We start from the raw sequence: 44516 nt of genomic DNA on the forward strand, positions 1-44516 counted from the left end.
GCTTTCGCCTGCCGTGTCAGGCGAAAGAACGACTTCGGTCCCTCTTTCGCTTGCCTCCATTTCAAAAAGATGGCATAAAGTTACCGTTAACGCAACGATCACTCACGGGATTTTTTTGAGCTGAGATGACGATTGAACTTTCCGACAAGGTAGCCCGCAACGTCCCGACCCTTGCTTCGATCGCCGAACGGGTGGGCGTTTCAGTCAATACCGTCTCGCGCGCCTTGCGCGCCCCGCACACGGTCCGCATCGAACTTCGCCGCCAGATCAATGCTGCGATGGAGGAGCTGAATTACGTGCCGAACCGGCTCGCCGGCGGGCTTTCGGGCACGCGCTCGGACATTGTTGGCGTTGTCGTCACCTCACTCTACTATTCCGAATTCGCCAACATCATCGATACGCTGCAATCAGCTTTGCTGGAGCATGACCTGCAGGTCATGCTCGCCAATACAAGGTACAATGCCGACCAGGAGCTGCGTCTCGTCCGGTCCATCCTGAGCTGGCGGCCGGCGGCCGTTGCCATCATCGGCGTCGACCATCCCCCGAAAGTCGTCGAGCTTCTCAAGGCAGCCGACATCCCGATCATCGAGATGTGGGACACGGGCGGTGAAGTGATTGATACCGCCGTTGGGTTCGATCATGCACGTGTCGGCGCAGCGCAAGCCAACCATCTCATAGGTCAGGGTTATCGGCGCCTGGCCTTCGTTGGCAGCGTTCGCGAAAACGATAAACGCGCCCAGAAGCGTTTGAGCGGGCTGGAAGCTGCGGCAGCGACGGCCGGCCTCCCCGACATCGTCAAGCATACGGCGCAGCAAGGCGGCAGCCCCGAACTCGGGGAGCGGCTTGCAACCGAGCTTCTGGAACGCCATCCCGAGATCGACGCAATCGCCTGCAACAGCGATGTCGTTGCGTTTGGCGTGCTTCGGGCACTGCGGAAACTCGGCCGGCGCGTTCCCCAAGATATCGGCGTTGTTGGATTTGGAGACAACGAGGCGGCGAGCTGCGTTAGTCCCTCCCTAACGACGGTTCGCCCTGATCGCGAGCGTATTGGCAAGCTGACGGCCGAGGCGATCGTCGCACGGATCAACGATGCCAAATCATACACCGCACCCGTCGAATGGGAGCTTATCGTCCGGGAAAGTACAGTTCGATAGCTCCCGGCCATCCAAGGCGGTTGAAGCGTTCGTCTCCAGCGTTCGTTCGACATCCCACTCTCGGTCCATCTCCGCCAGTCTTGTTTCGATCTGCATCGCGATCCGGCAAATGTCGATCATCGCATTCTCGGGGATTGACAACGATCGCGTTTGTTATGTTATAACATAATAACTAATGATCGAAGCTACCGTCAATCTGGAGACAAGTCATGTCACGGCAGAAATCTCAACCAACTCCGGTGACCGTTTTGACCGGCTATCTCGGTGCTGGCAAAACCAAGCTTCTCAACCGCATCCTGACGGAGCCGCACGGAAAGAAGTTCGCCGTCGATGAGATCGGGATCGACAAGCGAGGGCCGTCACCCGCCTCGTCTTTTCTCACTCGAAACCGTCTGCTGACAGCTGTCGCGTCAGGCCTCATCTTTGCTGCTTCCGGAGCGTTTGCCGATGATGATCATGAGACGAAAGAGGCATGGCGCCTGTTTGTCGGCGATCATACGAATCCAGTCGTCCGCGCCATCGACTTCGAGAACGGCAAGGAACTCGGCCGCTACGACGTCAAGGGTCCTGCGGCGCTGACCGCCAGCGCGTCCGGCCGGAGCGTATTCGCCACGCAGTCGGATCATGACATCGTGCACGTCCTCAAGACTGGCATCGATTTCTCCGATCACGGGGAGCATCGGGACCTGGAGGTTTCCGAGGTGGGGCTGTTGCCCGTGACTTTCGAGGGCAAGCGTCCTTTCCACGTCGTTCCACATGACGACCATGCGATCCTCTTTTACGATCGAGGCGGCAAGGCGGATATCATCGACGAAACGGCTCTTCTCGAAGGCAGGGCTGACGTGAAGACAGTCGACACGACGAAGCCGCATCACGGCGTAGCGGTGACGATGGGTCGTTTCGTGCTGGTGTCGGTCCCAAACACTGAAGTCGAAACCAAGCCCGACGAACTGCCGCCGAGGGTCGGACTTCGCGTCGTTGACGAGACGGGCAGGCAGCTCGGCGACGTCGCGAAATGCACCGATCTTCACGGCGAAGCCACTTCGGCCCGGCTGGCTGCCTTCGGTTGCAAGGAAGGCGTTCTTGTCGCCCGTCCTGGCGGACTTGATGGACCGAAACTGGAAATGCTCGCTTACCCATCTGACATGCCGAAAGGTTCGACTGGTACCTTGCTTGGCGGTAAGGCAATGCAGTTCTTCCTCGGCAACTACGGCGAGGACAAAATCGTCCTGATCGATCCGGACAGCGAGAAGCACTTCCGGCTGATCGCCCTGCCCACCCGCCGCGTCGACTTCCTGCTGGACCCAGCAACGCCGCGCAGTGCCTACATCCTGACGGAGGACGGTGATCTTCATGTGCTGGACGTGATCAAGGGCGAGATCGTTCGCAAAGCCAAGGTCACCGAGCCCTACAGCAAGGACGGCCATTGGCGTGATCCGCGTCCGCGCCTTGCCGTTGCGGACGGTCATATCGTCATTACCGATCCGCGGCACTCGCTGGTTCGCGTCGTCGATGCGGAAAGCCTGAAGGAGGTCCGTACGATTCCCGTCGAAGGAAAACCCTTTACGATCGTTGCCGTCGGCGGCTCCGGGGCATCGCATTGATGCGATGATGCGGCATGAAGCGGCGCCGTTGACAGTCGGCAGAGGGAGTGTAGGTTGGCGGCGTCAAGGTTCTTCCATCCCGCGATGGAAGCTAAGAGGGAATCCGGTAAAAACCGGAGCTGTCCCGCAACTGTGAGCGGTGAGCCGTTCGTCCAACATGTCACTGGCAGTCAATGCCGGGAAGACGGACGATGAAGGCTTTGACCCGCGAGCCAGGAGACCTGCCTGACGATAGAAGTTCCGTGGTCGGGGTGTGCCACAGGAATGACGGTTCCGTCGGGCTATCCGTGCCTGCCGCAACCTTCATTTTTGCTGCCTCCTCCTTGAGTGAGACGAAGGCAGTGAAAACACAGGGATTATCTTCCCAGAACGTATCCGGGCGCGCCGTCCTGCTGATTGCGAAATCCGCCTTTGCGGCATCGCCGCATCTGGAAATGCAACGGCTCGCGAAACTTGCAGCCGGCGTGACCGGAGCCGGAACGGTTCGGGTCGCCTTTACCGAACAGGGTACCCCCTCCCTGCGCGACGCGCTGTCCGATCTGCTCGACGAGGATGTCGAAACCGTCGTTATCGTGCCGCTCGTCCTGCCCATGGAGCCGAGTTTCCTTATCTGGCTGACGAAATCGCTGAAGCGCTGGAAAGCGGTCGATAGCCGGCGCTGGCCGGCCCTTTCGATCACCCGGGATATCGCCTCGAGCACGTTGATGGCGCGGCTGATAGGCGAACTGCTCGAAACCGCCGAAGCACTGGACGTGCCGCAGACCGACACGCCGCCCGTTGCCGAGGGATCGCTCGTGCCGGCCCAGAAACGTCGCGTGCTCGTCTGCCAGGGCGGTCCCTGCAACGCGGCTGGAGCCGATGTGATCTGGGGACATCTGCGCAACCAGCAGGAGCGGCAGAAACTGCGCACTGCCGGCGACGGCACGATGACCGCAAAATCCACCTGTCTCGGCCCCTGCAATCTGGCGCCCGTGCTGCAGGTATTTCCGGAAGGAACCTATTACGGCGGCGTCAACGAAGATGCGATCGACCGGATCATCGGCGAGCACCTGCTCGGCGGTGGGATCGTCGAGGACTTCGCCTATCACCCAACGGGCCGCAAGCAGCGGCTTCGCACCCCATCCGAACAGAACAAGAGGAAAGAGAATTGACGTCGCACACTCTATCGCGCCTGGCCGCCGCCTGGCTCAGTGCCGCCATCTTTGTCACCGCAGGCACTGTCTTCGCTGCCGAGCCGGTTCGCGTCGGCGCCACCTACATCACCAATGGCACGGATCCGGCCAAGGGCTCGAACGGCTGGGCGCTGGTCAGCCACGGGGTCGGCGAGAACCTCTTCACCGTCGATCGGGACGGCAAGCTCGTGCCTGAACTGGCCGAAAAGGCGCAGCGCACCGGCGACCTGACCTGGACCGTGACCCTGAAACACGGCCGCCTGTTTTCCGACGGCACGCCGGTGACAGCCAAAGCGCTGGCGGCGGGCTTCGACAACACATTCGCCAGCAACAAGGCGGCGCTCGCCACCGGTGGCAAGCTGACATTCGAGGCGGCCGATGACCTGACGCTGAAGGTGACAACCGAAAAGCCGGTGCCTTTCATCCAGGCGCTCTTCGCCGAATGGCCGCTGATCGCCTACAAACCCACCTCGGCCGGCAACGCCGTCTTCAGCGGTCCTTACCGGATCTCCGCCTTCAAGACGGATGCCTCGATCACGCTGGAGCCCAACGTGCATTTCGCCGGCGCCGACAAGCGTTCGCCGGTTAATTTCCGCAAGTTCGGTGATGCCCAGACCCTGACGCTGGCGCTGGAGGCCGGCGAGCTCGATTTGGCTTTCGGCTTGCCGTCGGAAGTCGTGAGCCGGCTCCAGACAAACCCTGATCTGGCAATCAAGTCGTTCCCGGTCGGATACCAGTATCTCGCTTTTTTCAACACTGCCCGGCCGCCGATGGATGATGTGAAGGTGCGCCAGGCGATCGATCTGGCCTTCGACCGCAAGGAGCTTGCCACCGCGATCAACGGCGGCGAACCGGCCACAGGTGCCTACGCCTCCTATTTCCCCTTTGCGGGCAGAGAGGCACGCCCGACCGACCCTGCCAAGGCCGCAGCGCTTCTCGACGAAGCCGGCTGGGCAAAAGGCAGCGGCGGCATGCGCGAAAAAGGCGGCAAGCCGCTGCGTCTGCTGGTCATAACCTATCCGCAGCGTCCTGATCTTGTCACCATGCTGCCGGTGGTCAAGGCGGAACTCGCAAAGATCGGCATCGCCATCGATACGCAGGTGGTGGAAAACATCCAGCAGATGGCTGCGGCCGGGGACTTCGACATCGCGCTCTGGGCGCAGCACACTGCCCCGAGCGGCGATGCCGCCTTCTTCCTGAACTCGATGCTGAGAAGCGGCGCTTCGCTGAACTATGCGAAATATGCTTCACCCGACTTCGACGCGATCCTCGATCGATTTGCGACCGAAGGCGATCCGGCAAAGCGGGTGGCGATTGCGCTGGATGCCCAGCAGAAGCTGTTCGACGATGCGCCCGCCTCTTTCCTGGTGTCGCCCGTCTGGTATGTCGGCCTGTCGAAGCGGCTGAAGAACTATGAGCCGTGGGGATCCGACTACCACGTGCTGCGCGCCGATATCGGCGAGACGGAGTAGGGCCACGTGATGGGACTGGTCAGGTTCGGCATGCAATCGATAGCGGGGCTGCTGGTGATTTCGCTCGCCTCTTTCTCGGTCATAACATTGATGCCGGCCGATCCGGTTGCGATCGCCATTCGCGTCTGGAGCCTGCCGGCGACGGATGAGACCGTCGCGGCGTTGAGGGCGGAGTGGGGCCTCGATCAGCCCGTGCCGCTTCGCTATCTCCATTGGCTGGCAGATTTCCTCGGCGGAGATTGGGGCCGTTCGTTTCGGACTGGAGAGCCCGTACTTGCCGAATTCGTTGAACGGCTGCCGGTTTCGCTGTCGCTCGGTCTCGCCGGCCTGGCGCTGGCGATCGCGCTGGCAATTCCGCTCGGGTTCTTCTCAGCGGCCTATCCCGGGAGTGTTGCCGATCGGATGAGCCGGGCTCTGTCGGTCTTCGTCCAGGCAGTGCCGGCCTTCTGGCTGGGCCTTGTCCTTCTCTGGGTCCTCGGTGTGCAGTTGCGCTGGGTCAGACCCTTCGCCAATGATTGGACGGCAATCGTCCTGCCCGTCCTGCTGATCGCGCTGCATTCGGTTGCCGTTCTCTCCCGCGTCTATCGGCGCGACCTGAAGGAAACCGCCGGGCAGGCGCATTTTCGCACGGCGCTTGCCAAAGGCCTTTCGGAACGCCAGGCGCTCTGGCGGCACGGCCACCGCAGCGCTCTCTACGCCCTGCTGTCGGCGCTCCGTTCCGAAGCAGGCTGGGTGATCGGCAGCACCGCGACCATGGAAATTCTCTTTGGCCTTGCCGGCATCAGCCAGTTCCTTGTTCAAAGCATCGCGGCGCGCGACCAGATGGTGCTGCAGGCCTATGTTATGGTCATTGCCGTCTGGATGCTTGTATTGAATGCCAGCGCCAATCTCGCCATGCGCCTTCTCGATCCGCGTCTCGCCCGATGCCCCGGTTGACCGTGCTTGCGGCGCTCGCCGTCTTTTTGTGTGTCGGTGGTTTTTGGCAGCCATATGATCCCGATACGGTGGACATGCTTGCCCGTCATTCCGGCATGACCGCCAGCCATCTGCTCGGTACCGATCATCTCGGTCGCGATCTTCTGTCGCGGATCATGGCCGGCGGATGGCGGACTGCCTGCGTCATCCTCTCGGTCGGCGCCATCGGTTTTTTGTTTGGCACCCTGCTGGGCACCGCCGCCGCCGTCCTTGGTGGCTGGCGCGAGAAGGTGATCCTGCGCTTCTGCGAGTTCTTCATCATGATGCCGACGCTCATCGTCGCACTGACGGCGGCGGCGATTTTCGGCCTGTCGCCGCTCAGCGCCGGACTGGCGCTCGGCTTGGCTTGCGTCGGGCCGCATGCGCTGCTTGCGCATTCGCTCAGTCAGCGGGTGCTCGGCCAGCCGTTCATGCTGGCAGCGAGGAGCCTCGGCGTTGCGCCGGCACGGATGATTACCGGGCATCTTCTGCCGAATACTCTGCCGCTGATGTTCGCCTATGTCGGCAACCAAGCGGGACTTGCCGCAGTCGCCTACGCCTCGCTCGCCTTCATCGGTCTCGGGGCCGACCCGTCGAAGCCGGATTGGGGATCGATGCTGTTCGAGTATCGTGTGTTCATCTTCGATCACCCGATGCTGATGATCTGGCCGGGGACAGCGGTTGCATTGACTGTCTCCGTGATGAACCGGGTTTTTGACGACGGCCAGGAGTGACTGCGTTTTCGTCTGGTTTCCTGATGATCGATTACCAGCGCCGTGAACCACCAGCCGATCGAACGTTTATCGCGCAAGCACGCCGAACGGTGAAATCGACTTCAGGTCGGGATCCGCGATATCGGTCGCTCTCGCGACCTCAGCATGGCTCATGCTGTAGCCGTAGTCGAGGACGCGCACACCGTCCATGATGAAGAGTTGGGCCTTGTCCAAGCCGGGTCGCAGGTTCCCCGTCACGGTGACGACCTCGTAAACCCTCGAAAGATGGAATGGCTCGTCTGCTACGACATGGACCAATTGGTTCGGCGGTGGAGCCGCGCTGTGGCTGCAGGCTCCAGCCCAGGGCACCAGCATGAACTCGTAGACGAGATCGCCGTCCTGATCGACGGGCAGGATGAACCCGGTCAGCTCTACTGCACGGCTTTCGTCACGCCACGCGAGTGTTTCGCCCTGGGAGCGACTGGACGCCATGCCTGGTAACGCGACATCTAATCTCGATTGATCCGCAGGCCGCAAGGCGCTCCAAAGAACCGACTGGGGACCTGCATAGGCGCCGGACGCCGAATAGGTCATCCCGATCAGGATCGTCGTCAGTTTCAGGAGGAAAAGCGCGCGCCTCATCTGCATCTCCATGAGCGCAGCGCTCTCGCAAGAGAGAGGCCACTGCTGATGTGGATGTTAGCCCTATTTATCCACTTGGGTCAAAGCCAAGGTAGAAGGCGCGAAGTCAGAGTTTCGTGTGGTCAGTCCAGTCGAACCTCAAAGGAAGCCTTCACATATCGGAACCGGCCGTGGCGGCGGTGCAGGATGATCTTCGGTGTATTTGGTGATGATCGGCTCCAGCGTCTCCTTCGCCCAGAACTTCGGCGCGCCGATCTCCTGCAGGCACGTGGCGTTCCAGTAATGTCCTGATTTCTCCGGTGCCTTGCCCGTCGCCAGTGCCTTGGAGACAGTCGCGATGTCTTTTGACTCCGGATAGACGTAGAGGGTCGTCGGATTGTCCTTGACCATCGACAGCACCTGGGGCGTCTCCGATGGCGACCAGCTGGTGCAGCCATCACTGCGGCCGCCCGCATAGGTTACCAGCTTGCCACGGGGAACATATCCGTCGCGGTTGGCGTAGGGACTATCCGGCTTCTTCATCATGCAGATGCCGGAGACGAGTGCCGAGGCATGTCCGCCTATCGCGCGCTGCCTGGCGTTCGCAGTTTCTCCGACGCCGTCGAACTGCACGAACGACCTGGTCAGGACCGTCTCCTGCTTTGGGGAAACGCTGTAGTAGCCCTTGAAGGAGGTCTTGATCTCGCTGGTCAGATAGGCCCCGCCTGCGGTCAGATTGGAGTTGAGGGCATTGCCGAAGTTCTTCGCGCACTGCCGTCCATTGGTGAAGTTTGCGACGCCCGGCAGGTTGCGGCCCCCGCCGTGCCCCGACGAAATTACGCGAAAGGACTGCTCAGCCTCACAGATGATGTAGAACCGCCCCCCTGCAGGCCCTTCGGTCAGGTCGTTCGGCCGCGTAGCGTCCATGGCGAAGTAGCAGGCGTTCTTGATCTTACCTTGCGACAGCTTTTCCTGATAAAGCGCACGTGCCCTTTCCAGCACCATCGGCGCGATCTGGCCGTTTCCGGCGCCGACATGGGCGTTCAGCCAATTCGGGAGCCGGGACGCGCTTTCGGAGGCGAAGGATGCGGAAGGCGCGGATAGACAGGCGACAGCGGATAAAAATCCAAGATACTTGAGAAGTATGAGCTTCGGGTTCACGAACACTCTCCGGGAATGATATTTGTGAAGGTCGGCCATCATGGTTGAGGAAGATTTAACAGCGGACCTCCAGCCTCGTCGCAACGATCTGCGAATAGTCGCTTCCCATCGGGTCGCTGAAGAACATGGTCGTCAGCATCGCCTGGTTTTCTGCCAGGATCTCCTTCGAATCCGGCCTGACGACTTTGCGCGCGCAGTGGCCGAAACTGTTGCCTGACGTCTTCAGGGCCGCGTCGTCTGAAAAGTCCAGCGCGGTATAGAGGGTCGGATCGAAGACGCCGAACACGATCAATCCCTTCAATGGCGTCTTTTGCACTGGCTTTTGACTGAACGACAGGGTGAGGTAGCCGTTCTCGTAGGTGCCGTGCAAGGCATCTGGCTTGGCCAGCGCCAACGATTTGCCGTTGATCGTCACGTTTGTGTAGTAGTTGTACCGATCAAGGGATTCCTGAACCGTCTTGGCCACCGCAGCCACCTCCGCGGGATCGAGAGTGTTGTTGCGGTTCTTGTCGTAGTCGAGGAGCACCGACGAGGAGAAGACTTCATCGAAGCGCCAGGTGTCTCGCACCTCCGCGAGGCTGCCGTCCGCGCCCGCCACCGCCTCGAACTTCGCGTCGACGAAAATATGAGGATGGGCCTCGGCCCCTGTCGGAGCACCGGCGGCGGCTAACCCCGCGAGAACCGAAAGACTGACGGAGACCAACTGGCGGAACGATGTCATGTTCTGCGAATGCCGAGGGGATTGCGTCCGATTTAAGTCGAAGGCGCTACCGATGCGAAAAAACCTCGCGAAGACAAATCCGTCAATGTGTTGATTTGCACTGACGGGTTGGATGCCTCTTAGGATCGAACATCCTTCAATCGTTCTCGCCGGCGCGGCAAACCCAACATGGACTTTACCGCCACCCACCATCGGGGCGTCTTAGGTTCTCGCACCGCTTCGTTCTTTGCCCGCTCGGCGCCAGCGGGTTCAACTCTTGTCGCCATAGGCTGAACAAGAAACTCGATCCGTTTGATGAATGCGCTGCTGTCGAACCGTTTTGACGTTACCAGCGGACCATCGCCGGAAGGCTCCGTATGGAAGAAAACCTCGAGATTGACCACTGGTATGGAGCGGATATTGCGCAGGAGATCGATCTCCGGTCGTGTCGTTATGGCGAAGGAATAATGATCCGAACGGAGTGCAATAAAAGCCTCCGGAAACGTCGATACCGCCACGGAGTCATGCCCATGGCTCGCCAGTTTCGCGACGATCGCATTGGCCGCCGCCACGGGCAGAAACACAAGAATTCTCTTGGGGTGAGTTGTTTCGATAGACATAGCGAGTTCCTCATACGGAGATGAGAAAATCTAGCTTTTACCGGTGCAAGCGTGTGTTTGGTTTTGTTTGATTTTGTTGCGAGTGCTGCCACCTGCAGGCCAGCGGCATCGACCGGGACAACATTTCTTAACATCACAAAACCCAAGTTAACGGCGTCGTCTGGGACAGTGCGCTCCGCAAGAGGCCGGCGCGTCGGGCTTTCACGCCTGCACGCCGAAAACTCTCTACCGGATCCCAGGAGCCAATTTGAATGTCATTGACCAAGTCCTTCTTAAGCCGACCGCGACGTGTCGCCATCGCTGCGGGGCTCGCAGTTGTCGCTTGCCCCCTTGCCGAGGCACGCGCTGCCGACCCTTACGAGGGTGAAGAGGCTGCTATCCCCGCGACCGCGAGCTTCGACAAGGGACGGTTTGGCGGGATACGCCAGAAGCTTTCCGACTGGAACGTCATGGTCGGCGCCGGAGCCATGTATGCACCGAAATTCGAAGGATCGGATGAGTTCGAACTGGTCCCCATTCCCATGATTTCCGCAACCTTCGGTGATCGCGTCACGATCGATCCGGGCGGGCTGGAAGTCGATGTGCTGAAGTCCAACGGTTTTAAGCTCACGGTGAAGGGCGGTTACGACATCGGGGGTGGGCGGGATGAAGACGATTCCTCTCACCTGAGAGGGCTTGGCGACATCGACGCTGGGGCTGTCGTCGGAACGAAGCTCTCGTATGAATGGGGACCGATGGAATTTTATGCGTCTGTCGACAAGACGATCGGCGGGAGCGACGGACTTCTCGGTCAGGTCGGTGCGAATGTCTCGCATCACTACGATCGTTTCATTCTTTCCGCTGGCGCTTCCGCAACGTTTGCCGACGACAACTACATGAAAAGCTATTTTGGGGTAACCGCTGCCCAGTCTGCGAGATCGGGATTGCGGCAATATGAGGCAAGCGCTGGCTTGAAACGCTTCGATATCGAGGCGTCTGTCACATATATGGCGACCGAACACTGGGTTATCCGTGGCCAGGCAGCGGTCGGGTTCCTGACCGGCGATGCGAAGGATAGTCCGATCGTTCAGAACGACGTACAGCCGTCAGCGATGCTGATGGTCGGGTACAAGTTCTAAGCGTCCGGTAGGGTGCAGCAAAGCAGATTCAACCGATGCGACCGACAACTCTTCTTCTCGCCCTCTTCGTGAGCGCGAACCTTGCTTCCGCGGCGGAGCCTGTGCTTGCGCAACAGAACAAGGCGGCAGCGCTTACCGTCGCCGTCGCCAATCCTGCAGAACGCCGATGGCCTGAAACGGTACCGGCCAGCGGCTGGCTGAAACCCTGGCATGAAGCGGTCATCGCTGCGGAAATCGATGGCCTGCGCGTAACCGCCGTCCTTGTCGATGTCGGATCGGTCGTTTCGAAGGGTCAGCCCCTCGTCCGGCTTGCCGACGAAACCGTGCGTGCAGAACTGCGTAGCCAGGAGGCCGCCTTGGCAAGTGCCAGGGCGGACCTCGCCAAGGCGACGGCGAATGCCGACCGGGCACGCAAGGTGCAAGGGAGCGGCGTACTGTCGGATGAAAAGATCAACGAATACCTGATCGCCGAACAGACGGCGATGGCAGGGGTGGAATCCGCCGAAGCCTTGCTGGAAAGCCAGAAGATCAAACTGGCCAAGGCGACTATTCTGGCAGTGGACGATGGACTGATCACGTCCCGCTCGGCCCAGCTCGGCGCCGTCGTCTCCTCGGGCACGGAACTGTTCCGCATGATCCGCCAACAGCGTGTCGAATGGCAGGCGGAAGTGTCCGCACGCTATTTGCCTCGCATCAGGCAAGGCCTGACAGCCACGATCGTCGGTCCTGGCGATCGACGTGTAAAAGGCACCGTTCGGCTTGTCGCACCGACGGTCAGCACCGATACCGGACGGGCGATCGCCTATGTGGCGTTGCCGGCGGAGGCCCGCCCGCCGATCGGTCTTTACGTCACCGGCCAGATCGAGCTTGAGATCACGGCGGCGCTCACCGTGCCCGAGACGGCGCTCGTCCTGCGTGACGGCATCGCTTACGTCTTCACCGTGGATGCAGACAACCGCGCGTCACGCGTTCGTGTGGAAACCGGCCGCCGCAATGGCAGCGAAGTGGAAATCCTCTCTGGCCTTAACCGCTCGACCGGCGTCGTGATGACGGGTGGTGCTTTTCTTTCGGACAAGTCCTTCGTCCGGGTGACGGGTGATGCTCTCGTCCAGCTCGAAAAGGGAGAATCGCGATGAACTTCTCCGCCTGGTCGATCCGCAATCCGGTTCCCGCCATCCTGCTGTTTATCCTGCTGACCGTCGGCGGCCTGATTGCATTCGACCGGCTCGCGGTACAGAACTTTCCCGACATGGATCTGCCGACGATCAAGATCAGCGCCTCGCTTGAAGGAGCCGCGCCGGCGCAGCTCGAAACGGAAGTCGCGCGCAAGATCGAAGACAGGCTCGCATCGCTGAGCCTCCTCGATCACATCACGACGACGGTCACGGACGGATCGGTCACCATCAATGTCTCGTTCCAGTTGGGAAAGGATAGTGAGGAAGCGCTGAACGAGGTGCGCAATGCCGTCGATAGCGCGAGCGGAGACCTGCCTTCCGAGATGCAGGCGCCGGGCGTGACCAAGGTGACAGTGCAGGGCTCCACGCTCCTCACCTACGCGGTGCGTTCCGTCCGCCTCAACGAGACGGAACTCTCCTGGTTCGTCGACAACGACATGACGAAGGCCCTGCTTTCCGTACCCGGCGTCGGCGAGGTCAGCCGGATCGGTGGCATCAAGCGCGAAGTTCATATCGACCTCAACCCCCAGATCATGAGCGCGCTCAGCCTCAGCGCTGCGACCGTTTCCTTGCAGCTCAAGTCCGTGCAGTCGGACACATCGGGCGGCCGGGCTGAGATCGGCGGCGGCAAGCAGGGGATCCGCACGCTTGGGGCGGTATCCTCCGTCGAAGAACTGAAGGCGCTCGCAATCCCGCTTCCGAGCGGAGAGCTGGTGCAGCTGACCGAGATTGGCGCGGTGACGGACAGCTTTGCCGACCGCTCGTCGATCGCCTATCTCGATGGCGAACCCGTGATCGCTGTCGAGGTGAAACGATCCAATGGCTTTTCGGATACCGGCGTCGCGGCCGCCATCGAAGCGGCGATGCAGGACTTTGCCGCAGCCAACCCCGATGTCGAGATCGTCCAGGCCTACAGCACGGTCGGGCCGATCATCGAAAACTACGACGGCTCCCTGCGCATGCTCTATGAAGGTGCAATCCTGGCGGTCGTGGTGGTTTGGCTCTTCCTGCGCGACTGGCGGGCGACCCTGCTTTCGGCGGTGGCGCTGCCGCTCTCGGTCGTCCCGGCTTTTCTCGTGATGTATCTGGCGGATTTCAGCCTCAATACAGTGACGCTGCTCGCCCTCTCGCTCGTGGTCGGCATCCTCATCGACGATGCGATCGTCGAGATCGAGAATATCGCGCGCCACCTGCAAATGGGAAAAACTCCGAAGGGAGCGGCGCTCGAGGCCGCCGATGAAATCGGCCTTGCCGTTGTCGCCACGACCTTGACGCTCGTCGCGGTCTTTTTGCCGACCGCTTTCATGAGCGGTATTCCCGGCCTGATCTTCCGCCAGTTCGGCATAACAGCGGCGGTAGCGGTTCTCGCTTCACTGGTCGTCGCACGCCTGCTGACGCCGATGATGGCCGCTTATCTGATGAAGGCGCATCCCGTCGCGCAGAGGGATGGCCGGATCATGTGCGCCTACATGGCCGTCGTCAAAACCTGCCTGCGCCATCGCAAGCTGACGGTCCTCGGCGTCTGCATATTTCTCGGGCTCTCGCTTTCGACGATTAGCATGCTCAGCGCCGGCTTCCTGCCCGCATCGGACGATTCGCAGACGAGGATCACTCTGACGCTTCAGCCCGGCAGCCCGATTGAACAAACGGACGCCATGACGCGGCGGGCGGCAGATATCGTTTCCGGTTTGCCGGACGTCACGCGGGTGTTTTCCGCCGTCGGGAGCGCCTCGTCGGATGACATGATCGATTCCTCGACGACCGCCGATACAGCGACCGCCTCGCTTGTCGTCGATTTGAAGACGATCGGCGAACGCAGCCGCAAGCAGGCCGAGATCGAAAACGACATCCGACAGGCAATCGCGGTTCTCCCGGGCGTCAGGATCGAAGTGGGTACGGGCGGCAGCGGTACGACGCTGGAAATAACACTCGCCAGCGACGATTCCGGAGCGCTCGACCGCGTGGCGGGAGCACTCGAAGAACAGCTGCGAGGCCTTCAAGGCATCGGCGCAGTGACCTCCAGCGCCTCCCTACAGGCCCCGGAAGTCCAGATCGTCCCGGACCTCAATCGCGCCGCCGCCCTCGGCGTCACGGCAGAAGCGATTTCCGAAGCGGTTCGCGTGGCCACGAGCGGGGATTATTCCTCCTCGCTTGCCAAGCTCAACCTGCCCCAGCGCCAGCTCTCCATCCGCGTCCGGTTCGATCCCGGCAACCGAACGACGCTTGACGATATTGCAGATCTCCGCGTTGCCGGTGCCAGGGGCAGCGTCGATCTCGGTTCGGTCGCCGACATCCGCATCGGGGGCAGTCCGTCCGAGATCAGCCGCATCGACCGCTCGCGAAACGTTACGCTATCGGTCGAACTCAACGGCCGTATCCTCGGCGACGTCTATCGCGAAGCGCAGGCGCTGCCCGCCCTGCAAAACCTTCCGGACGACGTCAGGCTCGTCGAACAGGGCGAACTGGAGCGCAGCTCGGAACTCTTCAACAACTTCGCCATCGCCATGGGGATCGGCGTGTTCTGCATCTATGCCGTTCTGGTATTGCTCTTCCAGGACTTCTTCCAGCCGTTGACGATCCTGATGGCGCTTCCCCTTTCGCTCGGCGGCGCGCTGCTGCCGCTGGTGCTGACCGGAACCAGCTTCTCCATGCCCGTGTTGATCGGCCTACTCATGCTGATGGGCGTGGTGACGAAGAATTCGATTCTGCTGGTCGAGTACGCGATCATGTCGCGACGCGCCGGCCTCTCGCGCTTCGACGCCCTGGTCGACGCCTGCCATAAGCGCGCCCGCCCGATCGTCATGACGACGATCGCCATGGGCGGCGGCATGCTTCCCGTGGCCCTGAGCCTCAGCGGCGGCGATGCAAGCTTCCGTCAGCCGATGGCGATCGTCGTGATCGGCGGCCTGATGACTTCAACCGTCCTCAGCCTCGTCGTCATCCCCGTGATCTTCACCTTTGTCGACGATTTCCTGCTGCTTCTAAAGCGAAGCTTCGGGAGAGACGACAGCCGCGAGGCCGTGGTCCATGAACTGAGGATTGAGGCTGATCGCCAGTGCTGACGAACCCATTGATTCAGAGTCCGTGGCGGAACCGCAGAAACAAAATTAAACATAATTGTTGCTGACAACCATGCTGCGAAACGGGCTAACTGATAATCGGGATTCCGGCACAAATGGCCAAGCCTATGAATAACGTCGCATCCAATGTTCTTGTACAAGGGTCAGCCCGAATCCTGGTCGTCGAGGATGATCGGGATATCGCCAGTATGCTGATCGATCTGATCAAGGAGGCGGGTTATACCGCAGAGGCGGTCGGGTCTGCGGTTGAAATGGACGGTGTCCTGAAGAAGAAGGAATTCGACCTTATAGTGCTGGATGGAATGCTGCCGGGTGAGGACGGTTTCAGCATATGCAGAAGAATCAGGTCGTCTGATACAATACCCATCCTCATGCTGACGGCGCGAACGAAAGAAATAGACAGGGTTGTCGGACTGGAGCTGGGCGCCGATGACTACGTCACCAAACCGTTTAAATCCAGGGAACTTCTGGCGAGGATAAAGGCGCTTCTGCGGCGGTCGTCGTATTCAGCGCAGGTCAAGCCACAGCAGGCCCCTATGACGTTTGCGGGTTGGCGGATTGATCCGGTCACGCGAGAATTGACCGACCGCGACGGTTTCCATGTGTCGCTCACGACGGCGGAATTTGATGTGCTGCTGGTGTTTTGCCAGCACCCCCGGCAGGTCATGAACCGCCAGGAAATACTGGCCCGTACCCATGCAGGCTCTGCAGGACCTGTCGAACGCAGCATTGATGTCCATGTCAGTCGTGTCCGGCAGAAAATCGAACCGAATTACAAGGAGCCGACATTCATTAAAACGGTGCGCCTGGGCGGATATGTTTTCACTCCGGAGGTTGCGATAGCACTATGATTGGCCGCTTGCGCAGGGCATCCATACGAACCCAATTCATGGTGTTCGCATCTATTGTTCCGCTGCTCGTTATTTGTCTTATCGCTGTTCTCCCTGAGCCATTCATTTTCCAGAATGAAAAAATGCTTATGGGCAAAGGCGCTCAAATCGAGCTGCTTGTGCATCAAGTCAGAAGCGCCAGAAATGACGACGAAATCGAGCATCTGGTGAGGGCAAGCGCCTCAAGCAGTCTCGAATTGAAGGTTCTGCCATGGAGCGACGTCCGTGGCGAATTGGCCCGCCAAACGGATGATCACCTCAGCTCGGACGCGCTTCAGGACGTATTGCCTGCCGATTTTGAGGCGGTGGTTCTTGAGAACACGTCGGACGGCGAGGGACACAGCACGATTGCGGTGCGCCTTGACGCGCAACGTGCTCTCGTTATCGGGTTTACCGGTGCCGATGTTTCCCCCTCGTCTCTCAGCGCAGTCGCCGAGTTCATCGTCAAGGCCAGCATCCTGATGCTGCCGATGCTCCTCCTGGTGCTCTATATAAGCCGCATGATCACGTCGCCTCTCGTCCGCTTTGCCGACGCGGCAAAGAGACTGCGCCTCGACGGTAACGAAGGAGAGCAATTCACCGCCGAAGGCGCCAGGGAACTTCGCACGCTTGCGACCGCTCTCAACAACATGCGTCACCGTATCCGTAAAATGGTCGATGATCGCACGCGGATGCTGACGGCGGTGAGCCACGATCTAAGGACGCCTCTGACACGACTGCGAATGCGCGTGGAGCGTTCGAAGGACCCCGCGTCCAGGGAAGCGATGCTGGCGGATATTGACAACCTTACCACCATGATCGAGGAAAGCCTTCAGTATTTAAGCAGCACCGTTACAGCCGAACCGCTTAGAAAGGTTGATATTTCCAGCCTTCTGCGGACGATCGCATCGGAATTTTGTGATCTCGGGCATGACGTAATTTACTGCGGACCTGAGCGGTTTGGATACGTCTGTCAACAAAAGGCTCTCATACGCGCGATCACCAATATCGCTGAGAACGCGGTAAGGTTCCGCACGAAGGTAGCTGTCGAATTGCGAAATAGCCCGCAAGGCGGAGCGGTCATAATTGTGAGCGATAACGGCCCGGGCCTTGAAGAAGGGCTCCGTGAGAAAGTCCTGGAGCCCTTCTTCAAGGTTGACGAGGCCCGGTCGCTAAATTCCAACAGCGGCTTTGGACTGGGCCTTTCGATTGCGGACGAAATCGTAAAAGGCCACGGTGGCTCACTGCTACTTGAAAACATAGTGCCGCATGGTCTGCGAGTGACGATACAATTGCCGCCGATGCAGGCTGTTTCGCATCAGAGGAGCCAGGGGCCAGTTGCAAGAGAGCAGACGCTGGCTCACGAGGTCCCCGTCAAGCAAAGGTAATCGACCACCTGTTGGCAAAACCCTTCATGGTGGTCATGGCGAGGGTGCCCTCGCCTTCGCGATTGATCATCACAAAGACCGCTCGAAGATCCAATTCGGTGCGTTTCCGATCAGCCTGTGGCCGCTGACGATATTGACGGCAACATCGGCAAGGATTGCCGGCCAGATGGAGTCGCGCACGCCGATCCGGCGGCCTCTGGCGAGGGACGGATTTTCTTCAGAAGCCTCTGCCCGCCTTCCGCTTCCCGAAGCAGTTTTTTCATCTCTCTCAAAGACACCCGGTCTGCCCGCATCATTTGTCGGATCAGAGGATCCTTCAGAACCTCGGCAATCGTCATCTCATCATGGGTCATAGCGACCTCCCGTTTTGCTGTCGCGATCGATAACCGCGGCAAGCAACCTGGCGATGTCAAAACAGGGACGAAACCAAGGCGATCGATGAAGTTTTGTTGCGGGATTCCGGTCTCCGCCACGCCATGAACTTGCTGGCGACCCGATGGCGGATACCCGATCGCTGCGGCCAACAATTCTTAACATTACAAAACCAAAGGCAACGACAAATTCTGAATTAATACAGCCAGATACGATTGCGAAGGAAGATTACAGTGAAATTCAAAGGTTATCTGGTGAGGCCGCTGCATTGGACGATCGGAACATTACGGCGTCCGCAAGCCGCATCCGCGGATGATGTCTGCGGTATGGTCGATAGAGATTTCAACGTCTCCAAACAGTCGCCCGGTACAAGGCTATAACCGTGCATCGAGTGATAGCCATCTTCATGCTGGCTTTTCTTGCCGGCTGCATGGCGCCGGACCGCATTCCCTATGGGCCGAAGGCTGCCGCGACCGCCGGGATCCACGGGTTTGGCGATATCCGCATTTATGCGGATACAAGCCGGAACCTGCCTGAAACACGCGCCTGGTTCCCGGTTCCGAGACACAAGGAGGTCAACTACCTTGTGTTGTCGGGCGGAGGCGCCGGAGGCGCGTTCAGCGTCGGGGCGCTGAAGGCCTGGTCGGATAGGGGGCAGCGACCCGAATTCGACATTGTCAGCGGCGTCAGCACGGGCGCACTGATCGCGCCCTACGCCTTCCTCGGTTCCGCCTACGACAACATCCTCGTCGACTTATATACGAGCGGCGTCGCCAAGAAATTGGTCGATGCCGATTTCCTGCCACAGGGACTTCTCGGCGCAAGCCTCCTGAAGCAGAAGCCGCTTAGGACGATGGTCGAACGATACTTGACGCAGGATGTATTGGCGAAAATCGCCGCGGAGCATCGCAAGGGACGCCGCCTGCTTGTTTTGACCTCGAACCTCGATTCCCAAAGAGCGGTGGTCTGGAACATGGGCGCCATCGCCGACAGCGCTCGGCCCGACGCGCTACAACTTTTCCGCGATATCGTCATCGCATCGGCAAGCATCCCCGGCCTTTATCCAGCGGTGCTCATCAAAGCAAATTCAGGCGACCAATCGTTCGAGGAAATGCACTCCGACGGAGGCTCCGCCTCCCAAATCCTGACGATTCCGGAGGGATGGATGGCCAATTCGGACAAGGTCGCGTGGCCCAAGGGCGTGAAGCTAAACATGTACATTATCATCAACAACGCGCTGATGCCTGAATTTTCAACCACCACGAACAACACGTTTACAGTCATGGCTCGGGCGAATTCCTCCCTCATCAAGGCACAGACACGTAGCGCGCTGGTGGCCACTTACGTCTACGCCCAAAAGAACGGCATTCGGTTCCGTGTGGCCTCGATCGATACGCAGGTTGCCTACAACATGACCGATCCATTCAACACCAACTATATGCGCGCGGTCTACAACCTTGGATATGCAGAAATGGAGAACGGCAGCCTGTGGAAAGATAGGCCTTCGTTCGCCGACACGCTCACAGCCACACAGACAACACGGTGGCGGTAGCCGTATGTGCAGGCCGTTTCCTCACCCATCAGGAGAACAAATGTTACATCCCCGCCTTGGCTTGGCAGGCATCAAGCCGTGTCATCGACTGATTGCGCCCGCTTTCCTTGCTTTGTCGCTTGGGGGGTGCGCCGCCGTGCCGCTCGAGCGGGCAAATTCGCTCGCCTCCTACGACAGTTTGACATCGAACAACGGGCGAATGACCAAAGCGAATTATCGGGTCGCTTCAACTGATCTCGCGTCCAACAGAACGGTTTATATCGAACCAACGAAGGTTTCAGGCAGCGCTGAACTATCCGTCAGGAAGTCTTCCGATCAGGCCCTGGTCGCGAATGTGATCAGCCGCGCCCTCTGTGTCGGCGTCAGTGATCGTTTCGTCGTCGTGGAGCGAAAAGAGGATGCTGACCTCGTCGTTCACGCAACCATCACCCGCATCGTGCCGACCAATGCCACGGTGGCCGCCCTGTCGACTGCAACGTCGCTTGGAGCCAACTTCGTTGTTCCGGTGCCCGTCCCGAGGCTGCCCTTGGGGCTTGGAGGCCTTTCCGTAGAGGCCGAGGCAACCACACGGGACGGCAGGCAGGTGGGTGCGATGGTATGGGCAAAGGGAGCAAACTTCGTGACTACCAGTGCGCGCGTGTCGCAGATCGGGGACGCCTATTCGCTCGCGGCGAGCTTCGGCAGTGATTTTTCCAGGATGCTCGTCAGCGGCAAGACACCCTTCAGGGGCCTCCCAAAGATCCCGTCTGGGCAGAGAATCAAGTCCGGACTTGGTGGAAAGCCGAAATATCCTGCGTGTGAAAAATTTGGCCGATCGCCCGGTCTGGTGGACTTTGCGGCTTCTCAGGTCGGGATGCCGCCATCCTGGACCGACAAACAACCTCCGACACAGACCCGATAGCAGAGAACCGACGAAGAGTCGTCAGGGTCGTGCGGCAGCGCTGGCCCAGCGGAACGGCTGCGGCGATGTAGGCCGCCTATCCGACATGGTGTTGGCAGCGCACAGCGTGATGTCTGATATCAGAAGAAGTCTCACCCGAGCGAATGCGAGGCCAGGGCATAGACTTTCGGGCTGTCATTTTGTCCGGTACCATAGCCGGCTGTCCCTTCAGTCACCATCGTCGTGAGGGTAGCGTAGATACCGAGCCCGCACTGCTGGACGAGTGCTGCAAACGGGCCAGTGTCGATATGCGTATCGAGGCGCAGGAACCCGTCGGCATGGGCGGCGATATGCGGGTAGGTGACGGTGATGGCGTCCTCGTCGTTGCCGGCGACCACCGGCCCGACAACATGTCCTCGTCCGAAGCGCCGACGCATCGAAAAGGCACGCAGCCGCGCGCCTTGGTATAGACCGTAGCAGATCGAACTCTCGAACAATCGCTGGAGATGCAGGCGACGCTCAGTCCCGAAGGCCGGAGTATCGAAGGCGATGACCGCCTCCAGATCGCCGCGGTCCAGCCGTCTCAAAACAAGTCCTTCCTCCAGGGGTGCAAGTGACATCGACGCGATCGCCGTGCCCTGGCACTGATAAACCGTCTGCTTCGGCTCGAATCCCAGCGAAGCATAAAGGCGCCGAGCTTCCCGCGTCGAGTTAAGGCGAATACGGTTGCGGCCACAGTCTGCCATGATCCGTTTCATCAGCCACCTGGCCGTGCCGTTGGCCTGCAGCCTTGGCGACGTAATCAGCATCCCGAACGTGGCGAAACCGTCGCCATGGGGAAACCACATGCCCGAGGCTCCCACGCGGCCGATCTCGTCAAGTGCGACATACCCTTTCCCGATGTCGAGCAGATGCTGCCAGTCGGCTGCCCGGTGGGGCCAGCCCACCGAAATTGACAATGACTGCAGCTTGGAGATTTCGACATTCGAGACGTCGGCAAGGCACATCTCGAAATTATCGACAGTCAAGGTTTCTGGTAATTCGCTATCCATCATTCTTCCAGCCGAGTTGAAATATCCTCCTGCGGGTCGCACCGATCGGATATCCCGGAGGTCACGTTAGTCGAGATTCCGCGAAACATTTCACTGCTGAAGCGAAGCCGAACACAAGATTTGACCGTATCGCGTCCACTTTCGGCAGCCATCGGTTTCTTCTGCCTCTAACCTTGCCTGCCAGGATTGGTTCGCATGCTCTGCAAAAGCAAGGTGTGGCGGCCAAGAGGTCATGGCTTTGAGAGGCGGGAACAGTCGATGCGCGCTTTGGACATCCTGGAGAAGCTGGTCGGCTTTCCCTCGGTCGTCGGCACGCCCAACGGCAATATCGTCGAATGGATTGCGGACTATCTCAGATCCTTCGGGATCGCCACGCATATCCTGCCGGGGCCGGAAGGTGACCGGGCCAATCTTTTTGCCACGATCGGTCCTGCCGACCAGCCGGGCTACATCCTGTCCGGACATATGGACGTGGTTCCGGCCGCCGAGGCCGGTTGGGGCAGCGATCCCTTTTCGTTGACGAACGAGAAAGGCCGGCTCTACGGGCGCGGAACAAGCGATATGAAGGGGTTCTTGTCGGCCGCCCTGGCAGCCGTGCCCGTGCTTCTCGCAAGTCCGCTTTCCCGCCCGATCCACCTTGCCTTCTCCTACGACGAGGAAGCCGGTTGCCGGGGCGTGCCGCATCTTCTCGCACGGTTGCGGGACCTGTGTGCCCCGCCGCTGGGCGCGATCATCGGGGAGCCGAGTGGGATGCGCGCCATTCTGGCCCACAAGGGAAAGGCGGCAGCCCGGGTGACGCTCAAGGGCCGTTCGGGCCACTCATCCCGGCCGGATCTCGGCCTCAACGCGATCCATGCCATGACGGACGTGCAGCAGGCTGCGGTTGCCGCGGCCGTCGGTCTTTCCCGGGGACCGTTCGAGGTCGAATTCGAGCCGCCCTATTCCTCGCTGTCGATCGGCACGATCAGCGGCGGTCAGGCGGTCAACATCATTCCCGAAATCTGCAGCCTTGAACTGGAAGCACGCGCCATCTCTTCGGTAGATCCCGAAGCGCTGCTCGCCCCGGTGCGCGCGGTTGCCGAAGCCCTGGCGACCAAAGGCTTTGACGTCGATTGGCAGGTTCTCAGCGCCTATCCGGCGCTGCTCCTGGCGCCAACCTCGCCCCTCGCCGGTCTTTTGCAAGATCTGACGGGAATCGAGCCGCTGGCGGCGGTCAGCTACGGGACGGAGGCAGGTCTCTACCAGCGCGCCGGCGTAGACGCGATCATTTGCGGACCTGGCGACATTGCCCGCGCCCATAAACCCAATGAATTCATTCTGGCGAGCGAACTCGACGACTGCCAGACCATGATTGAAGCGCTTGGCCGGCATTGCCGCGCAGAACTCCAATGACCAGGAACGTATCCGGACCATGACATTCCTCTTCAATTCCGATGCGGCCCGCGGCCGGATTTTCCAGGATGCCTTTGCTCGGGAAATCCCGGACCTGCCATTCTCCATGGATCCGGCGACGGTGGACCCCGAACGGGTGCGCTATCTCATGACCTGGACAGTGCCGGAAAATCTGGCGCGCTACCGCAATCTCGAAGTGCTGTTTTCGACCGGCGCCGGTATCGACCAGTTCCGAACCGCCAGCGTGCCCGACCACGTGAAGATCGTGCGCATGGTCGAACAAGGCATCGTGCGGATGATGCAGGAATATGTGGTCCTCGGCGTCCTGTCGCTCCACCGCAACCTAGCGGCCTATCTGGCGCAACAGCAGGCGGAGGTCTGGAAGGTCCTGCCGCAGGCTCAGGCCGGAGAGCGCCGTATCGGCGTCCTGGGGCTTGGCAATCTCGGCCAGGCCGTGCTTGAGCGGCTGAAACCCTTCGGCTTTCCCTTGTCCGGCTGGAGTCGGTCCGCGCGAGAGATTGAAGGTGTCAGGTGTTTCTCCGGCGAGGATGGTCTGAAGACCATGGTTGCCGAGACCGATGTGCTGATCTGCCTCCTGCCGCTGACCGACGAGACCCGCGGTTTTCTCGACGCGGAGCTTTTCGCCAGGTTGCCGGCGGGCGCTGGACTGGTTCATGTCGGACGTGGTCCCCAGCTCGACCAGGACGCGCTTCTCGCGGCACTCGACAGCGGGCACCTGTCCGGCGCCGTGATCGACGTCACCGACCCGGAACCCCTGCCGCCCGGCCATCCCATCTGGCATCACCCACGCATCCTGCTGACCCCGCATATTGCCAGCATTACCCAGCCGCATACCGCCGCGCGCGCCGTCATCGACAATATCAAGCGGCTTCGCGCCGGGCTCGACCCGGTTGGCTTGATCGATCGGCAGCGCGGCTACTGAATCTTCAACTTCGAAAGGAATCCCATGTCGCTTCTCAAGACCATCGAGCCTCACCCGTCCTTTGCACCGCGCGAAAACGTTCCCGCACCGGACCGACTGATCTCCGGCGATCCGCAGTTCAAGACCTGGGCGCAGGACGCTGCCCATGGCGAACTGGTGCATACCGGCGTCTGGGAAGCGACGCCCGGCGTCACACATTCGATCAAGGGCCAGACTTTCGAATTCTGCCACATCCTGTCCGGCATCGTCGAACTCACCCCCGAAGGCGGCCAGCCCGTTGTCTACAAGGCGGGCGACAGTTTCGTCATGAAGCCGGGTTTTATCGGCGTCTGGAAAACCATCGAGACCGTCCGCAAGGTCTACGTCACCGTCACCCCTTGATCGGTGCGGCCGCGGCGCGGCAACCGCTTCCGGGCCGCTCCGCAGAATACGCCGTGATTGACCGCCAAAACGGATTTTTCCGCTGCGGCCCTTCGCTCTACCGGATCAAGCGGTTCCACCGATCCGGTAATATGCCGTCCAGTGACCGGAGATAAGCCGATGAGCCTGAGTTTCGATCCCGACAGCCTGGCCCTGCCGATGGGACATTTCATCGGCGATCGCCTCGTGGCGGCCGAAGGCGTCATTGCAATGCACCGGCCGTCCGACGGCAAGGCCTATGCCGAGTGCCCCGTCGCCGATGCGGATCTCGTCGACCAGGCGGTACAGACGGCGAAGATGGCGCTGAAGCAAAGCAATTGGGGCGGCATTCGCCCGCGCGAGCGTGTGAAGGTGCTGCATCGCTGGGCCGATCTCATCGAACAGGACGCCGTGGCGCTTGCAAGGCTGGAAGCCGTCTCTTCCACCCGCCCGGTCGGCCACCTGGTCGAGGGTGACATCGCCGTATCGGCCGAGCAGATCCGCTTCTTCGCCGAATTCGCCGACAAGGAAGGCAGCGACCTGGTGCCGACCGACGACGGCAATCTCGGCATGATCATGACGGAACCCTATGGCGTCGTCGGCGCCATCACGCCCTGGAACTTCCCGATCAACATGGCCGCATGGAAACTCGGTCCGGCGCTTGCCGCCGGCAATGCCGTCGTGCTGAAGCCGTCCGAGATGACGTCGATCTCGACAATCCGCCTGGCGGAGCTCGCCGTGCGTGCCGGCATACCGGCCGGGTTGATCAACATCGTGCTCGGCGACGGCATGACCACCGGCAACGCCATCACCGGCCATCCCGATATCGCCAAGGTAAGCTTTACAGGGTCCACCCGCGCCGGCTCGGCGATCATGGAAAACATCGCCCGCACCGGCATCAAGCCGATGACGCTGGAACTCGGCGGCAAGAGCCCTCAGCTTGTTTTCGCGGATGCCGATATCGACCGGGCCGCAGCCGCGGTGACCACCAGCATCATCGGCAATGCCGGCCAGGCATGTGTCGCCGGATCGCGCCTGATCGTCGAAAAAAGCGTCGCCGCGCCGCTGATCGAGGCAATCTTGAAGAAAATGAAAGAGGTCGTGCCCGGCCCCACCTGGGATGCGGCGAGCCAGTATTCGCCGATCATCTCCGACAGGCAGCGCCAGCGCATTGGCGACATTGTCGCAGCCTCCGTTGCAGCCGGGGCGGAATGCCTGACGGGTGGCCGCCCCATGGACGCTCCCGGATATTTCTATTCCCCGACCCTGCTCACCGGCGTCGACCAGACGTCGCCGGCAGTGATCGAGGAGATCTTCGGGCCTGTTCTGACGCTGCAGACGTTCGAGGATGAGGAAGAAGCCATGATGCTTGCCGATCATCCGAGCTACGGGCTTGCCGCCGGCCTGTTTACCAGTGACCTTTCGCGGGCGATCCGCCTTACCCGCCGGCTGCAGGCCGGTACCATCTGGGTCAACCGCTACGGCCGCTCGCGCGACCATATCCTGCCGACCGGCGGTTACAAGCAGTCCGGCATCGGCAAGGATCTCGGCCGGGAAGCTTTCCACGCCAACCGCAAGAGCAAGAGCGTCTTGATCGGTCTTTGAGGACGAAAAACATGAAATCATACAGGATTGCCTTGATCCCCGGCGACGGCATCGGCCGCGACATGACAGCGGCCGCATGGTCGATGCTGCAGAAGGCGGCCAAAGCGCACGGCTTTGCGCTTGAGGGCACCGAATTTCCCTGGTCCTGCGCCTTCTACAAGCAAACCGGCGCAATGATGCCGGCAGACGGGATCGAAACGTTGCGCAGCTTTAACGCGATCCTGCTTGGTGCCGTCGGCTGGCCGGCAGAAGTGCCGGATTCGGTGTCGCTGCATGGCCTGCTGCTGCCGATCCGCAAGAGTTTCGTGCAATACGCCAACATCCGCCCTCACCGCCTGCTGGCCGGCGTCGAAGGACCGCTGAAAACGACCGCCTTCGACATTCTCTGCATCCGCGAGAACACCGAGGGCGAATATTCCGGCGCAGGCGGCCGTATCCATCAGGGCACGGCGGATGAAGTTGCCGTCGAGACGTCGATCTTTACCCGCAAGGGCGTTGAGCGCATCCTGCGCTTTGCCTTCGAACAGGCCCGGTCGCGGCGCGGCAAGCTGGCCTCGGTGACCAAGTCGAACGCCCAGAAATATTCGATGGTGTTCTGGGACGACGTCACCCGGCAGCTTTCAGCGGAATATCCTGACGTCGAGGTCACCAGCTATCACATCGACGCCATGGCGGCGCGCATGGTGATGGCCCCGGAAACGCTCGACGTCGTGGTTGCTTCCAACCTGTTCGGCGATATCCTGACGGATCTCGGTGCTGCCATTCAGGGCGGCCTCGGTTTTGCCGCCTCGGCCAATATCAACCCAGAGCGCAATGCGCCTTCGATGTTCGAACCGGTGCATGGCTCGGCGCCCGATATCGCCCATCTCGGGATCGCCAACCCGATCGCCACGGTCTGGTCCGGCGCAATGATGCTCGATCATCTGGGCGAAAAGGATGCGGCGACCGCCGTCATGACGGCGATCGAAGCGGTCACGGAAAACGGCATCGGCACGGTTCCTGGCAAGGACCGGACGGACATCATCACTGCGGCGCTGCTCACCGCGCTCTAACATCGTATTTGAGGACGGACATATGCGGAATTTGAAGCTCCCCTCCCTGTTTCGGCAAGAAGGTCTGATCGGCGGCACCTGGGTTGGCGCCCGCTCCTGCAAGACCGTCGACGTCTTCGATCCGGCGAGCCAAGAGGTGATCGGCACCGTTCCCGACATGGGAGGCGACGAGACACGCGCGGCGATCGAGGCTGCCGAGAAGGCCTATCCGGCCTGGAAGAAGCGTACCCATGCAGAGCGCGCCGCCTTGCTTGAAACCTGGTACGGCCTGATGATCGAACATCTCGGAGATCTGGCGCTGATGCTGACCACCGAACAGGGCAAACCGCTCGACGAGGCGCGCGGTGAAATCCGTTACGGCGCCTCCTTCGTCAAGTGGTTTGCGGAAGAGGCGCGCCGCATCGGCGGCCAGACCATTCCCTCGCCGACGCCCGATCGCCGCATCATCGTCCTGAAGGAGCCGGTCGGCGTCTGCGGCATCATCACGCCCTGGAATTTTCCGAACGCTATGATCACCCGCAAGATCGCGCCGGCGCTCGCCGCCGGTTGTACCGTCGTGGTGAAACCTTCGGAATTCACCCCTTATTCGGCACTTGCGCTCGGCGTTCTCGCGGAAATGGCCGGCATTCCGGCAGGCGTCGTCAACATCGTCACCGGCATGCCGAAGGAAATCGGCAACGAGATCATGGCCAACACGACGGTGCGGAAGATCTCGTTTACCGGCTCGACGCCTGTCGGTTCGCTGCTGATGCGCGGCGCGGCCGACAGTATCAAGCGGCTGTCGCTGGAACTCGGCGGCAACGCCCCCTTCATCGTCTTCGACGATGCGGATATCGACCTTGCCATCGAAGGGGCGATCGTTTCGAAATTCCGCAATGGCGGCCAGACCTGCGTCTGCGCCAACCGCATTCTCGTGCAGGCAGGCATTTACGATCGCTTCGCCGAGAAGCTCACCGCCCGGGTGAATGCCATGAAGGTCGGCCCCGGAACCGAGCCGGGTGTTTCGATCGGCCCGATGATCAACGATGCCGCAATCGCCAAGATCAACCGCCATGTCGAGGATGCGCTCGCCAAAGGCGCGACGATCGTCACGGCCAAGGCCGATCTGCCGGCCGGTGGCCAATACACGGCCCCGATCGTGCTGACCGGAGCCACCACCGACATGCAGCTTGCCAGCGAAGAGACGTTTGGCCCGGTCGCGCCGCTCTTCCGTTTCGAGACCGAGGAAGAAGCGCTCGCCATTGCCAACGGCACGCCCTTCGGGCTCGCCGCCTATTTCTATACGGAAAGCCTCAAGCGGGCTTGGCGTGTCGGCGAGGCACTGGAATTCGGGATGGTCGGGCTGAATACAGGCCTGATCTCGACCGAGGTCGCTCCGTTCGGCGGCGTCAAGCAGTCGGGCCTGGGGCGCGAGGGTTCGCAGTTCGGGATCGAGGAATATCTGGAAGTGAAGACTTTCCATATCGGCGGGCTCAACTGAGCCCGTTTCCGCACCCGGAACGCTTATCCAAAAAAAGGTGGGGTTGCGATCGCAACCCCACCTTTTTTGTTCTCGACGATGGCAAGGGTTCCGTCACTGGACCTTGTCGAGCATCTTGTAATAAAGCCCGACCAGCGGCAGGAACCACGGTTTGCCGAAATGACCCGGGACTGCCGGCCAGTCTAGCCCCTTGACGGGGTTTCTGTCAGGCCGGCCGAGGATGGCGTCTGCGACCGTCATGCCGAGATGGGTTGCAAGCTGCGCACCATGGCCGGAATAACCCATGGCGTACCATAGCCCGTCATGGAAGCCCGCCCGCGGGTAACGATCCTTGGTGATGTCCACCAGACCGCCCCAGCAATAGTCGATCTCCACATGGGAAAGCTGCGGAAAGATGCGGGTCAGGCTATCGCGAAGGATTGCGCCGCTCCTGGCATCCGAACGCTGGTCGGAGGTCGCCGAAAATCGCGCGCGGCCGCCGAAGATCAGCCGGTTGTCCGGCGACAGGCGCCAGTAGTTGCCGATATTCATGCTGTTGACGCAGGTGCGGTTGCCTGGCATCGTCGAGGCGACTTCCTGCTCCGTCAGCGGCCGCGTCGCGATGATGAAACTGCCGACGGCCATGATCCGCCGGCGGAAATAACCGAAATTCGGCGTCGTGTAGGCGCCGCTTGCCATCAGGACATTGTCGGCCGTGACCGAGCCTTTGGCCGTCTTCAGCACATGGCGACCGCCCGATTTCGAAACATCGGTGACCGTCGCCTTCTCGGCGATGATGGCTCCGCGCCTTTTTGCCGCTTCGGCGAGGCCGACGACGTAGCGTCCCATGTGCATCATGGCGCTCTTCTTCGACAGCATGGCGCCGTGGAAAGGTGAACCGATCTCGTGAGCGAGGTCCTCGGGCGACAGCAGCGCCGTATCCGGATCGACCTCCGCGTGAACCGCCTCGAAATTCCTGGCGAGCCCTTCGAAATGCTGCGGCTTGGAAGCAAGCTTCAGTTTGCCGGCGCGGCGGAAGTTGCAGTCGATCCCCTCCTCGGCGATGATTGCTTCCAAGGTGTCGATCGAGCTGTCGAGCGCCTTGTAAAGTGCAATCGCCCGCTCCTTGCCGAGCTCCTGCTTGGCCGAGAGATAGCTGTGGGCAAGGCCGTTGTTCAGGTGGCCGCCGTTGCGGCCGGACGCTCCGAAACCGACCGTCTCCGCCTCCAGCACGATAACCTTCGCGCCGGCCATGGCGAGCTGCCGCGCCGCGCCGAGCCCGGTAAAGCCGCCGCCGACCACGGCAACGTCGTAGTGACCTTCGATCGGCCCTTCCACGGCGCCCGTAAAACGGGGTGCCGTATCATGCCAGTAGGAGACATATTTCATTGGCTTCGGCCTTCCTTAGAGACCGACCACGCCCGGCAGGCCGGAAATGTCGGAGATTTCCACATAGCCATAGAAGGGGTTGGCCGGCTCGTGACCACGGTTGACCCAGACCTTGTTCTTGATGCCGAGGTCATGTGCCGACATCAGGTCGTAACGGAAGGACGAGGAGCAGTGAAGAATGTCTTCCGGGCCGCAGCCGAGCATATCGAACATGTATTCGAAGGCTTGAAAGCGCGGCTTGTAGGCGTTTGCCTGTTCCGCCGTATAGACGGCGTGGAACGGCGCGCCGAGCTTTGCGACGTTTGAGTGGATCTGGTCGTTCATCGCGTTCGAGAGGATGACGAGCGGTATTTCCCTGGCGACCTTGGCAAGACCGGCAGGAACATCCGCATGGGGACCCCATGTCGGCACGCGCTCATAGACCATCCTGGCGTCTTCATCCTTGAAAGCGACGCCATTCGCCTTGCAGCTGCGTTCCAGCGAGTTGTGGACGACGTCCGCATAAGGTTTCCAGTCGCCCAGGATCTCGTCCAACCGGTAGGCTGCGAAATTCTTGATGAACTTCACCATGCGCGGCTCGTCGAGACGATCACCATAGAGGTCACGTGCAGCTTCGGCCATCTGGAAGTTAGTCAGCGTGCCGTAGCAGTCGAAGGTGATGTATTTCGGGCGGAAGGTAGTCATGCGCTTGGTCCTTGCGTGATGGCCCATCGAGCCTTTCGGTTGACGACATGATCATAAAGCCGCTTCGGGCAGCCGAGCCGACTGATTTCCCCCTATCCGAAGCAGAAAGTTTCGTATCGTGGCGCCGGTTTGGCATTTGGTTGCAGATCGTGGCCGGCGTGGCGGCCCACGACCAGGCTTTTTTCGACCCTGATTGCGGACGCGCGGCATAAGATGCGGTCCCATGCCGCCGGTTTGGCGAAAGATACCGCCGCCGGCCCCGCCTTCGGATAATCGTCCGGCCCCTTCCCCTCGAAACTCGAAGCGCAAAACGGAGAGTATCGTCCATGCCAGTCGGGGACTTCGAAACCATACCTTTCGGCATCGAGCACCTGGATCGCGCCATCCACCTTTCGCGCGAAGCCGGCTGGCCGCACCGCCTGCAGGACTGGCAGGTCGCCCTGCACCTGAGCCAGGGCGTGGTCGCGTTGGACGAGACCGACCAGGTAGTCGGCACGGCATTGATGACCCCCTACGGCGATGACTGCGCCACCATCAACATGGTAATCGTCGGCGCTAACCTGCGTGGCCGTGGCGTCGGACGCCGTCTGATGGACGCCGTCCTCAGACTTGGTGGCGAGCGGCCGCTTCGGCTGATCGCCACCTCCGACGGCCTGCCGCTTTATGAAAAGCTGGGTTTCCGGAAGACCGGCGCGGTTTTCCAGCATCAGGGCACCCTCGGCGAAGTGCCGGCGCCTCCCGATACCGAGGCCGCCATGGCTGCCGATCTCTCCGAGATTACCGCCATCGATCGCAACGCCTTCGGCGTCGGCCGTTCGGCGCTGATCGCAAAACTTGCCGAAATCGGCGAGTTCGCCGTGATCCGCCGCAATGGCAAGATCGCGGGGTTTGCCTGCATCAGGACGTTCGGTCGCGGCGAAGTCGTCGGACCCGTCGTCGCAACGGATCTCGAGGACGCCAAGGCACTCGTCAGCCATTTCATGAGCAGGAGGTCCGGTGCTTTCCTCAGGGTCGACACCGGCGATGCCGGCCTCGCCGCCTGGCTGGCGGAACATTCGCTCGCCCATGCGGGCGGCGGCATCGCAATGGCACGCCCGGTCGTGGCCCGTCCCGCCACCTCGACATTCACCACCTTTGCCCTGGCCAACCAAGCCCTCGGCTGATCCGGAGACGACCATGCTCAGCAATTCCCTCATCGAACTCGATCGCGCCCATCTCGTCCATCCTGTCGCGTCCTATCGCGGCCATGAAAAGCAGGGCGTGCGGGTGCTCGCCTCGGGCAAGGGCGCGACCGTCACCGATGCGCAAGGGCACCAGCTGATAGACGGCTTTGCCGGCCTCTGGTGCGTCAATGCCGGTTACGGGCATGAGTCGATCGTCGAGGCTGCGGCCCGTCAGATGCGGGAGCTTCCCTACGCGACCGCCTATTTCGGCCTCGGTTCCGAGCCGGCCATCCGGCTTGCCGCCGAGCTTGCCGACCGCGCGCCGGGCGATCTCGATCATGTCTACTTCACGCTCGGCGGCTCGGACGCCGTCGACAGCACGATCCGCTTCATCCGCTATTACTGGATTGCCAAGGGTCAGCCACAGCGCGATCAGTTCATTTCGATCGAGCAGGGTTACCACGGTTCCTCCACGGTCGGCGCCGGCCTGACGGCATTGCCGAACTTCCATGCGGGCTTCGGCATTCCCTTCGACTGGCAGCACAAGATTCCGTCGCCTTACCCCTATCGTAACCCGGTCGGCGAGGATCCGAAATCGATCATCGAAACCTCGCTTGCTGCGCTGAAGGCCAAGATCGAGGCGGTCGGCGCCGATCGCGTGGCGGCCTTCTATGCAGAGCCGATCCAGGGTTCCGGCGGCGTCATCGTTCCGCCCAGGGGCTGGATGAAGGCGATCCGCAACCTCTGCAAGGAATACGGCATCCTGTTCGTCGCCGACGAGGTGATTACCGGCTTCGGCCGCACCGGGCCGCTGTTCGCCTGCAGCGAGGACGACATCGTCCCCGATTTCATGACGACGGCCAAAGGCCTGACCTCGGGTTATGTTCCGATGGGCGCGGTGCTGATGGCGGATCATGTCTACCAGGTGATCGCCGATGGCGCCGGTGCCTCGGCGGTCGGGCACGGTTACACCTATTCGGCCCACCCGGTCAGCGCCGCCGTGGGTCTGGAGGTGCTGAGGCTCTACGAAGGCGGGCTGCTCGAAAACGGCATCAAGGCCGGTGCGCAGCTTATGGCAGGTCTCGAAAGCCTCAAGTCCCACCCGCTGGTCGGGGATGTCCGAGGTCGCGGCATGCTGGCGGCCATCGAGCTGGTGACGGATAAGGCAGCCAAAACGCCGCTTCCGGCCGAAGCCGCGCCCGCCCGCCGGGTATTCGACCGCGCCTGGGACAACGGCCTGGTGATCCGGGCCTTCGCCAACGGCGTCATTGGATATGCCCCGCCGCTCTGCTGCACGGAGGCGGATATCGACGCGATTATCGAACGCACCGCAAAGACACTGGATCAGACGCTGGAAGATCCCGACGTCCGCCGCGCGGTCAAGGGCTGACCCGGCCTCGGCGCTGCCGGCTGAAATATCGTCGGCAGCCCGTTTTCGAAATTTTGTGCCGGGCGGCCCTACCGATTCGGCGAAAACCATTCCCTCGAACTGTCACTATTGTCGCTAACGAGGGCCTTGAAGCCCCGAAAATCCGGGATTTTTGATAGAAAAAGGTCCAGGTTGGGAACAGCATATTCTTTCGCAGACAGCGTTCTGCCAGCAGCATCAACTGGGGATATGGAATTGACGAAAGCTCTTCCGGAATTCAAGTACATGACCTTCGACGTGGTCGGCACGCTCATCGATTTCGAGGGCGGTCTGACGTCCTGCCTGCAGGGCATCGCCGCCGAAGCCAATGTCGCAATCGACGGCGAAGAGGCGCTTTCCCTGTATCGCGCCGCCCGGTATTCCGGAGACGCCGATCTTTTTCCCGACGACTTGGTGCGCGTCTATCTTGCGATTGCGCCGAAGCTCGGGCTGCCGGCAGAGGAGGCCTATGGCGTTCGCCTGCGCGATTCCGCCAAGATCTGGAAGGCTTTCCCCGACAGTGCCGCGGCGATGGCTGAGCTTGGCAGGCGTTATCGCCTGATCGCCATGACCAATGCGCGCCGCTGGGCTTTCGACTATTTCGCAGCCGCGCTCGGCAATCCGTTCTATGCCGCCTTCACTGCCGACGACACCGGTACGGAAAAGCCCGATCCGGCCTTCTTCCACAAGGTGTTCGACTTCGTTGCCAAGGATGGGGGCGACAAGAGCGACATCCTGCATGTCGCCCAGAGCCAGTATCACGACATCGGCGTTTCCCGCGATCTCGGCATGACGAATTGCTGGATCCAGCGTCGCCATGCGCAGCCCGGCTACGGCGGCACGATCGAGCCGTCGCAGTTCACGGAACCCGACTATCATTTCACGTCCATGGCCGGATTGGCCGAAGCCGTGAGGACCGCGCACGGCAACTGACGGAATTCACGATTTTTCAAGCATCGGGCCAAACCACGGAAGATGGGTTGCCCGCCAACCAGCGAAAAGGGGAATGACATGAACGACAAGATCACGAACTGGACCACGTCCGACGACGCAATGATCGAGAACGCCATCCGCCGGGGCGCAAGCCGCCGCGAACTGCTGACGATGCTGTTGGCGGGTGGCGTCGCACTTTCCGCAGGTGGCTTGACCCTCGGCCGGGCTTCCAGCGCGGTGGCGGCCGCCCCGAAGTCAGGCGGGCATTTGAAGGCGGCAGGCTGGTCGTCGTCGACCGCCGATACACTTGACCCAGCCAAGGCATCGTTGTCGACCGACTATGTCCGCTGCTGCGCAATCTACAATCGCCTGACCTTCCTTGATAAGGCTGGCAGCGTTCAGATGGAACTCGCCGAAAGCATCAAGAGTGGAGACGCCAAGGTCTGGACCGTCAAGCTTCGCTCCGGCGTCACCTTCCACGACGGCAAGTCGCTGTCGTCGAAAGACGTCGTCTTCTCGCTGAAGCGGCATCTCGATCCTGCCGTCGGCTCCAAGGTCAACGCGATCGCCAAGCAGATCACCGACGTCAAGGACGTCGATCCGCTGACGGTCGAGATTACCCTGGCCAACCCGAATGCCGACTTGCCGACCATCCTGTCGCAGCACCATTTCATGATCGTGCAGGACGGCACGACCGACTTTTCGAAGGGCATCGGTACCGGCGCGTTCAAGATGGAAACCTTCCAGCCGGGGGTGAAATCGATCTTCACCAAGAACCCCAACTACTTCAAGGCAGGCGGCGCCCATGTCGATTCGTTCGAGTTCTTTGCCATCAGCGACGACAACGCACGCGTCAACGCTCTGCTTTCGGGAGACATCCATCTGGCTGCGTCGATCAAGCCGCGCTCGATGAAGCTGGTGGAAAGCCAGCCCGGCTTCGTGCTGTCGCAGACGACCTCAGGCAATTATACCGACCTCAACATCCGTCTCGATCTCGCCCCCGGCGACAAGGCCGATTTCGCGGCCGGCATGAAATATCTGATCAACCGGCAGCAGATTCAGAAATCCGTTTTGCGCGGCCTCGCCGAAATCGCAAACGACCAGCCGGTCTCCCCGGCCAGCGTCTATCATAATGCGGAACTGAAACCGAAAGCCTACGATCCGGACAAGGCGAAGTTCCATTTCCAGAAGGCCGGCCTGCTCGGCCAGTCCATCCCGATGATCACGTCGGAAGCGCCGACCGCGGCGGTGGAAATGGCGACGATCGTCCAGCAGTCGGCCTCGGAGATCGGCATGAAGTTCGATGTTCAGCGCGTTCCGTCCGACGGCTACTGGTCGAACTATTGGCTGAAGGCACCGGTTCACTTCGGCAACATCAATCCACGGCCAACCCCGGACATCCTGTTTTCGCTTCTCTACGCCTCCAACGCGCCGTGGAATGAAAGTCAGTACAAGTCGGAGAAATTCGATAATATGCTCGTCGAAGCGCGCGGTCTTCTCGACGAGGCCAAGCGCAAGGAAATCTACGGCCAGATGCAGGTGATGATTTCCGAGGAAGCCGGTACGGTCATCCCGGTCTACATTTCGAACGTGGATGCGATCTCGGGGAAATTGAAGGGGCTTGAAGCCAACCCGCTCGGCGGCATGATGGGTTACGCTTTTGCCGAATACGTCTGGCTCGACGCCTGAGGCTTGACCCTTGGCGGCAGGGGAAGCTTCTTCTGCCGCCGCGGTTGCGCCTGATAGTACTGTCCCTGGTTCGTCCACGGATGGTGCCGGCTATCTCGAACTTTTCAGGCAAGGAAACCCTATTGCGCACCTATGTCCTTGGACTCATCACGAACCGTCTCGGCAGTTCCGCCCTGACGCTGCTGATCGTGTCCTTCGCGGTCTTTTTCGCAACGGCAATGCTTCCGGGCGATACCGCCACGATCCTGCTCGGTCAGGCTGCGACGCCGGAAGCCGTTGCCGGCCTCAGGGCCGCAATGCATCTCGACGAACCGGCCTTCCTCCGTTTCGGGCGATGGCTCATCGGCCTGCTGCAGGGAGATCTGGGGACCTCCTATGTCAACAATTTACCGGTCGCACAACTGATTGGGGCGCGGTTCGTCAACACGATGCGCCTTGCCGGCATCGTCACTCTTTTTGCGGTTCCCCTGTCACTGACGCTTGGCATCACCGCCGCGATGTTTCGCGGCTCAGTCTACGACCGCATCGTCACAGTCCTGACCATCGGCATCATCTCGGTGCCCGAGTTCATGATTGCGACATCGGCCGTGCTCTTGTTCTCCGTCTATCTCAAATGGCTGCCGGCATTGTCTTTCACCAGCGATGTCACATCCTTCTGGCAGGTGCTGAAGATCTACGCCATGCCGGTCTTCACGCTCACCTTCGTCGTCTCGGCCCAGATGATCCGCATGACCCGCGCCGCCGTCATCGATACGATCAACACCCCCTATGTGGAGGCCGCGATCCTCAAGGGCGCGTCACGCTGGCGTGCAGTCCTGCTACACGCACTGCCGAACGCGGTCGGCCCGATCGCCAATGCGATTGCGCTTTCGCTCTCCTACCTGGTCGGCGGCGTCATCATCGTCGAGACGATCTTCAACTATCCCGGCGTCGCGAAGCTGATGGTCGATGGCGTCTCCACCCGGGATCTCCCGCTCATTCAATCCTGCGCCATCATTTTCTGCGTCGGCTACCTCGCACTCATCACATTCGCCGACATTGTTGCAATCCTTGCCAATCCGAGGGTGCGCTGACCATGACGACGTCCACGACACTGGGCCGCAGAGTAAGTTATCGTTTCAGCTGGGTTGGGATGATCGGCTTTACGATCATTCTCTTCTGGGCGGTTATCGCCCTTCTCGCGCCCCATATCATTCCGTATCCCGTCGGCGAGATCATCGACGACGACTATTTCGGCCCGATCAGCAGCAAACTGCTTCTCGGCTCCGACTATCTGGGCCGGGACATGTTCTCGCGCATCATCATGGGCGCCCGCTACACGGTCGGCATCTCGCTTGCCGCCGTCTGTCTCGCGTGTTTCAGTGGTGCCGCGCTCGGCATGGCGGCTGCCGTCATTGGTGGCTGGTTCGATACGCTGCTGAGCCGGTTGCTCGACGCGCTCAACTCAATTCCAAGCAAGCTTTCCGGTCTGGTCGTCGCTGCCGCCGTCGGGTCGTCGCTTCCCGTGCTGATCATCATGCTCGCGGTGATCTACACGCCCGGCGCCTACCGGTTTGCGCGGTCGCTTGCCGTAAACGTCAATACGATGGATTACATCACGGTTGCCCGGACCCGTGGCGAGGGCATTCCTTATGTCGTCTTTTCGGAAATCCTGCCGAACATCACGGGGCCGCTGCTTGCCGATTTCGGCATCCGCTTCGTGTTCATCGTCCTCCTTCTCTCCGGGCTTTCCTTCCTCGGCCTCGGCGTCCAGCCGCCTTATGCGGATTGGGGAGCGCTGGTTCACGAGAATATCGGTGGCCTGCCATTCGGGGCGCCCGCCGTCATCGTTCCCTCGCTGGCGATTGCGAGCCTCACCATCAGCGTCAACCTGCTGATCGACAATCTGCCCAAGAAGATTCGCGATCGGAGCGCGTGAATGGAAAATCTCGTTGAAATCCGCGATCTGAGGGTAGAGGCAACGACCGATGCGGGCCGCCGCATCGAGATTATCAAAGGCGTCGACCTCGATGTCGCGCCCGGCGAAATCGTCGCCCTGATCGGTGAAAGCGGATCGGGCAAGACGACGATCGCGCTGACGATCATGGGTTATGCCCGCCCCGGCTGTCGGATCTCGAGCGGCAGCATCACGGTGGCCGGCAAGGACATGATGACGCTGAGCGAGCGTCAGCGCGCACATGTGCGCGGCCTCGAGGTCTCCTATGTGCCGCAGTCCGCCGCGGCCGCATTCAACCCGTCGAAGCGCATCATCGACCAAGTCGTCGAAGTGACGCGCATCCATCGGCTGATGCCGCTAGCGCAGGCCAGAGAGAAGGCAATTTCCCTGTTTCGGGCGCTTTCGCTGCCCAATCCCGAGGAAATCGGCAACCGTTATCCGCATCAGGTTTCCGGTGGCCAGTTGCAGCGTCTTGCCGCCGCGATGGCGCTTATCGCCGATCCGAAGCTCGTCATATTCGACGAGCCGACCACCGCGCTCGACGTGACAACCCAGATCGAGGTGTTGCGGGCCTTCAAGGCCGTGATGAAGAAAAGCGGCATTGCCGGCGTCTATGTGTCCCACGATCTGGCGGTCGTCGCACAGATCGCCGATCGCATCGTCGTGCTGCGGGGCGGCGATGTGCAGGAAGTCGGCAGCACCGCCGATATCCTGTCCGATGCCAAGCATCCCTATACGCGCGAGCTGCTTTCGGCCTTTGAACCGAAATCTCGCGGCGAAAGCGTCGTTGTTGCAGCGCGGGAACACGCGCCACTCCTGAAGGTCAATGGCCTGATCGCCGGCTACGGCCCGATCCAGGCCGACGGTCTGCCGCTCGTCAAGGCCGTGCAGGAGGCAAGCCTCTCCCTGGAACGAGGCCGCAATCTCGGCATCATCGGTGAATCCGGCTGCGGCAAGTCCACGCTTGCTCGCTCGATTGCCGGTATCCTGCCCGCATCAGCCGGTCAACTGACCCTCGACGGGCGCGAACTTGCCCGCTCCGCCCGGCAGAGAAGCCGGGAGCAATTGCGCGAATTGCAGATCGTCTTCCAGCATGCGGACACCTCGCTCAATCCGGCCAAAACGATCGAGGAAATTCTCGGACGGCCGCTGAAATTCTACCACGGCATGAAAGGCAAGGTCCGGGACGCTCGGATCGACGCGCTTCTCGACATGGTCCGCCTGCCGAAGACGCTTCGCAGCCGAACCCCCGCCGAGCTCTCAGGCGGCCAGAAACAGCGCGTCAATTTTGCCCGAGCGCTCGCCGCCGAGCCGAAACTGATCGTCTGCGACGAGATCACCTCCGCCCTCGACACCGTCGTTGCTGCGGCTGTCATCGATCTCCTGAAGGAAATGCAGCGGGAGCTTTCCCTCTCTTACATCTTCATCAGCCACGATCTGTCGGTTGTCGAAGCGATCTGCGACGAGATCGTCGTGATGTATAACGGCCGCAAGGTCGAGGCAATCACGCCTGCAATCTCAAAGATCCCGCAGCACCCCTATTCGAAACTGCTGTTCTCGTCCGTGCCGAAGCTCGATCCAGGCTGGCTCGATGGCCTGGAGCGTGATCCCGAGCTCGTTAAAACCTATGTGCACGGCTGAGGCGGCAATTGCCGTCTCATTTCCGCGGACAATAATTATTGGCTGGGAGCATGTACGGCTATACCAGAAACAGGCTGGTAAGCGGCATATGCGCTTTGACGATCGGCGACTTCAGGACAACGAAGCTGAAATATTTGTCGATGCCGATATCCATATCGGTCAGCCGTTCCATGATCGTCTGATATTCGCCGATACCGGCGGTGACGAACTTGAGCATATAGTCGTATCCCCCCGACACCAGGTGGCATTCGATCACCTGGTCGACTTTCTCCACGGCTGCGAGAAACCGCGCGAAGTCGATCTGGCGATGGTTTTTGAGCGTGACCTCGGTGAAGACCGTCAGGGTCTGGCCAAGCTTGCCGATATTGATCTGGGCCGAATAGCCCTGGATATAACCTTCCAGCTGAAGCTTCTTGACGCGCATCAGGCAAGGGCTGGGTGAAAGATTGACCAGTTCGGCAAGCTCGACATTGGTGATGCGGCCGTTCTTCTGCAGCTCATAGAGGATCTTGATGTCGATACGATCAAGCTTCACGTGTGGACATCTCCCAAGGCCAGCAGCATTTTATGCCGCGAAAGTTCGAGATCGACTTTAACACTATGGCTTCTCTTGTCTATTTCATTCTGCGCAGGGACGGCCAGCACAATAAATCGCATTATCGGTTAAGGGCGGAATCTTGTGCTGTTCGAAGGCTGTGTGCGGTAACCTCGGCGCGGACCGCGCCATTATGCTGAGGCATCGATCCGGTTGCGCCCAGGAGATTGAATATCATGCCAGCACCGCTCACGCTCGTCGAAACCGATGCCGGATTGCCGCGTTCCGCCGACGCTGTCGTGATCGGTGCCGGTATCGTCGGCGTCTTCACGGCTTATTATCTCGCCAGACGCGGCCTGAAGGTGGCGCTCATCGAAAAGGGGCGGATCGGCGCCGAGCAATCGAGCCGCAATTGGGGCTGGTGCCGGCAGCAGAACCGCGATGCGCGCGAACTTCCGATGGCGACCAAAAGCCTCGACCTGTGGGAACGCTTCGCCGCCGAGACCGGCGAGGATACCGGCTTCCGGCGCTGCGGCCTCCTCTATCTCAGCGATAACGAGGAAGAGCTGGCAGGCTGGGCGCGCTGGCGGGATTTCGCCGGCACGGTGGGCGTCACCACCCACATGCTCGACAGTGCCGAGGCGACCGAGCGCGGCAAGGCGACAGGCCGCACCTGGAAGGGCGGCGTGTTCTCCCCGACGGACGGGACGGCGGATCCCGCCAATGCCGCCCCGGCGGTTGCCCGCGCGATCGTGAAGCTGGGCGGGACAGTGCTCCAGAATTGCGCAGCGCGCGGCATCGAGACGGAAGGCGGCAAGCTTTCGGCTGTCGTAACCGAACACGGCACGATCCGAACCAAGGTCGCCATCCTGGCTGGCGGCGCCTGGGCGTCGTCCTTCTGCCGCCAGCTCGGCATTCGTTTCCCGCAAGCCTCGATCCGCTCCTCCATTCTCTCCGTCGGTCCCGGTGAGGGAAACCTGCCGGACGCGCTCCATACCGCCCGCGTCTCGGTAACCCGCCGCGGTGACGGCGGCCACACGCTCGCCATCAGCGGGCGTGGACGGATCGACCTGACGGCCCAGACCATGCGTTTCGCGGCACAGTTCCTGCCGATGTTCATGCGCCGCTGGCGCAGCCTGTCGCCCGGCGGCCTCGAAGGTCTGCGCAGCGGCCACGAAGGCATGGCCCGCTGGCAGCTCGACCGACCGACGCCGATGGAGCATATGCGCATCCTCGATCCGGCCGTCGACGCGAGCACGATCAAGCTGACATATGAGCGCGCCGTCGAATTGCTGCCGGCGATCGGCGGGCGCCGCATCACTGCGAGCTGGGCCGGTTATATCGATTCGACGCCGGACGGGGTTCCGGCGATCGGCGAAGTCGCGAGCGTTCCGGGTTTCATCCTGGCTGCGGGGTTCAGCGGCCACGGTTTTGGTATCGGACCCGGCGCCGGCCACCTGATCGCCGACATCGTCACCGCCGCCACTCCAATCGTCGATCCGCTTCCGTATCGTCCGAAGCGTTTCGAGACGTCCGCCTGGGGCAAGGTGGCGGATTTCTGATCTTGGGGCCTATGGACTAGAGTGAAACCCGCGAACCAAAGGACACGGTGACCCGGATGCAGGCACGCCAGCTCGAGGTATTCTGCATGCTCATGCGGACCGGGACGGTGACCGGTGCTGCGGCGATGCTCAACATATCGCAGCCGGCGCTCAGCCAGATCCTGCTGCATGCCGAGGACCAGCTGGGCTTCAAGCTTTTCAACCGGCTCCGCGGAAAGCTGGTTCCAACCCGGGAGGCCGAAGAGCTTTATCCGGAATGCGAGCGGATTTTTTCCGAACTCAGTGCCCTTCGCCGACGCACCACGGACATGCGTTTCGGCCGCACCGGGCTGATCCGGATCGCCGCGTCAGCACCGCCGGCGATGTCGATCGTACCCAAGGCGCTTCTGTCGTTCCGTGCGGCCCATCCTGATATCGTCGTGCGCTCGCTGATCGCCCCGCTGGTCAACGTCGTCGACATGATCCGCGACGGCGACGCGCCGCTCGGAATCGTGATGAACAACACGGCCCGTCCGGGTATCGACGTGGAGACACTCGGGCACACGCAACTTGTCTGCATCGTCCCTGAACACCATCGGCTGGCCGAACTGGATCGGATCGGTTTTGCCGACCTACAGAACGAGACTTTGATCTCCTACCGGGCCGGCACGCTGCCGGGCCGGCTTCTGATCAGCGCCGCGGCCGCGGAAAAGCAAATATTCAACCCGGCGATCGAGATCGATATCTCGATTACCGCCCTGCCCTTCGTTCGCGACGGCTTTGGTGTCGCAATCGTCGATCGGCTCCTGCCATGGCAGCAGTTTCCGGGGCTTGTCCTTCGGCCGCTGCAGCAGAAGATTTCCGTGCCGATCGCCTTGCTCACCAGCCGGGACCGCCCGTTGACGGGAAGCCATCTCGCCATGCGCGACGATCTTCGGGAGGCCTGTGCCAGCGTCCTGAAGGCCGGTGGTTTGGAATCTTAGGCATCTCGGCCGAGCCGGTCAGGCATCGCGAACCCATTCACCGATCGGCAGGGGTCTGGCGGGGGCCTGTTCGCGGAGCCGGCCCGCATCACAGACCTGGATACCGGCCTTTTCAGCGATCAGCTCGGCGCCGGCGAGCTGACAGTAACGCCCTTGGCAGCGGCCCATTCCGACGCGCGCCAGCGATTTGACCCGATTGGCTTCGCCACCGCCGTAAACGACGCTCTCGCGCAACTGACCTGCCGTCACCCCTTCGCAACGGCAGACGACCGTCTCGTCCGGAACGGCGCGGACCATTTCGCCCGGCCAGGGAAAGGCGCGGGCAATGGCGCGGCCAAAACGTTCGTAGCGGCGCAATCGGCGCAGATCCGACGTTGCGTCCGCCGAAGGAAGACCCATATCGGCAAGGCAGGCGGTCGCGGCAAGCCGACCGGCCACCTCCGCCGCGTCGGCGCCGAGAATTCTCACATCATCCCCGGCCAGATAAAGTCCCTCGGCCGCCCTGCCCATCCGGTCGGTCCGGGGCAGCCATTGCGACCAGCTTTCGTCGTAGTCGAACATGCAGCCTGCCAGGCCCGCGAGCTGCGTTTCGGCGCGCAGGTGCCAGCCAAGGCCGACCATGTCGCATGCCGTCACATGCGCCCGACCGCGAGCATCGCGCCAGCACAGGCCGACGGGGCCGCGTTCGTCGGTTTCGATCCGGTCCAAGGTCACACCGGCATGATAAAGCCGACCGAGCTTTGCTCGCATCCGCAGTCCACGCAGGACAAGGACCGGCCTTACCAGCATGCCCGGAAGACCTGCTGCCTGGTCGCTGATCGAGGAGGTGTCGAGGATCGCGGCGATTTTGGCGCCGGCTTTCAGCAACTGGGTCGCGACGAGTGTCAGCAGCGGCCCGGAACCGGCAAGAATGATCCGGCTGCCGAGGGCGACGCCCTGCGCCTTCAGGGCGATCTGTGCCGCCCCGAGGCTGTAGACACCCGGCGCCTGCCAGCCGGGGATCGGCGCCAGGCGATCCATGGCGCCGGTGGCAAGGATCAGGCGGTCGTAGGTGAAATCCTTGCGGCCGGCGGGCGTCAGCGCCTGCAGAAAATGGTCGGCGATCGTCATGACCGAACTTTGCGGATGATAGTCGATCTGCCCGGCGGCAATCATGCGGTCGAACACCGTATGGAGTGCCACGGCCTTGCGAGCTTCCGGTCCGTAGAGCTGTTCCGGCGATCGCACGAAGCCCCGTGGCGGGCGCCGATAGATCTGGCCACCCGCTTTGGTGCCCTCGTCAATGACTATCGGTTTGACCCCGGCCTGCACCAGACGCTCTGCGGCGCGGATACCGGCCGGGCCGGCGCCGACGATCACCACCTTTTCAGCGCCCGGTGCCGTCATGGCCATGTTTCCGGCGGCACGGTCCGCAATTGCATGCCCTCGGCGACCATTGTCGAACAGGCCCGCAGCCGGCAGCCGTCCTCCTGCCATATCCAGCAATCCTGGCAGGCTCCCATCAGACAGAAGCCCGCCCGTTTCTCTCGGCCGAATTCCGACTGCCGCACGGCAGGTCCGCAGACCAGGACGGCGGTGAGCACCGTGTCGCCGGCCAGTGCCTGGCAATCGGCGCCATCCAGCCGGAACCGAACCTGCGGCCTCCCCTTTTCGGCAAGGCGGACAATTCGGCCCCCGAGAACGGCAGGCGGCAATCCGGATGTCATTCGGCAGCCTCTTTCCGCGCCTCGGGGCTTGGCATGTTCGTGAAGCGAGCGCGCACATCCGCGAACGCGGCGGCCACGCCTTCGGCGCCAACCCGTCCCTTCATCCGGCGGAAGATCTCCGTCTTGGTGAAGAAGCGCCAATGGATGGGAAGGCCCTGCAGCAGGTCGGTCAGCAGGTCGTAGGCCTCCGGCGTCCATTGCGCCTCGTAACCTTCGCGCTCGGGGCCATAGTGAAAGTGTCCGGTCGGGGCGGTCCGAGCGGCTCTCACCTTTTCGGTTTCAGCCTCGTCCACCATGCCGTCGCGGATGACGACGCCGTAATCACGTTCGGCAGCCTCGGAGGAAACGTGGCCGCGTGCGACGTCCCGCGCCACGCGCCAGGTCTCGCGCTCGACGGGGTT

General features: G+C 61.3%; 39 protein-coding genes, 1 pseudogene and 1 riboswitch. Of the genes and pseudogenes, 28 read left to right on the forward strand and 12 right to left on the reverse strand.

Translation table 11 applies throughout. The annotated features are described in order from the left end of the window. Positions 1-125: 125 nt before the first annotated feature. The 6 genes from MOV63_RS09280 to MOV63_RS09305 all read left to right on the forward strand — a co-directional run bounded on the left by MOV63_RS09280 (position 126) and on the right by MOV63_RS09305 (position 7090). On the forward strand, positions 126-1154 hold the full coding sequence (locus MOV63_RS09280; RefSeq protein WP_040124955.1) for a LacI family DNA-binding transcriptional regulator: 1029 nt from the start codon (positions 126-128) through the stop codon (positions 1152-1154). 209 nt (positions 1155-1363) lie between these two features. After that, positions 1364-2758, forward strand: a complete 1395-nt coding sequence (gene aztD, locus MOV63_RS09285) for a zinc metallochaperone AztD (RefSeq protein WP_247033398.1) — start codon at positions 1364-1366, stop codon at positions 2756-2758. 49 nt (positions 2759-2807) lie between these two features. Next, positions 2808-3002, forward strand: a riboswitch (cobalamin riboswitch). A gap of 97 nt (positions 3003-3099) precedes the next feature. Further along, the gene (locus MOV63_RS09290) at positions 3100-3909 is read left to right on the forward strand and encodes a (2Fe-2S) ferredoxin domain-containing protein (RefSeq protein WP_244447564.1); all 810 of its coding nucleotides are present in this window, start codon (positions 3100-3102) and stop codon (positions 3907-3909) included. Beyond that, entirely contained in the window at positions 3906-5402 is a 1497-nt protein-coding gene (locus MOV63_RS09295) for an ABC transporter substrate-binding protein (RefSeq protein ID WP_247033399.1), read from the forward strand. The genes MOV63_RS09290 and MOV63_RS09295 overlap by 4 nt, the downstream gene beginning before the upstream one ends. Positions 5403-5411: 9 nt before the next feature. Continuing rightward, a complete protein-coding gene (locus MOV63_RS09300; RefSeq protein ID WP_247033400.1) occupies positions 5412-6338 on the forward strand; it encodes an ABC transporter permease in 927 nt (308 codons plus the stop codon). Further along, entirely contained in the window at positions 6326-7090 is a 765-nt protein-coding gene (locus MOV63_RS09305; protein ID WP_247033402.1) for an ABC transporter permease, read from the forward strand. The genes MOV63_RS09300 and MOV63_RS09305 overlap by 13 nt, the downstream gene beginning before the upstream one ends. Before the next feature lie 66 nt (positions 7091-7156). Here MOV63_RS09305 and MOV63_RS09310 read toward each other — a convergent pair whose 3' ends face one another. The 4 genes from MOV63_RS09310 to MOV63_RS09325 all read right to left on the reverse strand — a co-directional run bounded on the left by MOV63_RS09310 (position 7157) and on the right by MOV63_RS09325 (position 10171). After that, a complete protein-coding gene (locus MOV63_RS09310; RefSeq protein WP_040125815.1) occupies positions 7157-7711 on the reverse strand; it encodes a DUF3299 domain-containing protein in 555 nt (184 codons plus the stop codon). A gap of 138 nt (positions 7712-7849) precedes the next feature. Further along, positions 7850-8851: a murein L,D-transpeptidase catalytic domain family protein gene (locus MOV63_RS09315; RefSeq protein ID WP_247033404.1), complete on the reverse strand. Its 1002-nt coding sequence runs from the start codon at positions 8849-8851 to the stop codon at positions 7850-7852. 55 nt (positions 8852-8906) lie between these two features. After that, positions 8907-9572 (reverse strand): DUF1007 family protein, encoded by a 666-nt coding sequence (locus MOV63_RS09320; RefSeq protein ID WP_247033406.1) that lies wholly within the window; start codon positions 9570-9572, stop codon positions 8907-8909. 119 nt (positions 9573-9691) lie between these two features. Further along, the gene (locus tag MOV63_RS09325; RefSeq protein WP_247033408.1) at positions 9692-10171 is read right to left on the reverse strand and encodes a hypothetical protein; all 480 of its coding nucleotides are present in this window, start codon (positions 10169-10171) and stop codon (positions 9692-9694) included. A 251-nt stretch (positions 10172-10422) separates the two neighbouring features. On the opposite strand from MOV63_RS09325, the gene MOV63_RS09330 reads away from it, so the two are divergent. From MOV63_RS09330 to MOV63_RS09350, 5 genes are all read left to right on the forward strand, one after another. After that, positions 10423-11289 carry a MipA/OmpV family protein gene (locus tag MOV63_RS09330; RefSeq protein ID WP_040124963.1) on the forward strand — a complete coding sequence of 289 codons (867 nt, stop codon included), beginning with the start codon at positions 10423-10425 and terminating at the stop codon, positions 11287-11289. A gap of 35 nt (positions 11290-11324) precedes the next feature. Beyond that, positions 11325-12425: an efflux RND transporter periplasmic adaptor subunit gene (locus MOV63_RS09335; protein ID WP_247033409.1), complete on the forward strand. Its 1101-nt coding sequence runs from the start codon at positions 11325-11327 to the stop codon at positions 12423-12425. Continuing rightward, positions 12422-15526: an efflux RND transporter permease subunit gene (locus MOV63_RS09340; RefSeq protein WP_247033410.1), complete on the forward strand. Its 3105-nt coding sequence runs from the start codon at positions 12422-12424 to the stop codon at positions 15524-15526. The genes MOV63_RS09335 and MOV63_RS09340 overlap by 4 nt, the downstream gene beginning before the upstream one ends. Positions 15527-15639: 113 nt before the next feature. Next, positions 15640-16395, forward strand: a complete 756-nt coding sequence (locus MOV63_RS09345) for a response regulator (RefSeq protein WP_247033411.1) — start codon at positions 15640-15642, stop codon at positions 16393-16395. A 38-nt stretch (positions 16396-16433) separates the two neighbouring features. Continuing rightward, complete coding sequence (locus tag MOV63_RS09350) at positions 16434-17801, forward strand: HAMP domain-containing sensor histidine kinase (protein ID WP_247033412.1); 1368 nt, start codon at positions 16434-16436, stop codon at positions 17799-17801. 110 nt (positions 17802-17911) lie between these two features. Here the strand turns inward: MOV63_RS09350 and MOV63_RS09355 are convergent, their stop codons facing one another. Next, on the reverse strand, positions 17912-18154 hold the full coding sequence (locus MOV63_RS09355) for a hypothetical protein (RefSeq protein ID WP_247033413.1): 243 nt from the start codon (positions 18152-18154) through the stop codon (positions 17912-17914). Positions 18155-18579: 425 nt separating this feature from the next. On the opposite strand from MOV63_RS09355, the gene MOV63_RS09360 reads away from it, so the two are divergent. Both MOV63_RS09360 and MOV63_RS09365 read left to right on the forward strand, forming a co-directional pair. Then, entirely contained in the window at positions 18580-19725 is a 1146-nt protein-coding gene (locus MOV63_RS09360; protein WP_247033414.1) for a patatin-like phospholipase family protein, read from the forward strand. A 40-nt stretch (positions 19726-19765) separates the two neighbouring features. Further along, positions 19766-20626: a DUF3313 domain-containing protein gene (locus tag MOV63_RS09365; RefSeq protein ID WP_247033416.1), complete on the forward strand. Its 861-nt coding sequence runs from the start codon at positions 19766-19768 to the stop codon at positions 20624-20626. Positions 20627-20757: 131 nt separating this feature from the next. Here MOV63_RS09365 and MOV63_RS09370 read toward each other — a convergent pair whose 3' ends face one another. Further along, positions 20758-21657: a GNAT family N-acetyltransferase gene (locus MOV63_RS09370; protein WP_405029313.1), complete on the reverse strand. Its 900-nt coding sequence runs from the start codon at positions 21655-21657 to the stop codon at positions 20758-20760. Positions 21658-21915: 258 nt separating this feature from the next. Between MOV63_RS09370 and argE the strand changes: the two genes are divergently transcribed. From argE to MOV63_RS09400, 6 genes are all read left to right on the forward strand, one after another. Beyond that, positions 21916-23049, forward strand: a complete 1134-nt coding sequence (gene argE / locus MOV63_RS09375; RefSeq protein ID WP_247033420.1) for an acetylornithine deacetylase — start codon at positions 21916-21918, stop codon at positions 23047-23049. 19 nt (positions 23050-23068) lie between these two features. Next, on the forward strand, positions 23069-23992 hold the full coding sequence (locus tag MOV63_RS09380) for a glyoxylate/hydroxypyruvate reductase A (protein WP_247033421.1): 924 nt from the start codon (positions 23069-23071) through the stop codon (positions 23990-23992). Between the two features lie 24 nt (positions 23993-24016). Next, positions 24017-24373, forward strand: a complete 357-nt coding sequence (locus tag MOV63_RS09385; RefSeq protein ID WP_247033422.1) for a cupin domain-containing protein — start codon at positions 24017-24019, stop codon at positions 24371-24373. Positions 24374-24532: 159 nt separating this feature from the next. Further along, the gene (locus MOV63_RS09390; RefSeq protein WP_247033424.1) at positions 24533-25996 is read left to right on the forward strand and encodes an aldehyde dehydrogenase; all 1464 of its coding nucleotides are present in this window, start codon (positions 24533-24535) and stop codon (positions 25994-25996) included. Between the two features lie 11 nt (positions 25997-26007). Further along, on the forward strand, positions 26008-27048 hold the full coding sequence (locus MOV63_RS09395; RefSeq protein ID WP_247033426.1) for a tartrate dehydrogenase: 1041 nt from the start codon (positions 26008-26010) through the stop codon (positions 27046-27048). A gap of 22 nt (positions 27049-27070) precedes the next feature. Continuing rightward, complete coding sequence (locus MOV63_RS09400) at positions 27071-28528, forward strand: NAD-dependent succinate-semialdehyde dehydrogenase (protein WP_247033428.1); 1458 nt, start codon at positions 27071-27073, stop codon at positions 28526-28528. Positions 28529-28621: 93 nt separating this feature from the next. Here the strand turns inward: MOV63_RS09400 and MOV63_RS09405 are convergent, their stop codons facing one another. After that, on the reverse strand, positions 28622-29896 hold the full coding sequence (locus MOV63_RS09405; protein ID WP_247033431.1) for an FAD-binding oxidoreductase: 1275 nt from the start codon (positions 29894-29896) through the stop codon (positions 28622-28624). 15 nt (positions 29897-29911) lie between these two features. Further along, entirely contained in the window at positions 29912-30580 is a 669-nt protein-coding gene (locus MOV63_RS09410) for a haloacid dehalogenase type II (RefSeq protein ID WP_046636055.1), read from the reverse strand. Between the two features lie 326 nt (positions 30581-30906). On the opposite strand from MOV63_RS09410, the gene MOV63_RS09415 reads away from it, so the two are divergent. The 7 genes from MOV63_RS09415 to MOV63_RS09445 all read left to right on the forward strand — a co-directional run bounded on the left by MOV63_RS09415 (position 30907) and on the right by MOV63_RS09445 (position 39350). Then, entirely contained in the window at positions 30907-31743 is an 837-nt protein-coding gene (locus tag MOV63_RS09415; RefSeq protein WP_247033433.1) for a GNAT family N-acetyltransferase, read from the forward strand. 13 nt (positions 31744-31756) lie between these two features. Then, a complete protein-coding gene (locus tag MOV63_RS09420; RefSeq protein WP_247033435.1) occupies positions 31757-33133 on the forward strand; it encodes an aspartate aminotransferase family protein in 1377 nt (458 codons plus the stop codon). Positions 33134-33367: 234 nt separating this feature from the next. Beyond that, on the forward strand, positions 33368-34084 hold the full coding sequence (locus tag MOV63_RS09425) for an HAD-IA family hydrolase (protein ID WP_247033437.1): 717 nt from the start codon (positions 33368-33370) through the stop codon (positions 34082-34084). Between the two features lie 78 nt (positions 34085-34162). Further along, a complete protein-coding gene (locus tag MOV63_RS09430) occupies positions 34163-35773 on the forward strand; it encodes an ABC transporter substrate-binding protein (RefSeq protein ID WP_247033439.1) in 1611 nt (536 codons plus the stop codon). 80 nt (positions 35774-35853) lie between these two features. Beyond that, positions 35854-36846, forward strand: coding sequence for an ABC transporter permease (locus MOV63_RS09435; RefSeq protein ID WP_405029311.1), 993 nt, complete (start codon positions 35854-35856; stop codon positions 36844-36846). After that, the gene (locus MOV63_RS09440; RefSeq protein WP_247033451.1) at positions 36843-37691 is read left to right on the forward strand and encodes an ABC transporter permease; all 849 of its coding nucleotides are present in this window, start codon (positions 36843-36845) and stop codon (positions 37689-37691) included. Before MOV63_RS09435 ends, MOV63_RS09440 begins: the two co-directional genes overlap by 4 nt. Further along, positions 37692-39350 carry an ABC transporter ATP-binding protein gene (locus tag MOV63_RS09445; protein WP_247033443.1) on the forward strand — a complete coding sequence of 553 codons (1659 nt, stop codon included), beginning with the start codon at positions 37692-37694 and terminating at the stop codon, positions 39348-39350. It abuts the gene before it with no gap. A 58-nt stretch (positions 39351-39408) separates the two neighbouring features. On the opposite strand, the gene MOV63_RS09450 is transcribed toward MOV63_RS09445, so the two are convergent. Then, entirely contained in the window at positions 39409-39885 is a 477-nt protein-coding gene (locus MOV63_RS09450; protein ID WP_247033445.1) for an Lrp/AsnC family transcriptional regulator, read from the reverse strand. A 236-nt stretch (positions 39886-40121) separates the two neighbouring features. On the opposite strand from MOV63_RS09450, the gene MOV63_RS09455 reads away from it, so the two are divergent. Then, a complete protein-coding gene (locus MOV63_RS09455; protein WP_247033446.1) occupies positions 40122-41447 on the forward strand; it encodes an FAD-binding oxidoreductase in 1326 nt (441 codons plus the stop codon). 56 nt (positions 41448-41503) lie between these two features. After that, positions 41504-42409 (forward strand): LysR family transcriptional regulator, encoded by a 906-nt coding sequence (locus MOV63_RS09460; RefSeq protein ID WP_247033447.1) that lies wholly within the window; start codon positions 41504-41506, stop codon positions 42407-42409. An 18-nt stretch (positions 42410-42427) separates the two neighbouring features. On the opposite strand, the gene MOV63_RS09465 is transcribed toward MOV63_RS09460, so the two are convergent. The 3 genes and pseudogenes from MOV63_RS09465 to MOV63_RS09475 form a co-directional block, all read right to left on the reverse strand. Beyond that, positions 42428-43795, reverse strand: a complete 1368-nt coding sequence (locus MOV63_RS09465; protein ID WP_247033448.1) for an NAD(P)/FAD-dependent oxidoreductase — start codon at positions 43793-43795, stop codon at positions 42428-42430. Continuing rightward, positions 43792-44115, reverse strand: a complete 324-nt coding sequence (locus MOV63_RS09470; protein ID WP_247033449.1) for a (2Fe-2S)-binding protein — start codon at positions 44113-44115, stop codon at positions 43792-43794. The genes MOV63_RS09465 and MOV63_RS09470 overlap by 4 nt, the downstream gene beginning before the upstream one ends. Then, positions 44112-44516: pseudogene (locus tag MOV63_RS09475) on the reverse strand (hydantoin utilization protein B); the annotation flags it as partial. The gene MOV63_RS09470 and the pseudogene MOV63_RS09475, both read right to left, overlap by 4 nt.

Origin of the sequence: Neorhizobium sp. SHOUNA12A (assembly GCF_023006505.1) — a bacterium.
Lineage (GTDB): Bacteria > Pseudomonadota > Alphaproteobacteria > Rhizobiales > Rhizobiaceae > Neorhizobium.

Bases quoted from the DNA above. Each gene is read 5' to 3' on its own strand.
- MOV63_RS09410 (WP_046636055.1), bottom strand. From the start codon at position 30,580: ATGACTACCTTCCGCCCGAAATACATCACCTTCGACTGCTACGGCACG.
- MOV63_RS09400 (WP_247033428.1), top strand. From the start codon at position 27,071: ATGCGGAATTTGAAGCTCCCCTCCCTGTTTCGGCAAGAAGGTCTGATC.
- MOV63_RS09470 (WP_247033449.1), bottom strand. From the start codon at position 44,115: ATGACATCCGGATTGCCGCCTGCCGTTCTCGGGGGCCGAATTGTCCGC.
- aztD (WP_247033398.1), top strand. From the start codon at position 1,364: ATGTCACGGCAGAAATCTCAACCAACTCCGGTGACCGTTTTGACCGGC.
- MOV63_RS09320 (WP_247033406.1), bottom strand. From the start codon at position 9,572: ATGACATCGTTCCGCCAGTTGGTCTCCGTCAGTCTTTCGGTTCTCGCG.
- MOV63_RS09415 (WP_247033433.1), top strand. From the start codon at position 30,907: ATGCCAGTCGGGGACTTCGAAACCATACCTTTCGGCATCGAGCACCTG.
- MOV63_RS09385 (WP_247033422.1), top strand. From the start codon at position 24,017: ATGTCGCTTCTCAAGACCATCGAGCCTCACCCGTCCTTTGCACCGCGC.
- MOV63_RS09420 (WP_247033435.1), top strand. From the start codon at position 31,757: ATGCTCAGCAATTCCCTCATCGAACTCGATCGCGCCCATCTCGTCCAT.
- MOV63_RS09465 (WP_247033448.1), bottom strand. From the start codon at position 43,795: ATGACGGCACCGGGCGCTGAAAAGGTGGTGATCGTCGGCGCCGGCCCG.
- MOV63_RS09300 (WP_247033400.1), top strand. From the start codon at position 5,412: ATGGGACTGGTCAGGTTCGGCATGCAATCGATAGCGGGGCTGCTGGTG.
- MOV63_RS09330 (WP_040124963.1), top strand. From the start codon at position 10,423: ATGTCATTGACCAAGTCCTTCTTAAGCCGACCGCGACGTGTCGCCATC.
- argE (WP_247033420.1), top strand. From the start codon at position 21,916: ATGCGCGCTTTGGACATCCTGGAGAAGCTGGTCGGCTTTCCCTCGGTC.
- MOV63_RS09305 (WP_247033402.1), top strand. From the start codon at position 6,326: ATGCCCCGGTTGACCGTGCTTGCGGCGCTCGCCGTCTTTTTGTGTGTC.
- MOV63_RS09390 (WP_247033424.1), top strand. From the start codon at position 24,533: ATGAGCCTGAGTTTCGATCCCGACAGCCTGGCCCTGCCGATGGGACAT.
- MOV63_RS09345 (WP_247033411.1), top strand. From the start codon at position 15,640: ATGGCCAAGCCTATGAATAACGTCGCATCCAATGTTCTTGTACAAGGG.
- MOV63_RS09360 (WP_247033414.1), top strand. From the start codon at position 18,580: ATGCTGGCTTTTCTTGCCGGCTGCATGGCGCCGGACCGCATTCCCTAT.
- MOV63_RS09355 (WP_247033413.1), bottom strand. From the start codon at position 18,154: ATGACCCATGATGAGATGACGATTGCCGAGGTTCTGAAGGATCCTCTG.
- MOV63_RS09395 (WP_247033426.1), top strand. From the start codon at position 26,008: ATGAAATCATACAGGATTGCCTTGATCCCCGGCGACGGCATCGGCCGC.
- MOV63_RS09325 (WP_247033408.1), bottom strand. From the start codon at position 10,171: ATGTCTATCGAAACAACTCACCCCAAGAGAATTCTTGTGTTTCTGCCC.
- MOV63_RS09350 (WP_247033412.1), top strand. From the start codon at position 16,434: ATGGTGTTCGCATCTATTGTTCCGCTGCTCGTTATTTGTCTTATCGCT.
- MOV63_RS09340 (WP_247033410.1), top strand. From the start codon at position 12,422: ATGAACTTCTCCGCCTGGTCGATCCGCAATCCGGTTCCCGCCATCCTG.
- MOV63_RS09370 (WP_405029313.1), bottom strand. From the start codon at position 21,657: ATGGATAGCGAATTACCAGAAACCTTGACTGTCGATAATTTCGAGATG.
- MOV63_RS09435 (WP_405029311.1), top strand. From the start codon at position 35,854: ATGGTGCCGGCTATCTCGAACTTTTCAGGCAAGGAAACCCTATTGCGC.
- MOV63_RS09455 (WP_247033446.1), top strand. From the start codon at position 40,122: ATGCCAGCACCGCTCACGCTCGTCGAAACCGATGCCGGATTGCCGCGT.
- MOV63_RS09380 (WP_247033421.1), top strand. From the start codon at position 23,069: ATGACATTCCTCTTCAATTCCGATGCGGCCCGCGGCCGGATTTTCCAG.
- MOV63_RS09460 (WP_247033447.1), top strand. From the start codon at position 41,504: ATGCAGGCACGCCAGCTCGAGGTATTCTGCATGCTCATGCGGACCGGG.
- MOV63_RS09365 (WP_247033416.1), top strand. From the start codon at position 19,766: ATGTTACATCCCCGCCTTGGCTTGGCAGGCATCAAGCCGTGTCATCGA.
- MOV63_RS09430 (WP_247033439.1), top strand. From the start codon at position 34,163: ATGAACGACAAGATCACGAACTGGACCACGTCCGACGACGCAATGATC.
- MOV63_RS09405 (WP_247033431.1), bottom strand. From the start codon at position 29,896: ATGAAATATGTCTCCTACTGGCATGATACGGCACCCCGTTTTACGGGC.
- MOV63_RS09335 (WP_247033409.1), top strand. From the start codon at position 11,325: ATGCGACCGACAACTCTTCTTCTCGCCCTCTTCGTGAGCGCGAACCTT.
- MOV63_RS09280 (WP_040124955.1), top strand. From the start codon at position 126: ATGACGATTGAACTTTCCGACAAGGTAGCCCGCAACGTCCCGACCCTT.
- MOV63_RS09445 (WP_247033443.1), top strand. From the start codon at position 37,692: ATGGAAAATCTCGTTGAAATCCGCGATCTGAGGGTAGAGGCAACGACC.
- MOV63_RS09310 (WP_040125815.1), bottom strand. From the start codon at position 7,711: ATGAGGCGCGCGCTTTTCCTCCTGAAACTGACGACGATCCTGATCGGG.